At 73.4% G+C, this 49,716-nt stretch carries 52 protein-coding genes; 18 read left to right on the plus strand and 34 right to left on the minus strand.

Annotated elements, in window-relative coordinates; all coding sequences use genetic code 11:
- Positions 1–141: 141 nt before the first annotated feature.
- From JT721_RS17020 to JT721_RS17040, 5 genes are all read right to left on the minus strand, one after another.
- A complete protein-coding gene (locus JT721_RS17020) occupies positions 142–1,536 on the minus strand; it encodes an AAA family ATPase (protein WP_205474459.1) in 1,395 nt (464 codons plus the stop codon).
- Entirely contained in the window at positions 1,523–1,690 is a 168-nt protein-coding gene (locus JT721_RS17025; RefSeq protein WP_205474460.1) for a hypothetical protein, read from the minus strand. Before JT721_RS17025 ends, JT721_RS17020 begins: the two co-directional genes overlap by 14 nt.
- A gap of 112 nt (positions 1,691–1,802) precedes the next feature.
- Entirely contained in the window at positions 1,803–2,042 is a 240-nt protein-coding gene (locus tag JT721_RS17030) for a hypothetical protein (protein WP_205474461.1), read from the minus strand.
- Positions 2,043–2,387: 345 nt separating this feature from the next.
- Positions 2,388–3,848 carry a recombinase family protein gene (locus JT721_RS17035; RefSeq protein WP_205474462.1) on the minus strand — a complete coding sequence of 487 codons (1,461 nt, stop codon included), beginning with the start codon at positions 3,846–3,848 and terminating at the stop codon, positions 2,388–2,390.
- The gene (locus tag JT721_RS17040) at positions 3,845–4,609 is read right to left on the minus strand and encodes a hypothetical protein (protein ID WP_205474463.1); all 765 of its coding nucleotides are present in this window, start codon (positions 4,607–4,609) and stop codon (positions 3,845–3,847) included. The genes JT721_RS17035 and JT721_RS17040 overlap by 4 nt, the downstream gene beginning before the upstream one ends.
- Positions 4,610–4,716: 107 nt before the next feature.
- Here JT721_RS17040 and JT721_RS17045 point away from each other — a divergent pair, with 107 nt between their 5' ends.
- The 8 genes from JT721_RS17045 to JT721_RS17080 are packed head-to-tail and all read left to right on the plus strand — an operon-like array spanning position 4,717 to position 9,141.
- The gene (locus JT721_RS17045) at positions 4,717–5,640 is read left to right on the plus strand and encodes a CpaF family protein (protein WP_374220893.1); all 924 of its coding nucleotides are present in this window, start codon (positions 4,717–4,719) and stop codon (positions 5,638–5,640) included.
- Positions 5,640–6,491, plus strand: coding sequence for a type II secretion system F family protein (locus JT721_RS17050; RefSeq protein WP_205474464.1), 852 nt, complete (start codon positions 5,640–5,642; stop codon positions 6,489–6,491). The genes JT721_RS17045 and JT721_RS17050 overlap by 1 nt, the downstream gene beginning before the upstream one ends.
- Positions 6,488–7,426, plus strand: a complete 939-nt coding sequence (locus JT721_RS17055) for a type II secretion system F family protein (RefSeq protein WP_205474465.1) — start codon at positions 6,488–6,490, stop codon at positions 7,424–7,426. The genes JT721_RS17050 and JT721_RS17055 overlap by 4 nt, the downstream gene beginning before the upstream one ends.
- Before the next feature lie 38 nt (positions 7,427–7,464).
- Entirely contained in the window at positions 7,465–7,659 is a 195-nt protein-coding gene (locus JT721_RS17060; RefSeq protein WP_205474466.1) for a hypothetical protein, read from the plus strand.
- On the plus strand, positions 7,656–8,057 hold the full coding sequence (locus JT721_RS17065) for a TadE/TadG family type IV pilus assembly protein (protein WP_205474467.1): 402 nt from the start codon (positions 7,656–7,658) through the stop codon (positions 8,055–8,057). The genes JT721_RS17060 and JT721_RS17065 overlap by 4 nt, the downstream gene beginning before the upstream one ends.
- Positions 8,054–8,521, plus strand: a complete 468-nt coding sequence (locus tag JT721_RS17070; protein ID WP_205474468.1) for a hypothetical protein — start codon at positions 8,054–8,056, stop codon at positions 8,519–8,521. Before JT721_RS17065 ends, JT721_RS17070 begins: the two co-directional genes overlap by 4 nt.
- The gene (locus JT721_RS17075; protein WP_205474469.1) at positions 8,508–8,963 is read left to right on the plus strand and encodes a pilus assembly protein TadG-related protein; all 456 of its coding nucleotides are present in this window, start codon (positions 8,508–8,510) and stop codon (positions 8,961–8,963) included. Before JT721_RS17070 ends, JT721_RS17075 begins: the two co-directional genes overlap by 14 nt.
- A gap of 40 nt (positions 8,964–9,003) precedes the next feature.
- Positions 9,004–9,141: a hypothetical protein gene (locus tag JT721_RS17080; RefSeq protein WP_205474470.1), complete on the plus strand. Its 138-nt coding sequence runs from the start codon at positions 9,004–9,006 to the stop codon at positions 9,139–9,141.
- Between the two features lie 13 nt (positions 9,142–9,154).
- On the opposite strand, the gene JT721_RS17085 is transcribed toward JT721_RS17080, so the two are convergent.
- The 4 genes from JT721_RS17085 to JT721_RS17100 all read right to left on the minus strand — a co-directional run bounded on the left by JT721_RS17085 (position 9,155) and on the right by JT721_RS17100 (position 13,333).
- Complete coding sequence (locus tag JT721_RS17085) at positions 9,155–9,802, minus strand: hypothetical protein (protein WP_205474471.1); 648 nt, start codon at positions 9,800–9,802, stop codon at positions 9,155–9,157.
- A gap of 421 nt (positions 9,803–10,223) precedes the next feature.
- A complete protein-coding gene (locus JT721_RS17090) occupies positions 10,224–12,014 on the minus strand; it encodes an FAD-binding dehydrogenase (RefSeq protein WP_205474472.1) in 1,791 nt (596 codons plus the stop codon).
- Positions 12,015–12,154: 140 nt separating this feature from the next.
- On the minus strand, positions 12,155–12,544 hold the full coding sequence (locus JT721_RS17095; RefSeq protein ID WP_205474473.1) for an SgcJ/EcaC family oxidoreductase: 390 nt from the start codon (positions 12,542–12,544) through the stop codon (positions 12,155–12,157).
- A gap of 27 nt (positions 12,545–12,571) precedes the next feature.
- Complete coding sequence (locus tag JT721_RS17100; protein WP_240340969.1) at positions 12,572–13,333, minus strand: HAD-IIA family hydrolase; 762 nt, start codon at positions 13,331–13,333, stop codon at positions 12,572–12,574.
- A gap of 122 nt (positions 13,334–13,455) precedes the next feature.
- Here JT721_RS17100 and JT721_RS17105 point away from each other — a divergent pair, with 122 nt between their 5' ends.
- Positions 13,456–14,226 carry an SDR family oxidoreductase gene (locus JT721_RS17105; protein ID WP_307828108.1) on the plus strand — a complete coding sequence of 257 codons (771 nt, stop codon included), beginning with the start codon at positions 13,456–13,458 and terminating at the stop codon, positions 14,224–14,226.
- A gap of 31 nt (positions 14,227–14,257) precedes the next feature.
- Here the strand turns inward: JT721_RS17105 and JT721_RS17110 are convergent, their stop codons facing one another.
- From JT721_RS17110 to ligD (JT721_RS17130), 5 genes are all read right to left on the minus strand, one after another.
- The gene (locus tag JT721_RS17110; RefSeq protein WP_205474476.1) at positions 14,258–15,466 is read right to left on the minus strand and encodes a HAMP domain-containing sensor histidine kinase; all 1,209 of its coding nucleotides are present in this window, start codon (positions 15,464–15,466) and stop codon (positions 14,258–14,260) included.
- On the minus strand, positions 15,459–16,151 hold the full coding sequence (locus JT721_RS17115; protein WP_205474477.1) for a response regulator transcription factor: 693 nt from the start codon (positions 16,149–16,151) through the stop codon (positions 15,459–15,461). Before JT721_RS17115 ends, JT721_RS17110 begins: the two co-directional genes overlap by 8 nt.
- A gap of 70 nt (positions 16,152–16,221) precedes the next feature.
- Positions 16,222–16,704, minus strand: a complete 483-nt coding sequence (locus JT721_RS17120) for a hypothetical protein (RefSeq protein WP_205474478.1) — start codon at positions 16,702–16,704, stop codon at positions 16,222–16,224.
- A 314-nt stretch (positions 16,705–17,018) separates the two neighbouring features.
- On the minus strand, positions 17,019–17,936 hold the full coding sequence (gene ligD, locus JT721_RS17125; RefSeq protein WP_205474479.1) for a non-homologous end-joining DNA ligase: 918 nt from the start codon (positions 17,934–17,936) through the stop codon (positions 17,019–17,021).
- The gene (gene ligD / locus JT721_RS17130; protein WP_205474480.1) at positions 17,933–18,850 is read right to left on the minus strand and encodes a non-homologous end-joining DNA ligase; all 918 of its coding nucleotides are present in this window, start codon (positions 18,848–18,850) and stop codon (positions 17,933–17,935) included. The genes ligD (JT721_RS17125) and ligD (JT721_RS17130) overlap by 4 nt, the downstream gene beginning before the upstream one ends.
- 128 nt (positions 18,851–18,978) lie before the next feature.
- Between ligD (JT721_RS17130) and JT721_RS17135 the strand changes: the two genes are divergently transcribed.
- Positions 18,979–19,992 (plus strand): Ku protein, encoded by a 1,014-nt coding sequence (locus tag JT721_RS17135; RefSeq protein ID WP_205474481.1) that lies wholly within the window; start codon positions 18,979–18,981, stop codon positions 19,990–19,992.
- Positions 19,993–20,012: 20 nt separating this feature from the next.
- Here JT721_RS17135 and JT721_RS17140 read toward each other — a convergent pair whose 3' ends face one another.
- From JT721_RS17140 to JT721_RS17155, 4 genes are read right to left on the minus strand one after another with little or no spacing between them, the layout of a single operon-like run.
- Entirely contained in the window at positions 20,013–20,897 is an 885-nt protein-coding gene (locus tag JT721_RS17140) for an SDR family NAD(P)-dependent oxidoreductase (RefSeq protein ID WP_205474482.1), read from the minus strand.
- A gap of 4 nt (positions 20,898–20,901) precedes the next feature.
- Positions 20,902–22,359 (minus strand): carboxyl transferase domain-containing protein, encoded by a 1,458-nt coding sequence (locus JT721_RS17145; RefSeq protein ID WP_205474483.1) that lies wholly within the window; start codon positions 22,357–22,359, stop codon positions 20,902–20,904.
- The gene (locus JT721_RS17150; RefSeq protein ID WP_205474484.1) at positions 22,356–23,522 is read right to left on the minus strand and encodes a CaiB/BaiF CoA-transferase family protein; all 1,167 of its coding nucleotides are present in this window, start codon (positions 23,520–23,522) and stop codon (positions 22,356–22,358) included. The genes JT721_RS17145 and JT721_RS17150 overlap by 4 nt, the downstream gene beginning before the upstream one ends.
- A gap of 7 nt (positions 23,523–23,529) precedes the next feature.
- Complete coding sequence (locus JT721_RS17155; RefSeq protein ID WP_205474485.1) at positions 23,530–24,858, minus strand: SLC13 family permease; 1,329 nt, start codon at positions 24,856–24,858, stop codon at positions 23,530–23,532.
- A gap of 111 nt (positions 24,859–24,969) precedes the next feature.
- Between JT721_RS17155 and JT721_RS17160 the strand changes: the two genes are divergently transcribed.
- A complete protein-coding gene (locus tag JT721_RS17160) occupies positions 24,970–25,686 on the plus strand; it encodes a FadR/GntR family transcriptional regulator (RefSeq protein WP_205474486.1) in 717 nt (238 codons plus the stop codon).
- Positions 25,683–26,444: a sulfite exporter TauE/SafE family protein gene (locus tag JT721_RS17165; RefSeq protein ID WP_205474487.1), complete on the plus strand. Its 762-nt coding sequence runs from the start codon at positions 25,683–25,685 to the stop codon at positions 26,442–26,444. The genes JT721_RS17160 and JT721_RS17165 overlap by 4 nt, the downstream gene beginning before the upstream one ends.
- Positions 26,445–26,651: 207 nt before the next feature.
- Here JT721_RS17165 and JT721_RS17170 read toward each other — a convergent pair whose 3' ends face one another.
- The 5 genes from JT721_RS17170 to JT721_RS17190 all read right to left on the minus strand — a co-directional run bounded on the left by JT721_RS17170 (position 26,652) and on the right by JT721_RS17190 (position 36,021).
- Entirely contained in the window at positions 26,652–27,728 is a 1,077-nt protein-coding gene (locus JT721_RS17170) for an ABC transporter permease (protein WP_205474488.1), read from the minus strand.
- Positions 27,725–28,624 (minus strand): ABC transporter ATP-binding protein, encoded by a 900-nt coding sequence (locus JT721_RS17175; protein WP_205474489.1) that lies wholly within the window; start codon positions 28,622–28,624, stop codon positions 27,725–27,727. Before JT721_RS17175 ends, JT721_RS17170 begins: the two co-directional genes overlap by 4 nt.
- 20 nt (positions 28,625–28,644) lie before the next feature.
- A complete protein-coding gene (locus tag JT721_RS17180) occupies positions 28,645–30,045 on the minus strand; it encodes an amidase (protein ID WP_205474490.1) in 1,401 nt (466 codons plus the stop codon).
- Between the two features lie 62 nt (positions 30,046–30,107).
- Positions 30,108–34,988 (minus strand): NAD-glutamate dehydrogenase, encoded by a 4,881-nt coding sequence (locus JT721_RS17185; RefSeq protein WP_307828109.1) that lies wholly within the window; start codon positions 34,986–34,988, stop codon positions 30,108–30,110.
- Between the two features lie 223 nt (positions 34,989–35,211).
- Positions 35,212–36,021, minus strand: a complete 810-nt coding sequence (locus JT721_RS17190; protein ID WP_205474491.1) for a tryptophan 2,3-dioxygenase family protein — start codon at positions 36,019–36,021, stop codon at positions 35,212–35,214.
- A gap of 136 nt (positions 36,022–36,157) precedes the next feature.
- Between JT721_RS17190 and JT721_RS17195 the strand changes: the two genes are divergently transcribed.
- Positions 36,158–36,640, plus strand: a complete 483-nt coding sequence (locus JT721_RS17195) for a DUF2505 domain-containing protein (protein WP_205474492.1) — start codon at positions 36,158–36,160, stop codon at positions 36,638–36,640.
- Positions 36,641–36,656: 16 nt separating this feature from the next.
- Here the strand turns inward: JT721_RS17195 and JT721_RS17200 are convergent, their stop codons facing one another.
- From JT721_RS17200 to JT721_RS17210, 3 genes are read right to left on the minus strand one after another with little or no spacing between them, the layout of a single operon-like run.
- Positions 36,657–36,860 (minus strand): hypothetical protein, encoded by a 204-nt coding sequence (locus JT721_RS17200; protein WP_205474493.1) that lies wholly within the window; start codon positions 36,858–36,860, stop codon positions 36,657–36,659.
- 27 nt (positions 36,861–36,887) lie between these two features.
- Positions 36,888–37,229 carry a hypothetical protein gene (locus tag JT721_RS17205; RefSeq protein ID WP_205474494.1) on the minus strand — a complete coding sequence of 114 codons (342 nt, stop codon included), beginning with the start codon at positions 37,227–37,229 and terminating at the stop codon, positions 36,888–36,890.
- The gene (locus tag JT721_RS17210; protein ID WP_205474495.1) at positions 37,226–38,689 is read right to left on the minus strand and encodes a wax ester/triacylglycerol synthase family O-acyltransferase; all 1,464 of its coding nucleotides are present in this window, start codon (positions 38,687–38,689) and stop codon (positions 37,226–37,228) included. The genes JT721_RS17205 and JT721_RS17210 overlap by 4 nt, the downstream gene beginning before the upstream one ends.
- 163 nt (positions 38,690–38,852) lie before the next feature.
- On the opposite strand from JT721_RS17210, the gene JT721_RS17215 reads away from it, so the two are divergent.
- Together JT721_RS17215 and JT721_RS17220 are read left to right on the plus strand one after the other, a co-directional pair.
- Positions 38,853–39,227: a hypothetical protein gene (locus JT721_RS17215; RefSeq protein WP_205474496.1), complete on the plus strand. Its 375-nt coding sequence runs from the start codon at positions 38,853–38,855 to the stop codon at positions 39,225–39,227.
- Between the two features lie 3 nt (positions 39,228–39,230).
- Positions 39,231–40,613, plus strand: coding sequence for a hypothetical protein (locus JT721_RS17220; protein WP_205474497.1), 1,383 nt, complete (start codon positions 39,231–39,233; stop codon positions 40,611–40,613).
- On the opposite strand, the gene JT721_RS17225 is transcribed toward JT721_RS17220, so the two are convergent.
- Both JT721_RS17225 and JT721_RS17230 read right to left on the minus strand, forming a co-directional pair.
- Complete coding sequence (locus tag JT721_RS17225; RefSeq protein ID WP_205474498.1) at positions 40,576–41,841, minus strand: hypothetical protein; 1,266 nt, start codon at positions 41,839–41,841, stop codon at positions 40,576–40,578. The two genes, JT721_RS17220 and JT721_RS17225, sit on opposite strands and share 38 nt — an antisense overlap.
- 1 nt (position 41,842) lies before the next feature.
- On the minus strand, positions 41,843–42,538 hold the full coding sequence (locus JT721_RS17230) for a hypothetical protein (RefSeq protein WP_205474499.1): 696 nt from the start codon (positions 42,536–42,538) through the stop codon (positions 41,843–41,845).
- A 101-nt stretch (positions 42,539–42,639) separates the two neighbouring features.
- On the opposite strand from JT721_RS17230, the gene JT721_RS17235 reads away from it, so the two are divergent.
- A complete protein-coding gene (locus tag JT721_RS17235; protein WP_205474500.1) occupies positions 42,640–42,888 on the plus strand; it encodes a helix-turn-helix domain-containing protein in 249 nt (82 codons plus the stop codon).
- A gap of 18 nt (positions 42,889–42,906) precedes the next feature.
- On the opposite strand, the gene JT721_RS17240 is transcribed toward JT721_RS17235, so the two are convergent.
- From JT721_RS17240 to sigE, 3 genes are all read right to left on the minus strand, one after another.
- Positions 42,907–44,259 carry a S1C family serine protease gene (locus JT721_RS17240; RefSeq protein WP_205474501.1) on the minus strand — a complete coding sequence of 451 codons (1,353 nt, stop codon included), beginning with the start codon at positions 44,257–44,259 and terminating at the stop codon, positions 42,907–42,909.
- Positions 44,260–44,323: 64 nt separating this feature from the next.
- Positions 44,324–44,758 carry a hypothetical protein gene (locus tag JT721_RS17245; RefSeq protein ID WP_205474502.1) on the minus strand — a complete coding sequence of 145 codons (435 nt, stop codon included), beginning with the start codon at positions 44,756–44,758 and terminating at the stop codon, positions 44,324–44,326.
- Entirely contained in the window at positions 44,755–45,354 is a 600-nt protein-coding gene (gene sigE / locus JT721_RS17250) for an RNA polymerase sigma factor SigE (RefSeq protein WP_205474503.1), read from the minus strand. The genes JT721_RS17245 and sigE overlap by 4 nt, the downstream gene beginning before the upstream one ends.
- A gap of 160 nt (positions 45,355–45,514) precedes the next feature.
- Between sigE and JT721_RS17255 the strand changes: the two genes are divergently transcribed.
- Positions 45,515–46,174, plus strand: a complete 660-nt coding sequence (locus tag JT721_RS17255) for an O-methyltransferase (RefSeq protein ID WP_205474504.1) — start codon at positions 45,515–45,517, stop codon at positions 46,172–46,174.
- Between the two features lie 7 nt (positions 46,175–46,181).
- On the opposite strand, the gene JT721_RS17260 is transcribed toward JT721_RS17255, so the two are convergent.
- On the minus strand, positions 46,182–47,741 hold the full coding sequence (locus JT721_RS17260) for a leucyl aminopeptidase family protein (RefSeq protein WP_307828110.1): 1,560 nt from the start codon (positions 47,739–47,741) through the stop codon (positions 46,182–46,184).
- A gap of 28 nt (positions 47,742–47,769) precedes the next feature.
- Positions 47,770–47,937, minus strand: a complete 168-nt coding sequence (locus JT721_RS17265; RefSeq protein ID WP_082574674.1) for a DUF3117 domain-containing protein — start codon at positions 47,935–47,937, stop codon at positions 47,770–47,772.
- Positions 47,938–48,110: 173 nt separating this feature from the next.
- Here JT721_RS17265 and JT721_RS17270 point away from each other — a divergent pair, with 173 nt between their 5' ends.
- Entirely contained in the window at positions 48,111–48,917 is an 807-nt protein-coding gene (locus tag JT721_RS17270) for an enoyl-CoA hydratase/isomerase family protein (RefSeq protein WP_205474505.1), read from the plus strand.
- A gap of 21 nt (positions 48,918–48,938) precedes the next feature.
- Here the strand turns inward: JT721_RS17270 and JT721_RS17275 are convergent.
- Positions 48,939–49,716, minus strand: a 778-nt coding sequence (locus JT721_RS17275) for a M14 family zinc carboxypeptidase (RefSeq protein ID WP_205474506.1), incomplete at its 5' end; no start/stop codon positions are given.

Here is a 49,716-nt window from a genome sequence, read left to right on the forward strand (position 1 = left end):
CCCCCCCGCCCGCCGGCGCCCCCCCGCCCGGCGCGGGGGGGGCGGGGGACTCACCACCCCCGCCACCCCGGTTAGACAGGGGCCGGGGTGACCGGGTTGTCACCCCGGTTCACCCCGGTCACCCCGGTAGCCGTCGACCGGCTAGTTCTCGACGTTCTGAGGCTCCTCGCCGGACAGATAGTGAGTGTGCTTCTGTCCGACCTTCACCTGCGCGACGTCTCCCCGAGAAACGAGAGCCCGGATCGCCTGGCGCTTCGCCGCGTCGTCGCCGGTGACGCTGTCGCGAATCTCGTTCGTCCCGCAGCCCGGGTTGGCCGTGATGTACATCGTCACGTCGGCCTCAATCCGAGAGACGGTGGCCTGTTTGCGGCTGCCACCGTCCACGGTCAGGTGCCGGTTCTCCTCGTTGAAGTGAAGCCGGACCTCGCTCTGGTCGACGTCGCGGCCGAACGCCTGGAAGTAGCGCGGGCTGTTCGGGTCGTCGGCGTTCTCCTTCACGATCTTCCACTTCGCGTCGGGCCAGTCCTCTAGGCGGGAGTCGCCGCGCGACCGTTCGTTGCTGTGGCCCATGTGGTGGACCACGAGCAGTTCCGGAATGGCGCACGCCGTCACGAACTCGTCCAGCGCCTCCAGGAACCGGCCGGCATCCTTGTCTTCCGACAACCCGAGCGCATCGAGCGCCGGACGAAGGCAGTCGAAGATCGCCACGTCGGCCGGGCCGATGCGTTCAGCCCACTGCTTGCGGACCTCAGGGTCAAGGATGTTGAAGGACGACAGCCGACCCCGCAGCGTCACCACCTCCACCGCGTCGGTGTTGCGGATGCCCTGGTCGCGGAGCCAGCGGCGGATCTGGCTGGGGCTCATCTCGTTGTCGAGCAGGACGACGCGGGCCACAGGCTCCACGGCAAACCGGCCGACGAAGTCGTCGCCGTCGGCCAGGCTGCGGATCAGGTTGCCGGTGAGGGTCGTCTTGCCGGACTTGTTCTGCGCCGCGAGGACGATTCGGCCGTCCACCGGCCACAGCCCATCGACCCGGTAGCGGACGTCTTCGTCGGGCTCCTCCAGGAAGGCGGTGAGGCTCACGACGTCGGGCGGCTCCACCTTCGTCCCGTTCATCTGGTCGTAGAGACGGTCTGCGGCCTCCCGCTCCAGTCGCTCGTTGAGCCGGTTGAACGCACCGAGCCGCCTGCCGGACGCGATGCCGGGGAACAGTGACTCCAGTTGGCTCTCGGCCGACATCTCCGACCGGAGCCTGCGCAGGAGGCGGACCTGGTCGCCCTCCGGACGTGCGAGGGTCCATCTGGCAAGGTCGTCAGTGGACACGCCGCCGCGCTCGTCGATCAGGTCGTCGATGAACTCACAGTGGGCCTCTTCCGCGGCGCGCTTGTCCTCGTCCTCCTCGGCGCGCTCCTGGCTCCGCAGGTAGCGCTCGCCGTTCTCTTTGGCGCGAGCCAAGCGCGCCTCAACCGAATCGTCAGACTGGTCCATCGGTACGGCGGAGAACACCCGGCGAGCATCGTCGTCAGCGGCGCTCATTCGTCCGCTCCTCACTGGCGAAGTGCTCGGCCAGGGCCGCGAGCCGATCCCGCGCGTGCTTGTCGGCGTACTTGTCGTCGTGGGCGCGGCGGCGCTCGGCCTGCTTCGCCCGCTTGCGCTCGAAGCCGTTCATATTTTGTCGCTTGCCGCTCATCCCTGACCACCAGGCCGCAGGAGGTGCGCAACCTTCTCCTTCGCGTCTTCTGACAGCGGAGGAAACAGCGCCACAGCCTGAGCGACGGCCTGGTCAAGAGCCGTCGCGGCGGTCACTTGTGCTCCCCGGCCCGCTTGATCAGTCCGACCAGGTACTCGACCTGGGCGGGGTGAAGCGGTACGGGGTAGGCGTCGAAGGCCTGGCGGATCGCCTTGTCGATGCGGGCCGTGACCATCTTGCGGCGAGCGGCCTGCTCGGCCTCGGGCTCCGGGGGAGTGGAGCCACGGTAGAGAGCGGCGTACTGATTTCGAGCGGTGATGGGGTCGACCGGCTCGAACTGCGAGTCAGACATCGGAGTGCCTTATGAATCCACGGCCTACACCGCCCCTTCCGGGGGCAGTTGGTCCTCTAGGACCATCCGTCGCCCCTCCGCTGTGGACGACACACCCTCCGACGGACCCGGATCTTCCGGACGCCGGGCCTCACGCGTTCCGGGCGGGGCTTTATCCCACTCACCGGGTTACAACCGTTACGGCGCTGACCTTGGTGGAGCCAATCCTAACCGACAGGTGCAGGGTCACTCCCTTCCATTCTCCATCCTCGTAGCGAGGGTCGAAGCCAGGCCTCGGAGGGCCGAGCAGCCCACGGCCCGGTGGCCCGGCTCTAGGTTGCGAGTTCGGGTGGGAGAGGGGCTGTCTCAGGCTTTCTCGGGCGCGATCGTGACTGAGGCGGGGTCGTAGGCGCGCCCGTTGCCAGGGCCGACAGGGTGGATGGTGATGCGCATGCGGAGTAGCCGGATGATGCGCTTCCTGGTCTCAACGTCGGCAGCGGCCCACGCGTCGGCCACGCCCGCTCCCGCGAACTGCTGCAGGGAGTCGTCGGCGGGCTGGGCGGCGCGGAGCCGGTCGCGCTCGGTCTGCAACTGCGGGCGCACCTGCGCGGTGATTCGGGAGACCATGTCGTCTGTCCACTCGCCGGACGCGAACCGGTCGGCAGCGACAGCCAGCTTGGCCTCCAACTCAGCGATGCGAGTGCGAGCGGATTCCGCTGCGACGGGGTCGCCGCCGAGTAGCCGCACGCCGTCTCTCGCGAGGAGGCCGACCACCACGCGTGACACGTGGTCGTCCACGTCGGCCATGCGCCGCTGCACCTTCATGCACCCGGCACGGGGGCACTTGTACGCGTGCGGGTAGACGCGGGTCTTGCCGGACTGCAGTCGGTAAGTGAACTCGTTCGTCCCGACGACGTGCCCGCCGCACTCTCCGCAGTACGCCACCGACGTCAGCAGGTACTTGGGCGCGGTGCCACGGTTGTTTGACTTCCGCGCCGGATCGGTCAGGAGAGCCACCACGCGGTCGTGCGTCTCTGCGTCGACGATCGGCTCCCACTGGCCGCGGTAGAGCATGGGGGAGCCCTTGGGCTTGCCGTCCTTGCCGAGCGGCTGGTGTTTGCGCATGCCGTAGTTCCGGTCGCGCAACAGCACGCGGCGGAGCACCTGCGTTGCCCAGGGCTTGCCCGTGCTGGTCGGGATGCCGCGAGTGTTGAGGTCGTTCGCGATCTTCCACAGGCCCTCGCCGGCAAGCACTCGCTGCACGCACTCCCGCAATACAGCCGCCTCGGCCTCGTTGACAGTAAGGCGCTGGTCGACACCCTTGCCCTCGATGTTCCAGCCGAACGGACGCGGTCCGTTGTGACGGCCGGACTCCGCGAGTTCCTGCTGCTTCCGGCGAGCGAGTTCAGCCGTGCGCTCGGCCTCGCCCGCGTCGACGCTTCCCAGGACGCGGGCGTTGAGCCGGCCAGCTGCTGTCGCGAGGTCGAGCCAGCCCGCCGCAACAGTGAGAAAGCGGGTCCCGGCCTGCTCGTGCAGTTCGATGAGGTCTTCCTGCTCCCGCACCTTCCGAGTCAGCCGGGAGGTGGAGTAGGCGATCACGACGTCGAGACGACCGGCCTCCGCGTCGTCCAGCATGCGCAGGTAGCCGGGCCTCGGGGTGCGGCTGTTAGTGGAGGCAGAGATGTCGTTGTCGGAGTAGACCTCAACCACCTGCATGCCCTCCCGCTCGGCGAGCGCCCGGCAGTCCTTCTCCTGCCGGGCGACGCCGAGTTCCCGCCCCTCCGAGTCGTTGGAGATGCGGGTGTAGATAGCGGCACGCAGACTCACGCCGAGGCCTTCCGGGCAGCCGCGCCAGCCTTCAGCGCCTCGGGACGGATCGCCCGGTCCATGTCCTTCGCGAACGGGACGACCGGAGCCTTCTTGGCGCCGGTGACCTCGCGGACGACCGCACCCAGGTAGCCCGCCAGGAACGACCGGTTCTGGTTGAACTTCTCCATGTCCGTCGCCTCCTTGCGGTCGAGCGTCTTCTGCCACGCCTTCAGTGCGGCGAGGGCCTGCGTCTCAGTCTCGCTCAGGGAAGCGCTGAGACCAGCCGCGCCCGGCCCGGCGATATGGGTCTGCCGGAGCATGGTCGACACATTCACGGTCCAGGCATCGACCCCGTCCGTGCCCGTCGCGATCATCTTGGCGGCGGGGGCGAACACGGTGTTGTAGTTGCCGCGCCAGTCCCGCACCGCGTCCGCCACCTTCTCCGGCTGCTCCACCGGCTCGGCGGGCGAGTCAGCGGCGGCGGGCTCCTCGGCCCTCGAAGCGGCCTCGACGGGCTGCCCGGGGGCGCGCTCGCTGATGGGGGTGGTCGTGCCGCAGGCCGGGCAGTAGTCGGCGTCGTACGCCGGGTGCTCCGGGCAGGGCTCCGGCTCGGTGCAGCATTCGCACGCGCCGCAGTGATCGCCGTTGTCGCAGCCGCCGCAGGTCAGGTCGGCCAGCAGCGCCTCCAGGTCCCCGATCGTCTTGCGCCTAAGAGCAGGCTCCGCGAGGTCGGTGCCGGTTGCAAGGATGCAGGTGATCAGGTCGGACTTCTTACTCATGTCGGTTCCTTCGGTACGTGGGCCGAAGGTGGCGCTACCTCTAGCGTACCTGTGACCCGTCCCGCGTCTTCGTCGCCCGCAACGGCCGCCACGAGCTCACCAACCTCGTGCTCACCACGGCCCAGGTCGCCGAGCTTGTCGAGCGGATGCTGAAGTCCAGCGGACGCCGGCTCGACCTCAGCACGCCGTTCGTCGACGCGATGCTCCCCGAGGGCCACCGGCTGCACGTGGTGCTCGAGGGCATCAGCCGCGGCTTCAGCGCGGTCAACATCCGCAAGTTCGTGCTCCGTGCTGCGCGGCTGCCCGATCTCGTCGAGCTGGGCTCGATCAGCCAGCGGGCGGCGGCGTTCCTCGATGCCTCCGTGCGAGCGGGCCTGAACATCCTGGTCGCCGGCGGCACCCAAGCGGGCAAGACGACCATGTTGAACTGCCTGGCCGCGGCGATCCCCGGCGGGGAGCGGGTGGTGAGCGCGGAGGAGGTCTTCGAGCTGCGCTTCCCCCACCCCGACTGGGTGCCGCTGCAGACCCGGCAGGCCGGGCTCGAGGGCACCGGCGGCATCCGGCTGCGCGACCTGGTGAAGGAGAGCCTGCGAATGCGGCCGAGCCGGCTGATAGTCGGCGAGGTGCGCTCGGAGGAGTGCCTCGACCTGCTGCTCGCCCTCAACGCGGGCCTGCCGGGCATGTGCACCATCCACGCCAACAGCGCCCGCGAGGCCCTGGTGAAGGTATGCACGCTGCCGCTGCTCGCCGGCGAGAACATCTCCGCCCGCTTCGTGGTGCCGACGGTCGCGGCGTCGGTCGACCTGGTGCTCCACCTGGGGCTCGACGAGCACGGCGTACGCCGGGTCAACGAGATCGTGGCGGTGCCGGGCCGGGTGGAGAACGACGTGATCGAGACCGAGCCGATCTTCGTCCGCCACGGCGGCGAGCTGCGGCGCACCGGCGGCCTGCCGCCCCGGCTGGAGCAGTACGAGCGGCTCGGCATCGACGTCCACGGCATCCTGTCGGGCGCACCGCTCCGGAGCGCGTGATGGGCGCGCTCGTCGGCCTCGGCGTCGGGATCGGGCTGCTGCTCGTCTGGTCGGCGTTCACCCTGCCGGTCGAGCGCCCCGCGGCTCCCCGCGACGGCTGGGTCCGACGGCTGCTCGCCCACGCCGGCCTGGCCGAGGTCTCGGCGACCGGTTTCGTCCTGCTGTGCGCGGGATGCGGGGTCGGTGCGGCGTTCGTGATCCAGGCGGTCTCTGGCACGCCGCCGGTGGCGCTCGCGTTCGGCGCGATGGGCGCCTGGACGCCGGTAGCCGTGGTCTCCGCACGGGCACGCCGCCGCCAGCGCGAGCTCGCCGAGGTCTGGCCCGACGCCGTCGATAACCTCGCGAGCGCCGTGCGCGCCGGCATGTCGCTGCCCGACGCCCTGGCCGCGCTCGGCGTGCGCGGGCCCGAGGCGCTGCGGCCGGCGTTCGCGGCGTTCGCCCTCGACTACCAGGTCACCGGCCGATTCACCGACTGCCTCGACCGGCTCAAGGCCACCCTGGCCGACCCCGTGGGCGACCGCGTGGTCGAGGGACTGCGGGTCGCGCGGGAGGTCGGTGGCGGCGAGCTCGGACGGCTGCTGCGCAACCTGTCGGGCTACCTGCGCGACGACGCCCGCACCCGCAGCGAGCTGGAGTCCCGCCAGGCGTGGACCGTCAACGGCGCCCGCTTGGCGGTGGCGTCGCCGTGGCTGGTGCTGCTGTTCATGTCCTTCCAGTCCGAGGTGATCCGCCGCTACGCCTCGCCCGGCGGCGTGCTCGTCCTCGCCGTCGGCGCGGGTCTGTGCCTGGTCGCCTACCGGATGATGATGCGGATCGGGAGGCTCCCCACCGAACGCCGGATCCTGTCGTGACGCCGGCGCTGTGGGGCGCGTTCCTCGGGCTCACCGCGGGCGCCGGCGTGCTGCTGGTGGCGAGCCGGGTGCAGGCGATGCGCAAGCCGCGCCTCGCCGACCGGGTGCTTCCCTACCTGCGCGACGTCACGCCGCTCGGTGCCTCGCCGGTCGCCGCGTCGCCGCGCGCTCCGACGAACGCCGCGGCCGGGGTGTTCGGGCCGTTGCTCTCGTCGGCCGCCGAGACGGTCGAGCGGGTTCTCGGCGGGGCGGCCTCGGTGCGCCGCCGGCTCCTGCGCGCCAACCTCGACCGCACCGTCCACGAGTTTCGCATCGAGCAGGTGGTCTGGGGGCTGTGCGGCTTCGGCGTCACCGCGGCCTACTCGCTGGTGAAGGCGCTCACCGACCCCGGTGGGGTGCTGCCCGCGGTGTTGCTGTGTGCCGTCGGGTTCGTCCTCGGGGTGCTGGCCCGCGACTCCCACCTGACCAGCCAGGTCAAGCTGCGCGAACGCCGCATCCTCGCCGAGTTTCCCACCGTCGCCGAGCTGCTCGCCCTCGCGGTCGCCGCCGGCGAGAGCCCGGTGGCGGCGCTCGACCGCGTCGTACGACGCAGCGGCGGCGAGCTCTCCGCCGACCTCGCCCGAGTGCTCGCCGAGGTCCGCACCGGCGAGCCGGTCGCCTCGGCGTTCGACCGGATGGCCGCCGCCTCCGGACTGCCGCTGGTCGCCCGGTTCGCCCAGGGCATCGCGGTGGCCGTCGAGCGCGGCACCCCGCTCGCCGACGTGCTGCACGCCCAGGCCGCCGACGTCCGCGAGGCCGGGCGCCGCGAGCTCATCGAGTCCGCGGCACGTCGCGAGGTCTTCATGATGGTGCCGGTGGTGTTCCTCGTGCTGCCGGTGACCGTCCTGTTCGCGTTCTGGCCCGGCGTCGTCGGGCTCTCCCTGACCACGCCCTAGCCACGAACTGCTCCACCACCTCTCGGAAAGGCACCACCATGGAACACCGCCTCACCCTCCTGGTCCGGCTGCACACCGACCTCGCCGGGCCACGCGAGCGCGACGACCGCGGCGACGTGCCGGGGTGGGTGCTCGTGACCGTGATGACCGCCGGACTGGTGATGGTGATCTGGGGCGTCGCCGAGGACCAGCTCCGCTCGATGCTGACCTCGGCGCTCAACCGGGTGCGGTGACCCCACCGCGCGGCCGGCGCCGCGACCGGGCCGGGCGCGGCGCGGCGGTCGTTGACTTCGTGCTGGTCCTGGTCGTCCTGGTGCCGGTCTTCCTCGGCATCCTCCAGGTCGGGCTCGTGCTCTTCGTGCGCAACACCCTCGCCTCCGCCGCCTCCGAGGGCGCCCGGGTCGCCGCCACCGCCGACCGCGGTCCGGCCGACGGCGAGGCCGTCGTACGCCGGCAGCTGGCCGGCGTGGTCTCGGGCCGGTTCGCGCGCGACGTGACCGTCCGCGAGGCCAGCGTCGGCGGGGCACCGGGCATCGTGGTCACGATCCGGGCCACGGTGCCGGCCCTCGGGCTCGGCGGTCCCGGGGTCTCGGTCGAGGTCTCCGGCCACGCGGTCGAGGAGGACCCGTGACCCGCGTCCGCCGCCGTCAGGCTCGCGACGACCGGGGCAGCGCGCTGGTCGAACTGGTCTGGCTCGGCGTGCTGCTGCTGGTGCCGATGCTGTGGATCGTGATCAGCGTCTTCGAGGTGCAGAGCGGTGCGTTCGGGGTCTCCGGGGCCGCCCGGGCCGCGGGCCGCGCGTTCGCCCTCGCCCCCGACGACGCCACAGGCCGAGCCCGCGCCGAGGCGGCGGCCCGCCAGGTGCTCGACGACCACGGGCTGAAGGACGCGCCCCTCGACGTCACCGTCACCTGCCGCCCGTTCCCCCGCGACTGCCACGCCGGCACCTCGGTCGTCACCGTGCGGATCGCCTCGCGGGTCGACCTGCCGCTGCTCCCCGACGTCCTCGGCGGCGGCGCCCCCAGCTTCTCGCTCGACGCCTCGCACACCCTGCCCATCGGCCAGTACCAGGAGGTGCCGCGTGCCGCGCCGTGACAGCCGTGAACGCACGGATCGGGGTCAGGCCACCGTGCTCATCGTCGGGCTCGCCGGCTTCCTCGCCATGACCGTCGCCCTGGTCGTCGACGCCTCCGCCGCCTACCTCCAGCGCCAGGCCCTCGACACCCTCGCCGACGCTGCGGCCCTCCACGGCGCCGACGCCGGCGCCACCGGCCGCGACGTCTACGAGGGCGGCGTGCCCGACGAGCGCCTCGAGCTCACCGCTGCCCGCGCCCGCGCCGCCGTCGCCGACTACCTGCGCACCACCGGCGCCCACGCGACGTACCCCGGCCTCAGCCACACCGTCACCCTCGGCGACGACGACCGGATCCGGGTGCGCATCACCGCACCCCTCGACCTGCCGCTGACCATCCCCGGCTCCCCCGAGCGCGCCACCATCGGCGCCACCGGCTCGGCCGTGGTCGGCGTCGACCCCTGAGCCGCTCGCCGAGGCCCGGCGGCGCGGCTAGGGTCGAGCGATGGAGCGTCCGACCTGGCTGGTGGTGCTCGTCCTCGTGATCGTCGTGCTCGCGCTGGCAGCCGTCTTCCTCCTGGGAAACTCCGTGGAGACCGTGCCGGCCGAGGGCTCGTGGCGCGCCACCGATGTCGCCGCCTGACGGCACGAAACCCTCAGGGGCGCCGGAACAGACGAGAGTGACTGGACGGCAACGAGACCCGTGACAGGGTCGACCCAACCCAGCGACAGGAACCCCGCGGCACGGGGCAGGCCTTCAAGACCCGACGCCGACCGGCCCTCGTCTCGACGAGCACCAGCCGCTTCGACCCCCACCCGAGGAACCGGTGCTCCTGACGCGGCTTCGGCACGGGGACCCTGCCCACGACACGACCGTCCGCCATCCGCCGGATGGTTCCGCCGGCGCCAAGCACCAGACGCCCGTCCGGCGACATGACGACAGGGCTGAAACGTGCCCGCCACCGCGGTTGGCCGGGACTGCGCAGGGCCGTGGGACCGACCCGGCCGGGCTCCCGCCCGGTGCCCACGAAGATGGTGTCGTGCTGCTTGGCCACCATCGCAGTGGGCCGGGTGACGACACGGGTGACGTGGGTCGTCCCCTCCCACAGTCGCCGGGTGCCGGCCGGTCCCCCGACGTAGACGATGCCTGCACCTGCCTCCAGCAGTTCGCCCGGGAGGTCGTCGAAGCGTCCGTCGAGCAGCACCTGCCCCTGCAGGTCGACCACCCGCACCAAGGCGGTACCGTCGCTGGCCCTCGAGAACGAGGTGATGCGCCGCCCGTCGTCCGACAGCGCCTCGGTCACGCTCGGACTGGTCAGGTCGCGGACACCGACGGTCCTGACCTCGCCCGTCGGCCGAATCGCGAGGAAGCTCCCACCAGCTGCCACCACCCAGTTGCGTGAAGCGGTTCCGAGAAGCACCGGTGACCGACCGACAGTGCTGGGCAGCCTGAACACCCGGCCACCTACGACGTGAATGTCGCGCCCAATCAGACTGACCGCTCTCGGGACTTGCCCCCCACGCTCCGTCAGCGAGGGCGACGGAACCGGGGCAGCGGTTGCAGCCGGAGTGGCCATCAGGACCCCGGCGATGGTTGTGGACACCGTCAGGAGGATCGAGGTGTGGCTGAGGCGGTCTGTCGGCATACCTCGTGTGATGCTCGAACTCGCCCACCGGTTCTCGCGCGGCGGCCCTGCACCAAGCAGTGCGTCGACCCCTGACGGATCAGGCTCTCCCGATCGCCCGCCCGGCCTCGCGACCGGAGAAGATGCAGCCGCCGAGGAACGTGCCCTCGAGCGAGCCCTGGCCGTGCACGCCGCCACCGCCGAAGCCGGCGACCTCGCCGGCGGCCCAGAGGCCCGGCACCGGCTCGCCGTTCGCGCCCATCACCTGACCGGCGAGGTTGGTCTGCAGGCCGCCGAGGGACTTGCGGGTCAGGATGTTGAGGCGGATGGCGATGAGCGGTCCGTGCTGCTCGTCGAGCAGGCGGTGCGGGTTGGCGGTGCGGACGATGGAGTCGCCGAGGTTCTGGGAGAAGTTCCGGATCCCCTGGATCTGCACGTCCTTGGTGAACGAGTTGGCGATCTCGCGGTCGCGCGCCTCGATCTGCTCGCGCAGCCGCTGGGCGTCGATGCGCTGCGAGCCGACGAGGTCGTTCATGCCCCGTGCGAGGTCCTCGACGGTGTCGGCCACGACGAAGTCCTCGCCGTTGTCGAGGAACGCCTTGACCTCGGCCTGGATGCCGTTGATCTGGCGCTCGGCGAGGAAGGCGACCATGTTCTTGTTGGTGAGGTGGCGGTTCTGCTCCGACCCGGAGAGCACGAACTCCTTCTCGATGATCTTCTGGTTGAGCACGAACCACGAGTAGTCGAAGCCCGACTGGCGGATCATCCGCAGCTGGGCCAGCGAGTCGTAGCCCGGGATGCCGGGCGTCGGGAACCGGTTGCCGTTGCCGTCGAACCAGAACGACGACGGGCCCGGGATGATCCGGATGCCGTGCTCGGGCCAGATCGGGCTCCAGTTGCGCATGCCCTCGACGTAGTGCCACATCCGGTCGGCGTTGACCACCCGGCCGCCGGCCTGCTCGGTGATCGCGATCATCCGGCCGTCGACGTGCGCGGGCACGCCGGTGACCATGTGCTCCGGCGCGGTGCCGAGGCGGTCGGGCCAGTTCTGGCGCACCAGGTCCTGGTTGCCGCCGATGCCTCCGGAGGTCACGAGCACGTGCTCTGCGCGGAGCTCGAAGTCGCCGACGACCTCGCGCGAGGTCTTCACGCCGCGCGGCGCCGTGGTGGGCACCAGCCGCTTGCCCTGCACGCCGACCACCCGGCCGCCCTCGACGACCAGCCCGTCGACGCGGTGGCGGAACCGGAAGCCGATCCGTCCCGCGGCGTGGTGCTGGCGCACCCGCTTCTCGAACGGCTCGACCACGCCGGGGCCGGTGCCGAGGGTGAGGTGGAAACGCGGCACCGAGTTGCCCGGGCCGTGGGCGAGCTGGCCGCCGCGCTCGGCCCAGCCCACCAGCGGCACCCAACGCATGCCGAGCGACTGCAGCCAGTGGCGCTTCTCGTGGTGGGCGAACTCGAGGTACGCCTCGGCCCACTTCGCCGCCCAGTAGTCCTCGCCGAGCGGGCTGGTGACCCCGCGGCTGAACTGCGCGGTGCCGTACCAGTCCTGCCGGGCCAGCTCGATGCTGTCCTTGATCAGGTTGAGCCGCTGCTCGACGCTGTCGACGAAGAACAGCCCGCCCAGCGACCAGAACGCCTGCCCGCCCAGCGACTGCTCCCCCTCCTGGTCGAGGAGCAGCACCTTCTTGCCCATGGCCGCGATCTCGTTGGCGGCGACCAGGCCGGCGAGGCCGTGGCCGACCACGATCACGTCGGCCGTCGTACCGCTGTCGCGCCAGTCGGCCGACGTCACCGCCGCTGCCGCGGTGGAGAGGAACCCGGGAACGGCGACTCCCGCCGCGCCGAGCGCTGCCGCCTGGTTGGCCGTACGACGAGTGAGCTGGGGCATGCCCGGTCAACGAGCGACTGTGACGGCGGTTACTCCGGGGTAGCCGGGGCGCGGTAGTCCGTGACGTTTCGGCCCTCGGCGGACCACGGAGGACCCAAACGTCACGGACTACCGCAGCAGGAGGACCCGAACGTCACGGACTACCGGGGCGGGATCGGCGTGAAGGTCCGCCCCGCCACCCACCAGCCGTCGTCCTCGCGCACCAGGGTCCAGGTGACGACCATGGAGGGTGCGGTGGAGGCGGCGGAGACGGCCTCGGTGGTGACCACGGCGACGTCGGGGCGCAGCATCTGCAGGTCGACGACGGGGAAGCGAGCACCGGGCGGGGTGCCGCCGGAGGCGAAGACGTCGACGTGGGCCTGCCGGACGGCGGCGCGGCCGACGACCCGCACCCCGGCTCCGGTGACGAACCGGGCGTCGGGGGCGACCCGGGCGATCACCCGGTCTGGGTCGCGGGCGTCGAGGGCGGCGGCGAGGTCGTCGATGACCGCGGTGACGGCGGCGAGCTCGGAAGAGGCGGTGAGGGTCATGCCTGCCAGTGGACTACCTCGAGCGCACTAGAGGTCAAGGGTCGCGGCGTCGACCATCGGCACCACGTCGGCGATCGAGTCGACCACCAGCGACGGCCGGTAGGGGAACGTCTCCACCGCGTCCGGCGGCGTCGACCCGGTGGTCACCAGGATCGTGCGCAGCCCGGCCTCGAGGCCGCTGATGATGTCGGTGTCCATCCGGTCGCCGATCATCACCGTGGTCTCGGAGTGGGCGTCGATCCGGTTCAGCGCGCTGCGCATCATCAGCGGGTTCGGCTTGCCGATGAAGTACGGCGCGCGCCCGGTCGCGGTCTGGATCAGCGCCGCCACCGACCCGGTGGCGGGCAGCTTGCCGGCCTGGCTCGGGCCGCTCGGGTCAGGGTTGGTCGCGATGAACCGGGCGCCGGAGTCGATCAGCCGGATCGCGCGGGTGATCGCCTCGAACGAGTAGGTGCGGGTCTCGCCGAGCACCACGTAGTCGGGGTCGCGGTCGGTCATCACGTAGCCCACGTCGTGCAGCGCTGTGGTCAGCCCGGCCTCCCCCACGACGTACGCGGAGCCGCCGGGCCGCTGGTCGGTGAGGAACTGCGCGGTCGCCAGGGCGGAGGTCCAGATCGACTCCTCCGGCACGTCGATACCGCTGCCGAGCAGCCGCACCCGCAGGTCGCGCGGGGTGAAGATCGAGTTGTTGGTGAGCACGAGGAACGGCCGCCCGGAGTCCTTGAGCCGGCGGACGAACTCCTGCCCGCCGGGGATCGGGATCTCCTCGTGGACGAGCACGCCGTCCATGTCGGTCAGCCAGGACTCGATCGCGCGCGGTTCGGTGGCACGGGGTTCGGTCACGCCTCCATCCTCGCGCATCCGGGCGTCCGGGGTTGACCAAGCAGATGCTTGGTCGCTCTACTCGAGGGGTGGACGATCTCCAGCACGACTTCGCCGACCGGCCCGGCGCCGCGCTCGTGGTCGGCGGCAGCGGCGGGATCGGGGCCCGGGTGGCGACGCTGCTCGGCGCCCGCGGCAGCACGGTCGCGCTGACCTACCGCGGCCGCCGCGACGCCGCCGAGGCGGTCGCCGCCGCGGTGCCGGGCGCCACCACCTGGCGGCTCGACGTCACCGACGACGCCGCGTGCGCCCGGGTGGTCGCCGAGGTCACCGAGCGCCACGGCGGCCTGCACACGCTGGTGCACGCGGCCGGCCCCCACGTGCCGCTGCGCCACCTCAGCCGCACCAGCCCGGCCCGGATGCGCGACCAGCTCACCGACGACGCCGCGGGGTTCTTCAGCGTCGTGCACGCCGCGCTCCCCCACCTGCGGGCGAGCCGCGGCTCGGTCGTCGCCGTCACCACGGCGGCCACCGCGCGGTTCCCGGTGCGCGACGGCCTGTCGAGCGGGCCCAAGGGCGCCGTCGAGGCGCTGGCCCGCGGCCTCGCGGTCGAGGAGGGCCGCTACGGCGTCCGCGTCAACTGCGTCGGGCCCGGCATGCTCACCGACGGCATGGCCGAGCGGCTGATGAGCGACGGCGACCTCGACGAACGGGCGCTGGCGACCGCCCGCGCGAGCATCCCGCTGCGCACGTTCGGCACCGCCGACGACGTGGCCGAAGCGGTCTGCTTCCTGGCCAGCCCGCGCGCCGGCTTCGTCACCGGCCAGAAGCTCGACGTCGACGGCGGCTTCGCCACCTGAGTCGCCGGCCCGCTCGACGGAGCGGGCCCGGTCAGCGCTGCGGCAGCAGGACGACGAGCCCGTCCATCGGGTTGTCGCCCTCGAGCCGGCCGCCGAGCGCGCTCACGACCGCCCGGGCCTGCACCAGCGGCACCTCGCGGCTACCGCTGCGGGTGGGCTTGAGGTCGCCGGCGCAGACGACCCGGATCTTGAGGTGGCCGTCGGGCGAGCCGTCGAAGACCAGCCGCACCGCACCCTGCCCGCGGCGCAGCACGTCGACCAGCAGCAGGTCGAGCACGTGCTCCACCGGCCCGGGCGTGTACGTCGTCTCCAGGCTCCCCTCGACCGCGGCGGTGAGCGGCCGGTCGTGCTCGGCGAGGGCGTCGGCCCAGCGCTGCGCCACCTGGGTGGCGAGGTCGCGCAGCGGGATCTCGGCGCCGGCGACCAGCGCGCCGCGGCGCGAGATCTGCACCAGCTCGCCCGCGACGACGTCCATGCTCTCGACCCGGTTGAGCGAGCGGGCCGCGGCCTGCCGGGCGTCGTCGGGCAGGTCGTCGCGCATGGTGAGCTCCTCGAGCTCCAGGCGCAGGCCGGTGAGCGGGGTGCGCAGCACGTGGGAGGCGTGCTCGGCGAACTCCGCCTCCTGGGTGAGCCGCTCCTGGAGCCGGCCCGCCGAGCCGCGCAGCGCCTGGCTGATCGCCTGGGCCTCGGGGATCCGGCTGCGCGGCAGGTCGAGGTCGAAGCGACCGCGACCCAGGGCGTCGGCGGCCACGGCGAGCTGGCGGAACGGGTCGGCCAGCAGCCGCGCGATGAGGAAGCCGACGACGCCGGCGAGCAGCCCGATCAGCACCACGAGCAGCGCGATCGAACGACGGTCGTCGGCCACCAATCCGGACATCGACTCCGAGGACTGGCTCAGCGTCATGGTGCCGCCGGCGGCGGGCAGCGTGACCCAGGGGGCGTCCTTGGTGTCGCCCTGGGCGAACTCGCGGCCCTCGGCCGCGACCGTGGTCTGGCCCTCCCGGGTGTACTCCACCTTGTGGTCGCTCCCGACCAGCTCGGCGAGGAACTGGCGGTCGACCTTGCGACGCAGCTCCACCCGCTGCTCGATGGCGACCCGCACCACCACGGCGTCGGTGCGCAGCTCCTCGGCCTCGTGGTCGCGCAGCAGACCCTGGAGCGTCCAGGCCCGCACCAGCAGCGCGCCCAGCAGGAGCACGACGGTGAGGACGACGAAGCTGACCGTCAGCCGTTCACGCATCGGTGGGGCTGCCCTCGAGGCGGAACCCCACCCCGCGGACGGCAACGACCTTCTCGGTCACTCCCACGCTCTCGAGCTTCTGGCGCAGGCGTCCGATGGTGACGTCGAGGGTCTTGGTCGAGCCGTACCAGTTCTCGTCCCACACGTCGGCCATCAGCCGGGTGCGCGAGACCACCTTGTTGCGGTTGGCGGCCAGCACGGTCAGGACCTCGAACTCCTTGCCCGTCAGCGACACCTCGTCGTCGCCGGCGAACACGCGCCGGGCCGCCACGTCGATCCGCAGCGCCCCGTCGTCGGCGCCCTCGTCGCTGCTCGCGGACGACGTACGTCGCAGCAGCGCCCGCACCCGGGCCTGGAGCTCGGCGAGGCCGAACGGCTTGGACATGTAGTCGTCGGCGCCGTAGTCGAGCCCGACCACCCGGTCGAGCTCGCCGGCGCGCGCGGTGACGATCATGATCGCGCCCTCGAAGCCGGCGTCGCGCACCTTGCGGCAGACCTCGAGACCGTCCATGTCCGGCAGCCCGAGGTCGAGGATGACGACGTCGGCCGGCCGGGAGGAGAGCTCGTCGAGGGCCTTCTGGCCGGTGTCGACCCACTCGACGTCGTAGCCGTCGCGCTCGAGGGTGCGGACGAGGGGGAACGCGATGTCCTCCTCGTCCTCGACCACCAGGACTCTCTGCGCCATGGGCCCGAGGATAGTCGCGCTCCCCGGGTCCGCGTGGCGAATGGGGCACGACGCGCGCCCCGACCGGGCCTCATCCGAGGGGAACCCGCGACCCCGGCCGCGGGCCGGGCTGCGGACGGGCCTGCCAGGCCATCGCCAGCGCGCCGATCGCGGTGAGGATGAGCGCGACCCACATGCTCCGGTCGACGGCGCCGAGGAACGGGTAGCCGACCCACGGCACGTGCACCAGCACCCGGGAGTACGTCGCGCCGTCGACCGGCAGCGTCTCGGTGAGCGACGCGGGCTCGGTGTCGCCCCGGGTGACCAGCCGCCGGTCGTTGACCGCGACGACCCGCTGGGTGACCAGCACCGTGGTGCCGACCTCGCGGGTGCTGGGGAAGGTGATCACGTCGCCGACGACCAGGTCCTCGGCCGGCGTGGGCCGCTCGATCGCCAGGGAGCCGCGGTCGATGTCGCCCTGCATCGAGTCGGTGGAGATGACGTAGCGCTCGAGGCCGAGGACGCTGGGCAGGAACGCCAGCAGCGTCACCGGCAGCAGCACGAGGGCAGCCACGACCGCCAGGCCACGGTTGCGTGCCCTGGTGGGGTGGGGAACAGGTTGGAGCTCCACGAGTCCTTCCCGAGTCTGGCCGGGGTCGACCCGCCCGGCGTCCGGAGATCGCCGGGCGGGACGCCCCAGGGTGCTCCCGAACGACACATCCCCCCGGTTGCGCCGGTCGTTACTCCCGCGGCGGCCGCCGACCCCCCGTCGACCTCCTGCCGCGTCTCCACCCGACGCTAGCGGGACCACGCGCACGGCTCGCCCACACCGGATCCACCACGACGGAACAGTTCGGTAACACCGGCGGACCGGGGGCGCCGGGTTCGTCAGGAGGCGTCGGCGGCGAACAGGTCGCCGTGGTCGGCGATCCGCTCCAGGACCTGCTCGAACCGCATCTGCTCCAGGCCCAGCGGGTCGTCGGCGCCCACCTCGACCTCGGCCCAGGTCACCGGGGTGGCCACCCACGGTCGGTCGCGGCCGCGCAGCGAGTACGGCGAGATCGTGGTCTTCGAGCCGGCGTTCTGCGACCAGTCGAGGAAGACCTTGCCCGAGCGGCGGGCCTTGGTCATCGTCGCGGTCACGAGCGTGGGGTGCTCGGCCTGCAGGTGCTCGGCGACCTCCTTGGCCAGCGCGGTGGAGTCGTCGGAGGGCAGCCGCTTGGGCAGGTCGGCGTAGAGGTGCAGCCCCTTGCTGCCGCTGGTCACCGGCTTGGCCGCCAGCCCGCGCTCGGCGAGGACGTCGCGGACCATCAGCGCGACCTGGCAGCACTCGTGGAGGGTGGCCGGCTCGCCCGGGTCGAGGTCGATGACCAGGCGGTCGGCGTTGCGGGGGCGGCCGTTGCGCCCCACCGACCACTGGTGCACGTGCAGCTCGAGGGCAGCCAGGTTGACCAGGTAGGTGAGCGTCGCGAGGTCGTCGACGACGGGGAAGGTGATCGCGTCGGCGCCCTTGCCCGAGCGGCGGCCGCTGGTCGGCACGGTCACGGTGCGCACCCACGACGGCGTGCCCGAGGGGGCGTTCTTCTCGAAGAAGCTGGAGCCCTCGACGCCGTGCGGCCACCGGATCCGGGTCACGGCCCGGTCGGCGAGGTGGGGCAGCATCGTCGGCGCCACCTGCGCGTAGTAGCTCAGCACCTCGCCCTTGGTGGTGCCGGTGCGGGGGTAGAGCACCTTGTGGAGGTTGCTGATCCTCAAGGTGCGGCCCTCGACGTCGACGAAGACCTCCTCGGCCTCGGGCGGCGTCACAGGTCGGCCGCCGTGAGGTCGCTGCGCACGCCCTGGTACGACGGCTGGCGCAACCGGTCGTAGCCGGCGCCGTGGCTGTCGACGTCGACGACGACCACCGGCTCGACCCACCGGGTGCCGCGGGCGTCGACGCGCGGCACCTCGTCGACGAACGGGCTGCTCGACGTGGTCAGCGGCTCGAGCAGGCGCTGGAGCACCGGGCTCTGCTTGGGCCCGATGCCGCTGCCGACCCGCCCCCGGTAGAGCAACCCGTCGGGGGTGGGTTCGCCCACCAGCAGGGTGGCGAGCCGATCGCCGGTGCCCTCCTGGGGCCGCCACCCGCCCACGACGTAGGAGAGCCGGTGCCGGTGGGCGAACTTGCGCCAGTGGGGGCTGCGCTCGCCGAACCGGTAGGTGGAGGAGAGCCGCTTGCTGACGATTCCCTCCAGACCCTGCTGCCGGGTGGCGTCGAGCAGCATCGCGCCGTCGTCGTAGGCGTCGGGCACCTGCCAGACCCCGTCGAGGCCCAGGGCGCGGAGCCGCTCCCGGCGCTCCTCGAGGGGCAGCCCGGTGAGGTCGGCGCCGTCGAGACGCAGCAGGTCGAAGACCATGTAGGTGGCCGGCACCCGCTCGCTCAGCGCCCGGGCGGTGGTCGCGCGGCGCACGTGCATCCGGTCCTGGAGGGTGCGGAAGTCGGGCAGCCCCCGCTCGTTGAGCGCGATGATCTCGCCGTCGACGAGCAGGTCGCGACCGGGCAGCGGGTGCTCGGTGACCTCGGGCCAGGCGACCGAGACGAGGTTGGCGTTGCGGCTGGTCAGCCGCACCTCGTCGCCGTCGGAGTCGGCCAGGATGCGCACGCCGTCCCACTTCACCTCGTGGGTCCACCCCGCGTCGGTGGGCACGTGCGTGCCCTTCGTGGCCAGCATCGGCTGCATGGGCCCATCCTGCCCGAACCGGCCACGCCCCCACCGGCGCCGGAGCCCGCGACCGATGACGTGACCGATGACTCCGCGCATTCCCATGGGTCACACTGGGCACCGACAGCACCACGAGGAGGAACAACATGCGAGCGATCTGGAAGGGCGCGGTGTCCTTCGGGCTGGTCAGCGTGCCCGTGAAGCTCTACGCCGCCACGGAGTCGCACGACGTCTCCTTCCGCCAGGTGCACGCCAAGGACGGCGGCCGGATCAAGTACCAGCGGGTCTGCTCCCTCGACGGCGAGGAGGTGCCCTACGCCGACATCGCGAAGGGCTACGAGACCGAGGACGGCGAGATGGTCATCCTCACCGACGACGACCTGGCCGAGCTCCCGTCGACGTCGTCGCGCGAGATCGCGGTCGAGAAGTTCGTGCCCCGCGACCAGATCGACCCGATGCTGTTCGAGAAGAGCTACTACCTCGAGCCCGAGAAGTCCGGCGCCAAGCCCTACGCGCTGCTGCGCCAGGCGCTCCAGGACGCCGACCGGATGGCCGTGGTGACCGTCGCGCTCCGGCAGCGGACCACGATCGCGGTGCTCCGGGTGCGCGACGACGTGATCGTGCTGCAGACGATGATGTGGCCCGACGAGGTGCGGGTGCCCGACTTCTCCGTCGAGACCGGCGAGGTCAAGGACGCCGAGGTCAAGATGGCGAACATGCTCGTCGAGACCCTGGCCGGCGACTTCGACGCCGAGGAGTTCGAGGACGACTACGCCGAGGCCGTGCAGGCGGTGGTGAAGGCGAAGATCGAGGGCGGCGAGGTCAAGCGCACGCCGACGTCGACGAAGTCCTCCGGCGAGGTGGTCGACCTGCTGGCCGCCCTGCAGCGCTCGGTCGACGCCGCCAAGACCGCCCGGGGCGAGGACACCGACGACGACTCCGACGACTCCGACGACTCCGACGCCGAGTCGTCGGGGTCGCGGGCGAGGTCGACCGCGAAGAAGTCGACCGCGAAGAAGGCCGCCACCAAGAAGGCAGCGGCGAAGAAGACCGCCACCAAGAAGTCCCCGGCCAAGAAGACCGCGTCGAAGTCGACGGCCAAGAAGTCCACGACCAAGAAGACGGCCGCCAAGAAGGCACCGGCCCGCAAGGCCAGCTGACCCGCCGGCCGACCCGCCGGCTAGCCGCGATCGCCCGGCGCCGGCGCGTCCACGCCGCGGGCGGCCGCGGAGTCGGGCACCCGACGGTCGAGCACGCTGAACGCCAGGTCGCTGAGCCGCGGCAGGGCCAGGTTGACCACCTCGCCCACCCGGCCGGCCAGCCCGTCGACGGTGACCGGCCGCTCCTCCATCGCGCGGACCACCCGCTCGCCGGCGTGCTCGGCGCTCTCGCCGGGCAGCCCGCGGTAGGCCTCGGTGGGGGCGATCATCGGGGTCCGCACGATCGAGAACCGCATCGCGGTGAAGGTGACGTTGTCGGCGTAGGTCTCGCGCCCGGCGATCCGGCCCCACACGTCGAGGGCGGTCTTGGAGGCGATGTAGGCCGAGAACTTCGGCGCCTTCATCTGCACGCCCCAGGTGACGACGTTGACCACGTGGCCGAACCGCTGGGCGCGCATCGCCGGCAGCAGCCCCAGGGTCAGCCGCACCGGGCCGAGGAAGTTGACCGCCATCGACCGCTCCACGTCGTGGAACCGGTCGGTGCTCAGCGCCAGGGAGCGGCGGATCGAGCGGCCCGCGTTGTTGACCAGGTGGTCGACGACGCCGTGCTCGGCGAGCACCTGTGCGACGAGGGCGTCGACGGCGTCGCCGTCGGTCAGGTCGCAGGCGTACGCCGTCGCGCGGCCGCCGTCGGCCTCGATCTCCGCGCGCACGCGGGCCAGCTCGTCGGCCCGGCGGGCGACGAGCAGCACGGTGGCGCCGCGCCGCGCGGCCGCACGCGCGGTCGCCTCGCCGATGCCCGACGAGGCTCCGGTGACCAGCACCACCCGCCCGGCGAGCGGGCTCGGCGCTCCGGGCCGCAGCAGCCGGCGCAGCCGGGCCAGCGGGGTGTGGAGCAGCAGCACCCGGTCAGTCTGGCAGGCCCTGGGCGGCGCCCGTCGCGGCGCCCGTCGCGGCGTGCAGCCGGTGCGCCACCTCGGCAGCGACCGCCAGGGCCAGGGTCTCCGCGGTGTCGTCGGGCCGCTCGGGCACGACGACGTCGACGGTGCCGTCGGCGAGCAGGTCGACCGCCCGCACCCGCTGGGCGGCGGCCATCTCGGCCGCGTGGCCGGTGTCGCCGTGCACGATCACGCTGGCCCCCTCGGGCGGCAGCGGCGAGAGCCAGGCCTGCTCGGCGGCCACCACGTTGCGGGCCGGCAGCAGCGCCAGCGCCCCGCCACCGCAGCCCTGGCCGAGCACCACCGAGATGGTCGGGACGGTCATCGTCGCCAGGGTGGCCAGGCAGCGCGCGATCTCGCCCGCCATCGCGCCCTCCTCGGCCGCCCGCGACAGCTCGGCGCCGGGGGTGTCGATCACGGTGACCAGGGGTAGGCCGAGCTCCTCGGCCAGCGCCATCGCCCGCCGGGCCTCGCGCAGCGCCGCCGGGCCCATCGGGTTGGTGGGGCCCTGCCGGGCGCGGTCCTGGCCCACCACCACGCAGGGCTGGCCATCGAGGCGGGTGAGGGCGAGGATCACCGACTCGTCGCGCTCCCCCTCGTCGGTGCCGGCGAGGCGCACCGTGCTCGACCCGGCGTGCCGCAGCAGGTCGCGCACGCCGGCCCGGTCGGACGCCCGGGTCGCGGTGATCGCGTCCCAGGCGTCACGGCCGGGGTCGGGGTCGCCCTCGCGGGGCGTCAGCGAGGGTGGCGCCGGTGGGTCGACCAGCACGCCGAGCGCGCGGTCGACGAGCACCGGCAGCTGCTCGACGGGGACGACGGCGTCGATCACCCCGCGGGCCGCGAGGTTCTCGGCCAGCTGGACCCCCTCGGGGAACGGCTCGCCGTTGAGCGCCTCGTAGACCTTCGGGCCGAGGAAGCCGATCAGCGCGCCCGGCTCGCCCACCGTGACGTGGCCCAGCGAGCCCCACGAGGCGAACACCCCGCCGGTCGTGGGGTGGCGCAGCTGCACCAGGTAGGGCAGCCCGGCCGCCCGGTGGTCCACCAGGGCGCGGGAGATCTCGACCATCCGGACGAACGCCGGGGTGCCCTCCTGCATCCGGGTGCCGCCGGAGGAGGTGGAGGCCAGCACCGGCAGCCCCTCGGCGGTGGCACGGCGTACGGCCCGGGTGATCCGGTCGGCCGCGGCGACGCCGATCGAGCCCGCGAGGAACCGGAACTCGTTGACGACCACGACCACCGGCCGGCCGTGCACGAGCCCGCGCCCGGTCAGCACCGACTCGTCGGTGCCGGCCCGCTCGGCGGCGGCGACCAGCTCGGCGCGGTAGGCCTCGGGATGCCCGGCGGTGTCGACCGGCTCGTCCCACGACTCGAACGAGCCGTCGTCGAGCACCAGGTCGAGGAGGTCCGAGGCACCCCAGCGACGGGTCACGCGTCGCCCTCGAGCCAGGCCCGGATGTCGGCGGCGTGCTGGTCGAGCACCGGCGGGGCGGCGTGGTCGCGGCGGGTGACCTCCTCGCCGTCGGGCCCGAAGAACCGCAGCGGCGGCCCGGGCAGGGTGACCGGGCCGAGGGTGGCGTGCTCGACCTCGAGCGCCAGCCCCTGGCTGAGCGCCTGCTCCCAGCCGTAGACCTCGTCGAGGGTGCGCACCTTGCCGGCCGGCACCCCGGCCTCGGCCAGCCGGGCCAGCAGCGGCTCGGCGTCGTGCTCGGCGAACGCCGCCTCGACGACCTCGATCACCCGCTCGCGCTGAGCGACCCGCACCGCGTTGCTCTCCAGGCCGGTGGGGTCGAGGTCGAACGCCGTGACCAGTCGCTGCCACAGGCCCTCGCTGCCGACCGCGATCTGCACGGCGCCGTCGCGGCACCGGAACAGCCCGTAGGGCGCGATCGAGGGGTGGTGGTTGCCCTGCGCCCGGCCGACCTCGCCGGCCACGGTCCAGCGGGTGCCCTGGAAGGCGTGCACCCCGACCACCGCGGCGAGCAGCGAGGTGCGCACTACGGTGCCGACGCCGGTGCGGGCCCGCTCGTGGAGCGCGGCGAGCACGCCGTAGGCGCCGTACATGCCGGAGAGCAGGTCGGCGATCGGCACCCCGACCCGCTGGGGGTCGTCGGGGCCGGAGCCGGTGAGCGACATCAGGCCGGCCTCGCCCTGGGCGATCTGGTCGTAGCCCGCGCGGCCGCCCTCGGGGCCGTCGTGGCCGAAGCCGGTGATCGAGAGCACCACCAGCCGGGGGTTGCGGGCCTGGAGCGACTCGATGCCGAGGCCGAGCCGCTCGAGCACGCCGGTGCGGAAGTTCTCGACCAGCACGTCGGCGCGGTCGACCAGCCGCAGCAGCAGGTCGCGGTCGGCGTCGTCCTTGAGGTCGAGGGCGATCGACTCCTTGTTGCGGTTGGTGGAGAGGAAGTACGTCGACTCGCGGCCGTCGTCCTCGCCGACGAACGGGGGGCCCCAGCCGCGGGTGTCGTCGCCCGAGCCGGGCGCCTCGACCTTGACGACCCGGGCGCCCAGGTCGCCCAGCATCATCGTCGCGTGCGGCCCGGCCAGGGCGCGGGAGAGGTCGACGACGAGCACGCCGTCCAGGGGTCCGGTCACGGGGCACTCACCATCCCGGCAGCACGAGGGCCGCCCACACGAGGAGCGGACCGGCGAGGACGACGATCACGCTGTAGGTCAGGATCTGCTTGTAGTAGACCGGCTCGCTGATCGAGTCGGGCTTGTTGGCCAGCATCAGCGCGCCGTTGGTCGAGAACGGGCTGACGTCGACGATGGTGGAGCTCACCGCCAGGGCGGCCACGAAGAACGCCGCGCTGATGCCGCCCTCGGCGATCAGCGGCACGCCGATCGGGATGATCACCGGCAGCAGGGCGGTGGACGAGGCGAACGCCGAGACCACGCCGCCGACGTAGCAGAGCACCAGCGCGCCGATCGCGGCGGCGCCGAGCCCGGCGGCCCAGTTGCCGACGAACTCCGGCGACCCGGCGGCCTGCAGGATCGCGGCGTAGGTGCTGACGCCGGCGACCAGCAGCACGGTCGGCCAGGCGATCTGCTTGACGGCGTCCTTGTGCTCGTTGGGGGCCATCATCGCCAGCAGCACCGCGGCGGTGATCGCGACGAAGCCGATGTTCTTGTCGAAGGCCAGCGCGATGGCGGCCACGCCGACGAACGCGAGCAGGGTGAGCGTCTGGTCGAGGCGCACGCCGCGGCCGGCGCTGGTGGTGGTGGGCGCGCTGGCGCCGAAGCCGCGGGCCGGCACCGACGCGCCGCCGCGGTGGAGGTCGTCGTCGGTGTGCTGGAGCCCCGGGTCGTCGGGATCGATCCGCAGGCCGATCAGCTTGCGACCGCCCAGCACGACGAAGAGCACGGCCGCGAGCACCAGGTTGACCACGAGACTGGCGATGAACACCGTCATCTCGCTGCTCGGCAGGCCGGCGTCGCGCATCACGCCGTTGGTCAGCGAGCCGTAGATGCTGATCGGCGAGAAGCCGCCGCCCTGGGCGCCGTGCACGACGAACATGCCCATCATCAGCGGGCTGATGCCGTAGCGGCCGGCGAAGCCGAGGGCCACCGGGCCGATGATCGCGCAGGCCGCGGGGCTCACGGCGCCGACGCCGGTGAGCACGCCGGTGACCGCGAACATCACCCAGGGGATGAGCGCGACCCGGCCGCCCACGGCGCGCACCCCCCACCTGACGATCAGGTCGACCGTGCCGTTGTTGCGGGCGATCGCGAACAGGTAGGTGACGCCGATGATCGTGAGGATCAGGTCGCCGCTGACGCCGGCGAGGATCTCCTTCTCGTCGAGGTCGAGGGCGTACATGCCCACCAGCCACGCGGCGACGTACGCCAGCGCGCCCATGTTGATCGGCAGCACCGTGCCGACGACGAACAGCGCGACCAACGCGAGGATCGCGACCCATTCCGCTCCCATGCCAGCTTCCTTCCGTCGCCCCCGCGTCCACGCCCGAGTGACCGCGATCACGTGGTGGCTCAGTGGCCTAGCCAATAGGTCAACGGGTCACCCTGTCAATAGTCTGGGGGCATGACGGACCGCGCCGACTTCCCGCCCCGGCTGCTGCGCACCCGCCTGTACGAGCAGGTCGCGGAGCAGATCACCGCCTGGATCGAGGCCAACGGGCTGCGCCCCGGCGACAAGCTGCTCCCCGAGCGCGAGCTCGCCGCGCGGCTCGGTGTCAGCCGGGCGACGCTCAGCCAGGCGCTGGTCGCGCTCGAGGTGATCGGCGTGGTGACCGTGCGCCACGGCGACGGCACGATCGTCACCGAGGCCGGGCGCGGGCAGGGGCGGATCGTCGACGCCATCCGCGCCCACGCCCACCGGCTCCCCGAGATCATCGAGACCCGCGACGCGCTCGAGACCAAGATCGCCATGCTGGCCGCCACCCGCCGCACCGACGACGACCTGGCCCGGATCGACGACGCGCTCGCGGCGATGGAGGCCGACATCGACGGCGGCGGTCGCGGCGTCGAGGGCGACGAGCGGTTCCACGGCGCGGTGACAGCGGCGGCCCACTCGCTGCTGCTGGCCCGGCTGATGGGCGAGATCGGCGACCTGATCCGTGAGTCGCGCATCGAGTCGCTCTCGCAACCCGGCCGCCCGCGCGACTCGCTGGCCGGCCACCGGGCCATCGCCGAGGCGATCCGCGCGGGCGACCCCGCCGCCGCGGCGGCCGCCATGCACGCGCACGTCGAGATGGTCAGCGACGTCGCCCTGCTGCGTGACACCGCACCGGACGCGTGAGCGGGCCCGAGCAGCTCCTCGTACTCGTCGCCGGCCTCGGCGCCGGGATCATGACGTCGACGGTCGGCGTGGCCTCGCTGCTGAGCTTCCCGGTCCTGGTGGCCGTGGGGCTGCCCCCGGTCGTGGCCAACGCCTCCAACACCGTGGGGATGACCCCCGCCGGGCTGAGCGGCTCGTTCGGCTACCGCGCCGAGCTGAGGGAGCATCCGCGCGCCACGGCCGCGGTGCTCGCGACGTGTGCGGCCGGCTCGGTCGGCGGCGCCGTGCTGCTGCTCGCCCTGCCGCCCGGGGTCTTCGAGGCGGTGGTGCCGTGGCTGATCCTGCTCACCTGCCTGCTGGTCGGCGTCTCTCCCCGGCTCAACGCCTGGCTGCGCCGCCACACCGGCCCGGACCAGCCCGACCGCCTCGACCTGTCCCCCACGACGACGTTCTTCGCCACCCTCACCGGTGTCTACGGCGGCTACTTCGGCGCCGGCTCGGGGGTGATGATGATGGCCGTCCTGGGCCTCGGCACCGACCTGCCGTTCCGCATCGTCAACGCGCTCAAGACGCTGGCGGTGATGGCGGCCAACGTCGTGGCCACCGTGATCTTCCTGGCCGTGGCCGACCTCGACTGGCGCGCGGTGCTGCTGCTCGCCGGCGGCTCGGTCGTCGGCGGCTACGTCGGCTCGAGGATCGGTCGGCGGCTCTCGCCCACCCTGCTGCGCGGGCTGGTCGTGGTCTGCGGCGTCACCGCCGCCGTGACGATGCTGGTCTGAGGGCTGGTCGGGCGCACGAACCGTGCAAAGGCGTGGCTGGTGCACCGCGGCGGGGGTGCGAATCGACCGGAACCACGCAATTGCGTGGTTCCGGTCGATTCACCCGCCGCCAATTCGCCACAACTACGCGATCGAGCGATTCCGGTCGATTCACCCGCCGCCCAATCCCCCACAACCACGCGATCGAGCGATTCCGGTCGATTCGCCCTAGCTCGTCTCCCACCGGAAGAGCCGAGCGGCGACGAGCGTGACGACGACCGCGAACGCCGCCAGGATCCCCATCGGCAGCAGCGCGGCTGCGGGGCCCTGGCCGCGGACCATCACGTCGAGCATGCCGTCGTTGAGGTGACGCAGGGGCAGGGCCTGCGAGACGACCTGGAGCCAGCGGGGCGAGCCCTCGAGGGGGAAGAACGAGCCGCTGAGGAACGCCATCGGCAGCACCATGAAGTTGGCCGCGTTGACCGCCCCCTCGGTGGTGGTCGTGATCGCTCCGGCGAGCAGCCCGATCGACATGAAGCAGAGCGTGCCGATGACGACAAGCGGGATCGCCATCCACCACGAGCCGGTCAGCGTGAGACCGAACGCCGCGGCGCCCAGGCCCACGAAGATCGCCATCTGCACCAGCGCGATCCCCACCGTCACGGCCACCCGCGCGCCGACCACGGTGCGGGTCGAGACCGGGGCCAGCTGGAGGCGGCGCATCAGCTTCGACTGCCGCCAGCCCTGCAGCGTCGCGGCCGCGCCGAACGCCGCGCTCATCGCCACCGCCCAGCCGAGCAGCCCCGGGGTGACGTACTGGATGGTCTCCAGGGAGTCGTCCTCGACCTGCTCGGTGCTGAGCGAGAACCGCGGCGGCTGGCCCGACTGCGCGACGTTGGTGCCGTCGACGAACGCGCGCAGCGCGCCCTGGGTGATCGCGGCCTTGGTCGGGTCGGTCTGCGTGTAGTGGGCGACGAGCACGTCACCGCGCATCTCGATCGCCACGTCGGCGTCGCCCTTGCGGACCTCCTCGACGGCCTCGTCGAGGTCGTCGAGGCGGGACACCTCGAAGGTGTCGTCGAACGCCGCGCGCGCCGCTGGCGACAGCTCGTCGACCAGCGCGACGTCGCCGACCTGGATCAGGTCGACCTTCGACTGGCCCTGGCTGCCGAAGATGCCGCCGAACAGCACGAGGAACATCAGCGGGAAGATGATCGCGAAGAAGACCGAGGCCTTGTCGCGAAGGAAGCCCAGGACGATCGCCCGGCTCAGCGCGACGAACGGGCTGGTGCGGCCGGCGCTCATGCGCGGTACTCCCGCCCGGTCAGCGAGAGGAACACATCCTCGAGGGTGCCGGTCTGCACCCGCACGCCGTCGAGCAGGTCGCGCTCGGCGAGCGTGGCGACGACCCGGGCGGGTTCGCGGGTCGTGAGCACCACCCCGTCGGGCGCCTCGTCGGCGTCGGACACCCCGGCCAGCCCGCGCGCGTCGGCGACGTCGAGCTGACCCGGCGCGACGGTGATCCGGGTCGGGCTGTCGAGCCCGCGCACCAGCGCCGCGGGGGTGTCGAACTGCAGGATCCGGCCGGCGTCCATGATCGCGACCCGGTCGCAGAGCACCTCCGCCTCGTCCATGTAGTGGGTGGTGAGCACCACGGTGCGCCCGGAGTCGTTGAGCCCGGCGAGCAGGTCCCAGAGGTTGCGCCGGGCCTGCGGATCGAGCGCGGCGGTCGGCTCGTCCAGGAAGACCACGTCGGGGTCGTGCACCAGCGCACAGGCGATCGAGAGCCGCTGCGCCTGCCCGCCCGACAGGTCCTCGACCCGGGTGTCGACCTTGTCGACCAGCCCGACCCGCTCGAGCCAGTCGTCGGCCGCGGCGGTCGGCACCGAGTACAGCGAGGCGAAGGTGTGGATCTGCTCGCGGGCGGTCAGCCGCTCGAAGAACGACGACGCCTGCAGCTGGACGCCGATCCGCGGCAGCAGCCCGGCGTTGCGCGGCCAGACCTTCTCACCGAGCAGCTCGACGCTGCCGGAGTCGGGGCGGCGCAGGCCCTCGATGATCTCGAGGGTCGTGGTCTTGCCGGCCCCGTTGGGCCCGAGGATGCCGACGAACTCGCCCTCCCCCACCTCGAGGCTGACTCCGTCGACGGCACGCAGGGACCCGTAGGTCTTCACCACGTCGTGCACCGAGATGGCGGCCATGCGCGGCAACCTACCGAACCTCAGCGGGAGGCCGCGGCCACCTGGGGCCACGGGCGGGCGGCCTCGATCTGGGCCGAGAGCGAGAGCAGCGTGGTCTCCTCGTCGGTGCGCCCGACCAGCTGCACCGCCAGCGGCAGGCCGTCGGGGCCGAGGCCGGCGGGCACCGACGCGGCCGGGTTGCCGGCGACGTTCCACAGCGCGGCGTAGGCGATCGCCGGCATCGAGGCGAGCGCCGAGCGCACGGTGCCGCGCCCGTCGAGGATGCCGGTGCGCGGCGGCCGGTGCGCGATCGCCGGCGTGAGCAGCACGTCGACGTCCTGGAAGACCCGGTTGGCGCGGGCCGAGACCTGCTCGGTGTGCCGCAGCGCCCACTCGACGACCCGGGGCCCCACCCAGGAGCCCAGCCGGTAGGTCTCCCGGGTGCGCCGCTCGAGGCGCTCGGGGTGCTCGACCGCGTCGGCCTCGGCCCGGATGCCGGCGAAGAACTGGGGCACGAACGCCGCGGTGGGGTCGGGGTAGCGGGGGTCGACCTCGCGGACGTCGTGACCGAGGTCGGTGAGCAGGCGCGCGGTCTCCTCGACCGCCCGCACGTGCAGGGGGTCGGGCCGGACGCCGGGACTGACCGGCCGCACCGACCAGCCCACCCGCAGCCGGCCCGGCACGCGGCCGGCTGCCGTGACGAACGAGCCCCTCTCTCCGGCGGTGTAGAGGTCGCCCGGCAGGTTGCCGCGCACGGCGTCGTAGACGATCGCCGCGTCGAGGACGCTGCGGCTCAGCGGCCCGACCGTGCCGAGCGCCCACCACAGGTGCGGCTCCGGTGCGGTGGTGACCCGCCCGCGCTGTGGCTTGAGGCCGAACAACCCGCAGCAGGCGCTCGGGATCCGGATCGAGCCCCCGCCGTCGCCGCCGAGGCCCACCGGCACCATGCCCGAGGCGACCGCCGCCGCCGTGCCGCCGCTGGAGCCGCCCGGGCTGCGGGTGGGGTCCCACGGGTTGCGGGTCAGCCCCCGGCTGGTCGACTCGGTGTAGGGGAACGCCCCGAACTCCGGCATCGTCGTCTTCGCGACCACCACCGCCCCCGCGGCGCGCAGCCGGCGCACCACCTCGGAGTCGCGCGCCGCCGGCGTGCTGTTGGCCTCGCCGCCGAACGTCGTCACGGTGCCGGCGACCGCCAGCTCCTCCTTCACCACGACCGGCACGCCGTGCAGCGGCCCGAGCCGGGCGCCCGCGGCCTGCTCGGCGTCGCGGGCCTCGGCCTCGGCCCGGGCCTCCTGGGCGAGCAGCCGCGAGACCGCGTTGAGTGCCGGGTCCTGCTCGGCGATCCGGGCCAACGCCGCCTCGGTGGCGGCCCGGGCGGTCAGCTTGCCCCCGGCGACGAGGCGGGCGGTCTCGGCGACGCCGACGGTGCGCAGGTCTGACATGGGTCGTCAGGGTAGGGCGTCGGGGCCAGGATGGCTCCCCCGGCCCTCGTCCGCCTCCCTGCTCACAGCAGCCCGCGCACCACCCGCAGCCCGACCGAGAGCCGGGCCAGGTCGGTCTGGTCGTCGGCACAGATCTGCTGGAGCGTCTCGGCCGCCCGCCCCACCACGACCAGGTCGGAGTCCTCCCAGGCCGCGATCCGGGCCGCCGCCGACTCCTCCGGGCTGGTGCCGCGCAGCACCTGCGCGGTCAGCTGGGCGTGCACGGCGTGCAGGTCGTCGCGCAGGGCGGCGCGCGCCATCGTCTGCCACTTGTCCTCGCGTGGGAGCTGGACGATCTTCTGCAGCAGCATGGGCAGCCCGAGCCGCTCGCCGAGCGCGAAGTGCACCCGGGCCACGGCCGCGGGCTCGAGCCCGTCGGCGTGCGCCACGTCGACGATCCCCAGCAGCATGTACGACGGCGGCAGCACCGCCACCCGGGTGGCGAGGTCCTCCGCGACCCCCCGCTCGACGAGCCGGTCGCGGCGCTGCTCGAACGCCGCGAGCTCGCGGCCGCTCATCAGCTCGGGCAGCCGCAGCATGGTGCTGCGCACCGGCTCCGAGAACGCCTCCACCGTCGCCCGGCTGTCGAGCGGTGGACGCCGGGTCGTGACCAGCCAGCGCGAGGCCCGCTCGACCAGGGTGCGCATCTCGATGCGCATGCCGGTCTGCACCGAGGCGTCGAGCACGTTGTCGAGCCGGGCCAGCTCCTCGCGCAGCTCGAGGGAGCCGAAGATCTCGCGGGCCACGAAGTTGGCGCGGGTGAGCTCGGCCGCCGAGGCGCCGGTCTCGTCGGCCAGCCGCGGCCAGAACGTCATGCCGGCGCCGTTCACCAGGTCGTTGACCACCTGGGTCACGATGATCTGGCGTCGCAGCGGGTGCTCCTCGATCTGGTCGCGGAACCGCTCGCGCATCGGCGTCGGGAAGTAGCCCACCAGGTCGTCGGCGAGGTAGGGGTCGTCGGGAAGGTCGCCGGCCAGCAGCTCCTCGGCGAGGACGATCTTGGTCCAGGCCAGGAGCACCGACAGCTCGGGGGCCGTGAGCCCCTCGCCCCGGTCGAGCCGCTGCCGCACGGTCCGCGACGACGGCAGCCCCTCGACCTCGCGGTTGAGCACGCCACCGCGCTCGAGCCGCCGCATGAACTCCTCGTGCACGTGGAGCAGCGACGGGGCGTGGGCGGCGGCGTTGGCCAGGGCGAGGTTCTGCTCGTAGTTGTCGCGCAGCACCAGCTGGGCCACCTCGTCGGTCATCTCGGCCAGCAGGGCGTTGCGCTGCTTCTCGGTGAGGTCACCGGCGCGGACCACCTTGTCGAGCAGGATCTTGATGTTGACCTCGTGGTCGGAGGTGTCGACCCCGGCGGAGTTGTCGATGAAGTCGGTGTTGATCGCCCCGCCGCCGCCCTCCGGGCCGCCGCGCAGCGCGTACTCGATCCGCCCCGCCTGGGTGAGCCCGAGGTTGCCGCCCTCGCCCACGCAGTGGGCCCGCACCTGGTGGCCGTCGACCCGGATGGCGTCGTTGGCCTTGTCGCCCGCCGCCCCGTGGCTCTCCTCCTCGCTCTTGACGTAGGTGCCGATGCCGCCGTTCCACAGCAGGTCGACCGGCGCCTGGAGGATCGCGCGCATCAGCTCCGCCGGCGTCATGGTCGTGGTCGCGGGGTCGATGCCGAGGACCTCGCGCACCTGGTGGGTGAGCGTGATCTTCTTCAGCGACCGGCTGAACACACCGCCGCCCTCGGAGATCAGCGAGGTGTCGTAGTCGCGCCAGCTCGATTGCGGCAGCTCGAACAGCCGGCGCCGCTCGGCGTAGGAGGCCGCCGGGTCGGGCGCGGGGTCGAGGAAGATGTCGCGGTGGTCGAAGGCCGCCACCAGCCGGGTGTGCTCGGAGCGCAGCATCCCGTTGCCGAACACGTCGCCGGACATGTCTCCGATGCCGACCGCGGTGAAGTCCTCGGCCTGGCAGTCGATCCCGCGCTCGCGGAAGTGGCGCTCCACCGAGACCCACGCCCCGCGGGCGGTGATCCCCATCGCCTTGTGGTCGTAGCCCACCGAGCCGCCGCTCGCGAACGCGTCGCCGAGCCAGAAGCCGTAGTCGTGGGCCACGCCGTTGGCGATGTCGGAGAACGTCGCCGTCCCCTTGTCGGCGGCCACCACGAGGTAGGAGTCGTCACCGTCGTGACGCACCACCCGCGTCGGCGGCACGGTCTCGCCGTCGACGAGGTTGTCGGTGAGGTCGAGCAGCCCGGAGATGAAGGTCCGGTACGACGCCACCCCCTCGGCCAGCCAGGCCTCGCGATCCCCCGGGTCGGGCAGCTGCTTGCAGTAGAAGGCCCCCTTGGCCCCGACCGGCACGATCACGGTGTTCTTGACCATCTGCGCCTTGACCAGGCCCAGCACCTCGGTGCGGAAGTCGTCGCGCCGGTCCGACCAGCGCAGGCCGCCGCGCGCCACCGCGCCGAACCGCAGGTGCGAGCCCTCGACCCGCGGCGAGCAGACGAAGATCTCGTACCTCGGCCGCGGCTGGGGCAGGTCGGGGATCGCCGAGGGGTCGAGCTTGAACGACAGGTACGGCCGCACGGCGCCGTCGCGGCCGGGCTGGAAGTAGTTGGTGCGCAGGGTGGCGCGGACGTGGGTGAGGTAGGAGCGCAGGATCCGGTCGTGGTCGAGGCTGGCGACGTCGTCGAGGGCGCGCTCCACCTTCTCCTCGATCGCGCGCTCGCGCTCCTCGCTGTGCCGGTCGGGGTCGAACCTGGCCTCGAACAGCTCGACCAGCAGCCGGGTGATGTCGGCGTTGCTGCGCAGGGCCTCCTCGATGGAGTCCTGGGCGAACGGGCTGTTGCCCTGGCGCATGTACTTCGCGTAGGCCCGCAGCACCGAGACCTGCCGCCAGGTCAGGCCGACGCCGAGCACCAGCGCGTTGAAGCCGTCGGTCTCGCTCAGCCCGTCCCACGCGGCGCGCAGCGCGTCCTGGAAGAGGTCGCGGACCCCCTCGGGCATCGACCGGCCGGAGCGCAGGCCGAACTCGTAGACGTGCGAGCGCCGCTCGAGCCCCTCGAGCTCGTAGGGGCGCTCGTCGACCACCTCCACGCCCATCGAGGAGAGCATCGGCAGCACCTGTGACAGCGAGAGCGGGTCGCCGATGCGGAACACCTTGAGCCTGGCCTCACCGCGACCGGCGTCGAGCCGCTCGTACAGCGAGAGGTCGATGCCCTCGTCACCCGGGACCGCCTCCAGCCGGCCGAGGTCGGAGGCCGCGGTCCGGGGCGAGAAGTCCTCCTTGTAGGCCTCGGGGAACGAGTCGACGTAGCGACGACCCAACGTCGAGCCGACCTCCTCGCCGTACTCGGCGATGACCGCGTCGGTGAAGTCGTCGCTCCACGACCGCGACGCCTCGGCGAGCCGGCGCTCGAGGTCGGCGGTGTCGACGGTGCGCAGCACCCCGGTGTCGACCTGGCTGTCCTTGGCGAGGTGGACGACGAAGTGGACGCGCGCGGTGGTGGACTCGCTGATCCGCACCGTGAACTCGACCGACTCGCCGCCGAGCCGGTCCTGCAGGATGCGGGCGAACCGCTCGCGCACCGCGGTGTTGTAGCGGTCGCGCGGGAGGTAGACGAGCACGGAGACGTAGCGGCCGTAGGTGTCGCGGCGCAGGAACATCCGCACCGAGCGTCGCTCGCTGGCCTGCATCGCCCCGACCGCGATCCGGGCCAGGTCGTCGACGGGCGTGTGGAACAGCTCGTCGCGCGGGTAGGTCTCGAGCGTGTCGACCAGCGCCTTGCCCGCGTGGCTCTGCGGGTCGAAGCCGCTGCTGGTCAGCACCGCCTGCATCTTCTCGCGCAGCAACGGGATCCGGGCCAGCGACTCGGTGTAGGCCGCGCTGGAGAAGAGACCGAGGAACCGGCGCTCGCCGGACACCTCGCCGCTGGCGTCGAAGGTCTTAACGCCGACGTAGTCGAGGTACGCCGGGCGGTGCACCGTGGCGCGGGAGTTGGCCTTCGCCAGCACCAGCAGGGTCTTCTCGCGGGCCTTGGCCTTCACCGGCTCGGGCAGCCGCCCGAACGACTCCGAGCGCTCCTGGTCGAAGCGGAGGATGCCGAGGCCGGTGCCGGGCACGGCCCGCAGCACGTCGTCCTCCACGCCATCGATCAGGGCTCGCTCGAGCCGGTACTCGCGGTAACCCAGGAAGGTGAAGTGGCCGTCGGCCAGCCACTGGAGCAGCTCGGAGGACTGGCGCACCTCCTCCTCGGCCAGCGGCGGCGGGTCGGCGCGCAGCCCGGCGACCACCGCCTCGATCTGGGCCTGCATCTTCGACCAGTCCTCGACCGCCTCGCGGACGTCCTGGAGCACCCGCTGGATGTCGGCGACGATCGCCGCCGGGTCGTCGCCCTCACGCACCCGGCTGATCTCGACGTGCATCCACGACTCGCGCACGGCTCCGTCGGCCGGCGTCCGCGTCGCGTCGTTGACCGGCGCCAACGACTGCAGCTCGCCGGTGATGTCGCGCACCGCGTCGAAGAGCGGGTGGACGACGAGGTGGACCTCGCGCAGCTGCCGCGAGAGCTCCATGGTCAGCGAGTCGACGAGGAACGGCATGTCGTCGACGACGACCTCCACCACGGAGTGCCCGCTCGCGGACCAGCCGTGCTCGGCGGGGGTTGGCGTGAGCACCCGCACCTGGGCGGTCCCCTGCGGCCGGACGGAGGCCAGCCGGTGGTGGGAGGCGAGGGCACCGTAGACGTCGGCGTGGGAGCGCTCCGCGAGGTCCTCGGGGTCGACGTAGCGGTAGTAGCCCGTCAGTAGGTCGGCCACCTGGTCGTGGGGCGGTCCGCCGGTGCCCTTCCCGGCTCTCGCCAGCTCGGTTGCCCTGGCCAGGAGGTCGGCCTTGTCCGGAACGTGCGTCGTCGTTGACACGCTCCCGACCCTAGGCCCCGGGCTGGGCGGCTCCAAGCCGCGGGAGGGGTTACCGGCCAGTGTTCACCGGGCCGTGCTCCGGGGGCTCCTCGGCGACCCCGTCGTCGTCTCGCCGCGGTGGCCGGGGCGGCCCGGACCTCTCGGCCAGAACCTCGACTTCTCGGCCGGAGTTCTGGCCGACAAGTGGGGGTTTCCCCGGTGCACCGGGGAAACCGCGCCCCGGTCAGAGTCCGCTGCGCAACCGCCAGAGCAGCGGGTAGTACTGCAGCGGCAGCCGGGAGCGGAGGTAGCCGGCGCCGCTGGAGCCGCCGGTTCCGGACTTGCTGCCGATCATCCGCTCGACCATCACCACGTGCCGCGCCCGCCAGCCGGCGGCCAGCTCGTCGTGCTGGAGCAGCGCCTCCGACAGCGCCCAGAGCTCGGCGTGCCGCGACCGGTCGTGGGCGGCGCGTCGCAGCGACCCGAGCAGCTCCTCGTCGGTGTCGGCCGGCAGGCCCCGCGCACGGACCACGCCGACGAACGCGTCCCACAGGCTCGGCTCGGCCAGCCGGCGCGCGAGCCGCTCCCGCTCGTCGTCGGTCAGGCCGCGGAAGCGCTCGACGTAGCCGGGGTCCTTGGCGCCGGAGAGGAACTCCAGCTCGCGGAACTGCACCGACTGGAAGCCGCTGGCCGGCGCGAGTCGCTGGCGGAACTGCAGGAAGTCCTGCGGCGTCATCGTCTCCAGCACGTCGACCTGCTGCACCAGCAGCCGCTCGACCACGTGCACCCGCTGGAGGAGGTGCTGGGCCCACCACAGCCGCCCGTCCGTCATCGCCTCGCGGACGGCGGTCAGCTCGTGGAGCAGCTGCTTGAACCAGAGCTCGTAGACCTGGTGGATGGTGATGAACAGCAGCTCGTCGTGGGCAGGCGGGTCGGACTCGAGGTGCTGGCTGTCGAGCAGCTGCGGCAGCCGCAGGTAGCTGCCGTAGGTCAGCTGCGCCCCCTGCTCGCCGAAGCCGACGAAGCCCTCCTCGCTCGCCCCGGGGTCACCCATGCCCGCCAACCTAGCCCGGCCGGTGAGCCGGCGGGCCGTCGACCGCGAGGCTCCCGTCGGGGCAGGCACCTCCTCTGGCACGATCACCCTGCAGCCGGCCCGGGGTCGGCATCGCCCACCTGAGAGGGAGAGACCGATGGCGAAGACGATCACCCACGACCTCGTCTACGACGCGCCGCTGGAGCGGGTCGCGGCGATGCTCGCCGACCCGGCGTTCCGCGAGGAGGTCTGCGACTTCCAGGGCGTGCTGCGGCGCACGGTCACGATCACCGACGAGGCCGACGGCCGCCACGTCACCATCGACCAGGTGCAGCCGGCGGCCGGGATCCCGTCGTTCGCGGCCAGGTTCGTCGGCGACGAGATCAACATCGTGCAGAAGGAGATCTGGCACTCCGACGCCGACGCCGACATCTTCGTGGAGATCCCCGGCAAGCCCGGCGACATGAAGGGCGGCGCCCGGCTGGTCGAGAACGGCGGCACCACCACCGAGACCGTGACCCTGACGGTCAAGGTCGGGATCCCGCTGGTGGGCGGGAAGATCGAGGGGCTGATCGCCGAGATGCTGGTCAAGGCCCTGCGCGCCGAGAACAAGGTCGGCGTCTCCTGGCTGCTGCGCTGAGGTCGGCCGCCCCGCGTCAGCCGCGCGGCTCGCGCTCCTCGGCCACCACCCGGTCGCGCCGCTCCTCGGCGCGGTCCTGCCGGCGGCGCCAGGCGACCACCAGCCCCAGCACCACGAACGGACCGAACGCCAGCAGCAGCGTGAGCGCGCGCTCGTAGGCGTGCATCGGACCCAGGTGCCACGCGACCGCGTGGACCAGGAGCAGGGACGAGGGCTCCACGACGTCCACGGTAGTCGCGGGCCCGGGTCACAGGAGGTGGGGGACCTCCTGGGTGGCGTACCACGCGAGGTCGTCGTCGGGGTCCGCGCCGGCGGGCCGGTCCTCGGGGTCCGCGTGCACGGCGACCACGTCGGCCAGGTCGACGGCGGCGTCCTCGTCGTCGACCTCGGCGACCACCACCGCCCGGCGGCCCGCGCCGCCGTCGAGCAGCGTGGCGGAGGCGGCGGCGGCGGCCATCAGCGCGGCGTACTCGCCGTCCTCGCTGTCGTCGGGGGCGACGAAGCGCTCGGCGCTCGCGGGCAGGCCGCGCGCCTCGAGCAGCTCGGCGAGCCCGGCGACCGTGGTCGGCAGGTAGATCCGCGCGGTCACGAGCGGCTGGGCTTCCGGGCGGGGCCGGCCGGCTTCTTCCGCCCGCGCGGCACCTTGGGGCGGGCGCCCGTGGCCGTGTCGAGCAGCTCCACCAGCGCCTCGTCGATGCACTGGCCCAGCACGTCGGCGTCGGGCACCAGGTCGCGGTCGGCGGTGATGCCGTACATCACCCAGCCGTCGTACGACGTCACCCCGATCGCCAGGGCCTGCCCGGGGAGCAGCGGCGGGACGGGGTAGGTGCCGACCATCCGCGCGCCCGCGGCGAAGAGAGGGGTCTGCGGCCCGGGCACGTTGGTGATCGGGATGGAGAAGCCGCGGCGCAGCTCGGCCGCCGCCACCCGCGACCCGATCGCGTGGAAGGTCGCCGGCGCGAAGCCGGCGAGTGAGGCGAGCCGGCTGGCGGCGACGCCGCGGCCGCCCTCCTTGTGGGCGAGGAACGAGTACGACACCTGGTGCAGGCGCACGACCGGGCTGGCCTCGCCGATCGGCAGGTCCACGAAGTGAGGGGCGATCTGGGTGCCGAGCGAGGTCGCCTCGAGCTCGGGGTCGATCACCGAGACCGGCACCACGGCACGCACGGTGCGCAGCCCGGCCAGCGACTCCGAGCGGGTCATCAGCCAGGCGCGCAGCCCGCCGGCGACCGTGGCGAGGATGGCGTCGTTGATGCTGCCGCCGTGGGCCTGCTGGATCGTCTTGTAGGACTCGAACGGCGTGCGCACCGCGACCACCCGGCGGTGCTGGGAGAGCTCGCCCGAGATCGGGGTGCCGCGCTCGGGGCGGCGCCCGGCCAGGCCGCTGACGACCCGGCGGCTGCCGCGGGCCATCCCCTCGGCGGTGCGCAGCAGGCTGCTGGTGGCGCTGGTGAGGGTGCCGAACGCCGTCTCGGGGTCGGTCAGGTTGTCGCGCACCGCCCCGCCGACCAGCCCGAGCGCCGAGGGCCGCCCGCGCGGCCGCCAGGTGTCGTCGTCGGGGTCGAGTCGCGGCTCGGGCGAGGAGTCCAGGAGCACCTGGCCGAGGTCGACGGTCTCGACGCCGTCGACCAGCGCCTGGTGGGTCTTGTGCAGCAGCGCCACCCGGCCCTCGGCGAGCCCCTCGACGACGTACATCTCCCACAGCGGGCGGTGCCGGTCGAGCGGGCGGTTCACGATCCGGGAGACGAGCTCGCGCAGCTGGTCGAGCGTGCCCGGGCGCGGCAGCGCGGAGCGACGCACGTGGTAGGCGAGGTCGAAGTGGGGGTCGTCGACCCAGACCGGGTTGGCCAGTCCGCCGGGCACCCACTGCACCCGCTGGCGGTAGCGCGGGACGAAGGACAGCCGGTCCTCGACCAGCGCCAGCAGCCGGTCGAAGGCGAAGCCGGACTCGCCCGGCTCGAAGATCTCGACCGTCGCGTTGTGCCGGGGCGTCGATGGGGTCTCCTCGGCCAGGAAGGCCAGGTCCCGCGGCCGCAGCCGCTCGCTCATCGGCATAGCCCTTCGTCCCCGGGGACGGCCCACTGCCACCCCGCTTTGTCGTCCGTGCGATTCTGGCAGAGGCGTGGACGCCTTCCGGGACCCACGTTCCACCGCGCCTGAGAGCACGTATCAACGTGCCGACATCGTTGCACGACTGACGAGGAGCAGCCTGATGCGCCGAGTGCTGGTGACCCTGACGGTCGCGGTGCTGACCCTGGCCGCGGCCACCGCCTGCGGCGACGACGAGCCCGCCCCGCCGGCCGGCGGTGACGGCGGCACGGCGGAGACCAAGACCATCGAGATCACCTTCGACCAGGGCACGGTGACCCCGAGCGGCGAGCGGGTCGAGGTGGCGGTCGGCCAGCCCATCGAGCTGGTCGTGACCGCCGACGTCGCCGGCGAGCTGCACGTCCACTCCACACCCGAGCAGGAGCTGGCCTACGGCGCCGGCACCTCCACGCTGCCGCTGACCATCGACCAGCCCGGCGTCGTGGAGGTCGAGTCGCACGACCTGGACCAGGTCGTCGTCCAGCTCGAAGTGTCCTGACCCGTGCTCGGCCAGTGGGTCTCGGCTCACGGACTCGGTGGTGCCAAGGACCTCCCGATCCCGACCGAGCTCGCTATCGCGGGCGCGGTCGCGGCGCTGACGGTCTCGTTCACGGTCCTGGCGGTCGCCTGGCGGACCCCGCGCTACGACGCAGCCACGAGTGGCCGGCCCGCGCCGGCGTTCCTCGCCCGGCTGGTCGACGCCCCGGCGTTCCGCCTGGCGCTACGGGCGATCGGCCTGCTCGGCTTCGCCTACGTCGCGATGGTCGCGGTCCTCGGCGAGGACCTGCTCACCAACCCCGTCTTCGGGATGTTCTACGTGTGGTGGTGGGTCGGGCTGGTCCCGCTGTCGTTGCTCTTCGGCCCGGTGTGGCGCTCGATCAGCCCGGTGCGCAGCATCAACGAGCTCTTCGCCCGGGTCGCCGGCACCGACCCCGAGCGCGGGATGTTCGACTACCCCGCGCGGCTCGGCTACTGGCCGGCGGCCGTGGGGCTGTTCGCCTTCGTGTGGATGGAGCTGGTCTACCCCTACTCCACCGAGCTCGGGCCGGTGCGGCTGTGGCTCGCGGCGTACGTCGCGATCATGCTCATCGGCGGCGCGGTGTTCGGCAACACCTTCTACGAGAGGGCCGACCCGTTCGAGGTCTACTCCAGCCTGGTCGCCCGGCTGTCGCTGTGGGGCCGCCGCGACGGCGTGCTGCTCGTGCGCAGCCCGCTGGCCAACCTCGACTCCCTCCAGCCGGCCCCCGGCCTGGTCGCCGTGGTCGCGGTGCTGTTCGGCTCCACCGGCTTCGACTCCTTCAAGGAGTCGCCGCCCTGGGTGCGGTTCGTGCAGACCAACGGCTGGGTGACCTCCCACGACAACGGCCCCAACCTCGCCAACAACGTGGCCCTGCTGGTGTTCTGCGTCGGCGTCGGGCTGGTGCTGGCCATCGGCACCATGCTCACCGGGGTCGAGGACGACGGGGACGGCGCCGGCCGCTCCGGGCCGTTGCGCTGGGTGCGCCGCCGGCTGCACCTGCCCGCCCAGTTCGCCCACTCGATCGTGCCGATCATCGTCGGCTACATCGTGGCCCACTACCTCACCTACCTGATCGAGGTCGGGCAGGCGACGCTGATCCAGGTCAGCGACCCGTTCAGCCGCGGCGACGACTGGTTCGGCACCGGCGACTGGTCGGTGAACTACTGGTTCAGCTACCACCCCACGCTGCTGGCCAACATCAAGGTCGGCGCGGTCGTGCTGGGGCACGTGGTCGCGGTGGTCGCGGCGCACGACCGGGCGATCCGGCTGCTGCCGCGGCGCCACCAGCTCACCGGCCAGCTCTCGCTGCTGGTCGCGATGGTCGGCTTCACGATCGGCGGGCTCTACCTGCTGTTCGCCGCCTGACCCGGGCGACCGGCTCGTCGGGAGCCGGCGGCACCAGCCCGGCGGCCAGCGCCCCCAGGGCGGTCGCCAGAGGTCGCTCGGGCGCGGCCTCGACCAGCGTGCGGCCGGTGACCAGAGCCCGGTCGCAGGAGGCGACGTCGTCGGGCAGGAACCACACCTCCTGTGGCCGGGCGTAGCGCGCCACCAGCGCCGCGACCTCGCGCTCGCCCCAGGCGACACCCGGCCGCATCCGGTTCACGACCACGTGCACCGGACGGCCCCCGGTGAGATCGGCCAGGTCGGCCAGCCCGCGGGCCAGCCGGGCCAGGCCCACCGGGTCGGGCGTGCCGACGACGACCAGGTCGTCGGCGGCGTCGATCGCGGCCAGGGTGAGCTGGTTGCGGCCGGGGCGGCCGGCCAGGTCGGCACCCGGGTCGTCCTCCAGGGAGAAGCCGGTGTCGACCACCACCGTGCCACGGCGGCGGGCGGTGCCGAGGATCGCCTCGGCCGCCCCCGGACGCAGCTCCGCCCACCGGTCGGCGCGCGGCAGCCCGGTCACCACGCCGAGGTGGCCGCCCAGCGATCGCTCCACGCTCGCGAACCGCTCGGCCAGCAGGCCGGAGCCGGCCAGCCGGGCCGCGGAGAGCAGCCCGGACACCTCGTCGAGGATGCCGAGCGCCTGTCCGACGGTGCCGCCCCACGGGTCGGCGTCGAGCAGCAGGGTGCGCCGGCGGCGCCGGGCCAGCTCGGCGGCCAGCCCGAGGGCGACGGTGGTGCGCCCCGGAGCGCCGGCCGGTCCCCAGACGGTGACGACCCGCCCCGGCCCGTCCGCGTCGGGGTCGCGGGTGGGTTCGGCCGGGACCGTGGCCGCGGTCGGGCCTGGAGCCGGCTGGTCGGCGGCGAGCAGGGCGTCGGGCAGCGCGTCGAGGCCGCCCTCGGTGACGACCGCCGCCACGCCGATGCGGGCGGCCCGGAGCCGGCCCGCCTCCTCGGCGTCGTCGGCGACCACGCCCACGGCCCGGACACCGTGGTGCCGCAGCAGGTCGGTGGCGGCGGCGTCGAGACCGGTGGCGGCGAGGTCGACCGCGGCGGCCCCGGCCTGCCCGGAGGCGGCCGTGGCGAGCAGGTCGGCGACGTCGACGCAGCGCTTGAGGACCACCAGCCGCGGGTGGGCGCCGAGCCGGGCCAGCGCGGCGCTCTCCCAACGGGCGCCCGCGGCGAGCACCAGGACGACGACCTTGTCGGCCATGTCAGTCGCGGCGGACGACGGTCAGGCTCGGCGTGTCGACGTCACCGAGCAGCGTGAAGAACGCGGCCGCGTCGTCCTCGGGCACCGCGACCACGAGCTGGCGGCGACCGCCGGCGCCGAACCCCGCGTCGGCCGGCGGCGCCTCGAGCACCGCCACCCCGGCCAGCGCGGGGCCGGCGTCGCCCCCGGGTCGGCGCTGCGCGCTCGGCGCCGCCACGACGTAGACGTCGACGACGGCGCCGGGACGCACCGAGCCGGGCACCAGCTCGGGCTCGACCGACAGCGGCACGTGGACCAGACCGCTGCCGCCCGCCGAGCCCACCGCACCGCGGGGCAGCAGCTCGCCGGCGTCGAGGGGCCGGTCGACCTCGAGGTCGGCGGGCAGCTCGTCGTCGACGGTGAAGTAGGAGTCGACGGCCCCGGCGTCGGCGAAATGGACCCGCTCGGCGACCAGGTCGGACTCGGTCAGCTCGTGCCCGGCGGCGACGTCGCCGGCCAGCGACCAGACCTGCACGGTGTCGTCGGCAGCGGCCAGCAGCCGGGCCCCGCCGACCACCGAGGCGGCGACGATAGCGACGCCCAGCCAGAGCCTCGGGTCGCGCCACCCTGGTCTCGCCGTGCGCAGCGCGGGCGGTGCGGACGCCGGCCCGTTGGTGGGTGGGGACGGCGGCAGGGAGGTCCCGAGAGAAGTGACCACCCCGACATGATGCAGGTCCGCGGGCGCAGCGTCACGCGCTCGTCCACAGGGTCCCGGCCCGGGGTCGGCCGGAGGTCGGCCCGGGGTGCGACGATGGACCCATGGCCGACCAGCCGCGGTTCCTCACCCTCGCCGACGTGGCCGAGGTGCTCAACACCTCCAGCGCCCAGGTCTACGCCCTGGTGCGCCGGGGCGAGCTGCCGGCGATCAAGATCGGCGGGCGCGGCCAGTGGCGGGTGGAGGCCAGCCGGCTGGAGGACTACATCCAGCAGGCCTACGCCGAGACCGCCGAGTTCGTCGCCTCGCACCCGTTCGTCGAGCCGGAACAGCCGGTCCAGCAGGAGGGCTGAGCGCAGGGGCTGGGCTGCTCAGCCCACCTCGGAGTCGAGCTCGATGTCCAGCACCCGCTCCTCGCCGTCACGCAGCACGGTGAACTCGAGCGTCTCGCCGCCCTGGTGGGTGCGGATCGCCACGATCAGCTGGATGCCGTCGGAGATCCGCTCGTCCTCGAGCCGCACCACGACGTCGCCCTTCTCGAGGCCGGCGGCCTCGGCCGGGGAGTCCTCGACGACCTCCTGGATCTGGGCGCCGTCGCCGTCGCGCTGGCCGGTGACGACCTGCGCGCCGATGACGGGGTAGGTCGCCTCGCCGGTGCGCAGGATCTGGTCGGCGGTGATCCGCACCTGCTCGACCGGGATCGCGAACCCGACGCCGATGTTGCCCGACTCGCCGCCGCCCAGGCCGCCGCCGGTGGTGGCGATCGCCGAGTTGACCCCCACGACCTCGCCGAGGAGGTTCACGAGCGGGCCGCCGGAGTTGCCGGGGTTGATGGCGGCGTCGGTCTGCACCGCACTGATGTACGACGCGTCGTTCTCCGCGTCGCCGGTGGTGACCGGGCGCTGCAGCGCGCTGACGATGCCGGCGGTCACGGTGGAGCTCAGGCCCAGCGGCGACCCGATGGCCACCACCGACTCGCCCACGCGGAGCCGGCGCGAGGCGCCGAGCGCCGCGGGCTGGAGCTCCTTGGCGTCCTCGGAGTAGAGGACCGCGAGGTCGTAGACCGGGCTGCGGCCGACGATCGTGGCGTCGTAGCGGTTGCCCTCCTCGTCGACGACCTGGATCGCCCCGTCGTCCTCGGCCGCGGAGGCGACCACGTGGTTGTTGGTGACGACGTGGCCCTGCCGGTCGAGCACGAAGCCCGAGCCGGTCGCTCCCCCGGCCTCGCCGTTGAGCTCGGCGCGGATCTGGACGGTGCTCGGGAGCAGCTCCTGGGCGACCGCGGCCACCGAGGCGGTGTCGGCGTCGAGGGGCGGCAGCTCGGCGGTGTCGACGTCGCCGAGGCCGCCGGCGACGGTGCCGGCGCGCGGCCCCTCGTCGTCGACCCGGTCGTAGAGCGCGCTGCCGGCGAACCCGCCACCGAGGCCGAGCACCAGGGCCAGCGCGGCCACCGCGGGGACCCGCCACCCACGGCGGCGGCGGACGTGCGGGCGCGGCGCGGCGGGCAGCAGCCGGGTCTGGTCGGTCTGGCCGGGCGGCCCGGGCGGGATCCAGGCGGGCGGCAACGACGAGGTAGCCGACGAGGGAGCCGACGAGGGAGCCGACGAGGGAGCCGGGGGCAGGGTGGGCGGCGCGCTCGGGCGGGGACCCAGCACGGGCTGGGTCGGCTCGGGCTCGGCGATCGGTCCGGGTCCGGGCGACGCCGGCTGCTGCTCGTCGTTCACGCGCCCATCCTCCCCGAGGCACCCAACCCCGGCCACATCCGGCCGGCTCCGAGGCGGTGCCGGCTCAGGGCTCCTGGCGGCGCTGCGGACCGACCAGCCCGGCCGGCGCCGGCGTCGGCACCGAGACCGTGGGCGCGCGGCGGTCGAGGGTGGGTGCGTCGGCGGGCGCGGCACCGAGGGCCAGCACGCCCATCACCGCGGCACCGACCGCGCCACCGCCGAGGGCGACCATGGCCGCCCGCCGGGGCCGGTGCTCCTGGTGGAGCGCGAGGTACACGTCGCCGGGTGGGAGCCCGAGCAGCGAGCCCTTGAGGTGGGCGGGGGCGCCGCCGCAGTCGAGGGACAGCCCGGTCAGCCGGGTCTTGACCCAGCCCTCGCGCTCGACGAGGTCGCGGCACTGGTGGCAGGTGTGGACGTGCGCCCAGGCGCGCTCCTCCTCCTCGCAGCCCATCTGTCCGTCGAGGAGGGCGCTCACCCGGGTGCCGAGGTGCCCGATCATCCGCGTCCCTGCACGGCGATCGGCCCGGTGGCCGGGCCGGAGTAGCGCACCCGGCCGGCGGTGGGCGCCCGGTGGGCGAGCGCGGTGCGCAGCATCGCCCGGCCGCGGTGGATCCGGGAGCGCACGGTGCCGATCTTGGCGCCGAGGATCTGCGCGATCTCCTCGTAGGAGAGGCCCTCGACGTCGCAGAGCACCACCGCGGCGCGGAAGTCCGGCGGCAGGGTCGCGAGCGCGCGCTCGACGTCGTCGTCGAACTGCTGGTCGGCGAAGGCCAGGTCGGGGGCCGGGGTCGCGGCGGTCAGCCGGTCGGCCCGCTCGTCGGAGAGCGCATCGAAGCGGATCCGCTGCTTGCGGCGGGCCTGGTCGAGGAAGAGGTTCGTGGTGATCCGGTGCAGCCAGCCCTCGAAGGTGCCGGGCGTGTAGGTCGACAGCGAGCGGAAGACCCGGACGAAGACCTCCTGGGTGAGGTCCTCGGCGTCGTGGCGGTTGCCGGTGAGTCGGTAGGCCAGCCGGTACACGCGGTCGGAGTGGCGCTCGACGACCTCGTCCCACGTGGGCACGCCCTCGGTGGGCGGCTGCTCCTGCGGTCGGCTCATCTCACGTCTCCCTGCCCCGAACACTCTGCTGACCTCCCTGAACCTAGGTCTCGTGCCTGAGGAAACCCTGTGAGCGGTGAACGAACGGCGCCCCGGTGGTGTTCCCGCCGTGCCAGCCGAGGTCCGCGGCGCCGCGACCGCACCGCGATACCTTGACCCCATGCCGAACCCGACCCCGGTCAGCGCCGACAGCTGGAGGTACGCCGAGGACTTCGTCGTCGAGGACGAGGTGCTCACCTCGGCCCGCGCCCGCGCCGAGGAGGTGGGGGTCGTGGCCATCGGCTCCGGCACCGGCGCCGTGCTGCGCTTCCTCGCCTCGGTGCTCGACGCGCGGGCGGTCGTCGAGGTCGGCACCGGCACCGGCGTCTCGGGTCTCTGGCTGCTGCGCGGCATGCGCGAGGACGGCGTGCTCACCACCGTCGACATCGAGACCGAGCACCAGCGCCTGGCTCGCGAGACCTTCGTCGAGGCCGGCATCCCCAACCAGCGCGCCCGGACCATCGCCGGGGCCGCCCTCGACGTGCTGCCCCGGCTCACCGACGCCCACTACGACCTGGTGTTCGTCGACGGCGACAAGGCCGAGTACAGCGCCTGCCTGCGCGAGGCCGTCCGGCTGCTGCGCCCCGGCGGCGTCGTGGCCTTCGACAACGCCCTGTGGCACGACCGGGTGGCCGACCCCGCGCAGCGCGACCACGAGACCGTCGCGATCCGCGACCTGGGCCGCGAGGTTCAGGCCCACGACGACCTGGTGCCGGTGCTGCTGCCCGTCGGCGACGGCCTGCTGGTCGCCAAGAAGGAGTGGGCGCCCGACCCGGAGTGAGGCCGGCTCAGCCGCCGACGCCCGCCAGCGGCTCGGGTCCGCCGAGCCACTCCAGCAGCAGCCGGGCACCGAAGCCGGTGGGTCCGGTGGTCCACTCGTGGCTGTCGGCCGGCGCGTCGCCCACCGAGGCGACGTCGAGGTGGGCCCAGGGCACGTCGCCCACGAACGCGCGCAGGAACAGCGCCGAGGTGATCGCCCCCGGCCCGCCGGCCGCGTTGTCGGCGTCGGCGACCTTCGAGGACAGCTTGTCGGCGTAGCTGTCGCTGAGCGGGAAGCGCCACAGCGCCTCGCCCGAGGCGTGGCCGGCGCCGTCGAGGGCGGCGGCCAGCACGTCGTCGGTGGCGAACAGGCCGCCGACCTGCTGGCCCAGCGCGACCTTGATCGCGCCGGTGAGCGTGGCGACGTCGACGATCGCGGCGGGCTTGAGCCGGTCGACGGCGTAGGCGAGCGCGTCGGCGAGCACCAGCCGCCCCTCGGCGTCGGTGTTGGTGACCTCGCTGGTGCGGCCGCCGTAGTGGCGGATCACGTCGCCGGGCCGCAGCGCGTCGCCGTCGACGGCGTTCTCGGCCGCGGCCACCAGCCCCACGACCCGCACCGGGCAGCCGACGCGGCGCAGCGCGCCCAGGGTCGCGATCACGACCGCGCCCCCGGTCATGTCGCGCTTCATCGTCGCCATCGCCTCGCCGGGCTTGATCGAGAGGCCGCCGCTGTCGAAGGTGATGCCCTTGCCCACCAGCACCACGGTCGGCGTCCGGCGGGTGGCCTTCTCGGGCGTGTAGTCGAGCCGCACCAGCCGGGGCTCGCTGGCCGAGGCTCGGCCGACGGCGAGCAGCCCGCCGAAACCGCCCTTCTCGAGCGCGGCCTGGTCCCACTCACGGAAGTCGAGCCCCGCCTGCTCGGCCACCAGCCGGGCCTGCCCGGCGAGCCAGGGCGGGTCCTTGAGGTTGGAGGGGACGGTCGCGAGGGTGCGCGAGAGCCAGGCCGCACCGCCGATCGCGACGGCGGAGTCGAGGACGTCGCGGTCGGCGTCGGGGTCGAGGCCGGTGAGCACCAGGCTGGCCGGCGGGCAGCCCTCGGGCGGCCCGGAGCGCCACTGGAACGAGAACGCGCCAAGCATCGCCCCGGCCACGAAGGGTCGCAGCGCGGTCGCGGGGTCGAGCGACGGGATCGCAGTGGCCACCGCCCGCCGGTCGCGGGCGGCCCGGGCCAGCGCCGCACCGGCACGCCGGAAGTCGGTCGCGGTCTGCGCGCCGACGCCGACGAGCAGCACCCAGCGCAGGTCGGCGTTGTCGGGCCCGCCCAGGGGGACGGGCACCGCGGTCACCTGGCCGGTGCGACCGGTCGCGGCGTCGAGCTCGAGCACGGACAGCAGGTCGAGGCCGAGTCGGTCGCCCACCTCCTCGGCGCCGGGGCCGAGGAGCACGCGCGCCTCGTCGCCGTCGGCAGGGTCGGCGGGCAGCACCGGGAGCGCCACCACGTCGACCCCCGGGACGGCGTGCGGCAGCAGCGGGCTGAGCGCGAGCTGGGGTGGGGTGACCCGGGACGGGAGGGCGGCCTGTCGCGCCACGGACGTCAGCGGCTGACCGGGCGGCCGATCACCCGACGACGTCCTTGAGGGCGTCACCGAGCGCGCCGGCTTCCTCGGCGTTGAGCTCCACCACGAGGCGGCCACCGCCTTCGAGAGGGACGCGCATCACGATGCCGCGGCCTTCCTTGGTGACCTCCAGGGGACCGTCACCGGTCCGGGGCTTCATCGCCGCCATGCGGCACCTCGACTTTCTCGCCGTTCCAGGGCCCGCCCGAGGACAGGGCAGTGCGGGCCGATCTGGGTCCAGTATCCCCTATCGCACCCACCTGCGCCGACCGCAGCCACCGAACCGGGGGTCGACGGGCCGGGTGCGGCCCTCCGGCGTCGGGGTCGGGCAGACTGCCCCCCATGACCGAGACCCCCTCGACCGGCCCGGTGACCTACACCCTCGTCGACGGCGTCGGCACCATCACGCTGTCGCGTCCCGAGGCGATGAACAGCCTCGACGTGGCCACCAAGGAGCTGCTGCGCGACACCGTGCAGCAGGTCGCCGACGACCCCGCGGTCCGCTGCGTGGTGCTCACCGGCTCCGGCCGCGCGTTCTGCACCGGCCAGGACCTCAAGGAGCACATCCGGATCCTGGAGAGCTCGTCGTCGGACCAGCTCTTCCGCACCGTCGAGGAGCACTACAACCCGATCGTCAGCGCCCTGGCCTCGATGCCGAAGCCGGTGATCGCGGCGGTCAACGGTGTCGCGGCGGGCGCCGGGGCGAGCCTGGCCTTCGCCTGCGACCTGCGGGTGGTGGCCGACACGGCCGGCTTCAACCTGGCGTTCGCGAACGTCGCGCTCTCGTGCGACACCGGTGCCAGCTGGACCCTGCAGCGGCTGGTCGGGCCGGCCCGCGCGCTGGAGCTGCTCTACTTCCCCCGCACGATCAGCGCCACGGAGGCACTCGAGCTCGGGCTCGCCACCCAGGTGGTCGCGGCCGACCAGCTCGAGGCGACCGTCGGGCGGCTGGCCGCCCGCCTGGCCGAGGGCCCCACGGTCGCGCTGGGCGCGATGCGGCGCTCGGTCTGGTACGCCGGGGCGCACACCTTCGAGGAGTCGCTGGCCTTCGAGGGCGAGCGGATGACCGAGACCGGCGCCACCGCCGACCACCGCGCCGCGGTCGCAGCGTTCGTCGCCAAGGAGAAGCCGGCCTTCGAGGGGCGCTGAGGGAGGCTGGGCCGGTGCCGGTCAGTCCCGGTCGCCCGCCCGCCAGGCGCGGAAGACCCGCAGCACCCGGCCCGGCGCGACCTGCGTCATCAGCCGCCGCGAGGGGCGGGCGCCGTACTCCACGGTGAGGGCGGCGCCGCGGAACCGGGCGTTGTACCAGCTCGTCATGGTGCCGTGGCAGACCCCGCCGCAGGTCAGCGAGCGGCGCGGCAGCCGCAGCACCCGGGCCACCCGACGCGCGAACGTCGGGCTCTTGGTGTCGGTGTCGACGCCGTGCAGCGGCTGGTGGAAGCTGAGCAGCCGGTCGGGTCGGACGTCGCGGAGGAAGCGCATCACGGCCCGGGTCTCGGGCTCCGAGCCGGGGCGCGGACCGGACTCGTAGCGCCCGTCGAGGTCGGCCCAGCGGTGCGGGAAGTTGCGGTTGAGGTCGACGCCGCGGGCGTTCCTGCGGGTGCCGCGGGCCAACCCGTCGGGGTTGACGACCGGCACCACCCACAGGTCGATCCCGTGGATGCGCCGGCCGTCGCGCAGGGCGGCGAGGATCCGTCGGGTGGCCGGTTCGTCGCCGTGCATGGTCGAGAGCAGCACCACCCGGGGCTTGCCGCGGTCGGGTACCCCGAGGTGCCAGGCGCGGATCGGCCGGCCGCGGACGCTGCGGCCGATCGTGCGCACCTCGAGCACGGCCTCGCCCCGTGGCGCCGGTGCGGCCCCGGCGGCGGTGCCGGCGGCGGTGCTGGCGGGCGCCGGCGAGCCGGTCGCCGTGCCCGGCGCGATCGCCGCGAGCAGGCCGGCGACCAGG

Source organism: Nocardioides sp. SYSU D00038 (genome assembly GCF_016924665.1).
Lineage (GTDB): Bacteria > Actinomycetota > Actinomycetes > Propionibacteriales > Nocardioidaceae > Nocardioides.

Coding starts and splice junctions, on each gene's coding strand:
- JT721_RS17170 (WP_205474488.1), bottom strand. CDS start 27,728: ATGAGCGCCGGCCGCACCAGCCCGTTCGTCGCGCTGAGCCGGGCGATC.
- JT721_RS17025 (WP_205474460.1), bottom strand. CDS start 1,690: ATGAGCGGCAAGCGACAAAATATGAACGGCTTCGAGCGCAAGCGGGCG.
- JT721_RS17245 (WP_205474502.1), bottom strand. CDS start 44,758: ATGATCGGGCACCTCGGCACCCGGGTGAGCGCCCTCCTCGACGGACAG.
- JT721_RS17225 (WP_205474498.1), bottom strand. CDS start 41,841: ATGGCCGACAAGGTCGTCGTCCTGGTGCTCGCCGCGGGCGCCCGTTGG.
- JT721_RS17160 (WP_205474486.1), top strand. CDS start 24,970: ATGACGGACCGCGCCGACTTCCCGCCCCGGCTGCTGCGCACCCGCCTG.
- JT721_RS17030 (WP_205474461.1), bottom strand. CDS start 2,042: ATGTCTGACTCGCAGTTCGAGCCGGTCGACCCCATCACCGCTCGAAAT.
- JT721_RS17255 (WP_205474504.1), top strand. CDS start 45,515: ATGCCGAACCCGACCCCGGTCAGCGCCGACAGCTGGAGGTACGCCGAG.
- JT721_RS17090 (WP_205474472.1), bottom strand. CDS start 12,014: ATGCCCCAGCTCACTCGTCGTACGGCCAACCAGGCGGCAGCGCTCGGC.
- JT721_RS17265 (WP_082574674.1), bottom strand. CDS start 47,937: ATGGCGGCGATGAAGCCCCGGACCGGTGACGGTCCCCTGGAGGTCACC.
- JT721_RS17080 (WP_205474470.1), top strand. CDS start 9,004: ATGGAGCGTCCGACCTGGCTGGTGGTGCTCGTCCTCGTGATCGTCGTG.
- JT721_RS17095 (WP_205474473.1), bottom strand. CDS start 12,544: ATGACCCTCACCGCCTCTTCCGAGCTCGCCGCCGTCACCGCGGTCATC.
- JT721_RS17110 (WP_205474476.1), bottom strand. CDS start 15,466: ATGCGTGAACGGCTGACGGTCAGCTTCGTCGTCCTCACCGTCGTGCTC.
- sigE (WP_205474503.1), bottom strand. CDS start 45,354: ATGAGCCGACCGCAGGAGCAGCCGCCCACCGAGGGCGTGCCCACGTGG.
- JT721_RS17135 (WP_205474481.1), top strand. CDS start 18,979: ATGCGAGCGATCTGGAAGGGCGCGGTGTCCTTCGGGCTGGTCAGCGTG.
- JT721_RS17195 (WP_205474492.1), top strand. CDS start 36,158: ATGGCGAAGACGATCACCCACGACCTCGTCTACGACGCGCCGCTGGAG.
- JT721_RS17215 (WP_205474496.1), top strand. CDS start 38,853: ATGCGCCGAGTGCTGGTGACCCTGACGGTCGCGGTGCTGACCCTGGCC.
- JT721_RS17100 (WP_240340969.1), bottom strand. CDS start 13,333: ATGGACGGCGTGCTCGTCCACGAGGAGATCCCGATCCCCGGCGGGCAG.
- JT721_RS17210 (WP_205474495.1), bottom strand. CDS start 38,689: ATGAGCGAGCGGCTGCGGCCGCGGGACCTGGCCTTCCTGGCCGAGGAG.
- JT721_RS17235 (WP_205474500.1), top strand. CDS start 42,640: ATGGCCGACCAGCCGCGGTTCCTCACCCTCGCCGACGTGGCCGAGGTG.
- JT721_RS17175 (WP_205474489.1), bottom strand. CDS start 28,624: ATGGCCGCCATCTCGGTGCACGACGTGGTGAAGACCTACGGGTCCCTG.
- ligD (WP_205474480.1), bottom strand. CDS start 18,850: ATGCAGCCGATGCTGGCCACGAAGGGCACGCACGTGCCCACCGACGCG.
- JT721_RS17180 (WP_205474490.1), bottom strand. CDS start 30,045: ATGTCAGACCTGCGCACCGTCGGCGTCGCCGAGACCGCCCGCCTCGTC.
- JT721_RS17040 (WP_205474463.1), bottom strand. CDS start 4,609: ATGAGTAAGAAGTCCGACCTGATCACCTGCATCCTTGCAACCGGCACC.
- JT721_RS17060 (WP_205474466.1), top strand. CDS start 7,465: ATGGAACACCGCCTCACCCTCCTGGTCCGGCTGCACACCGACCTCGCC.
- JT721_RS17190 (WP_205474491.1), bottom strand. CDS start 36,021: ATGGGTGACCCCGGGGCGAGCGAGGAGGGCTTCGTCGGCTTCGGCGAG.
- JT721_RS17050 (WP_205474464.1), top strand. CDS start 5,640: ATGGGCGCGCTCGTCGGCCTCGGCGTCGGGATCGGGCTGCTGCTCGTC.
- JT721_RS17155 (WP_205474485.1), bottom strand. CDS start 24,858: ATGGGAGCGGAATGGGTCGCGATCCTCGCGTTGGTCGCGCTGTTCGTC.
- JT721_RS17115 (WP_205474477.1), bottom strand. CDS start 16,151: ATGGCGCAGAGAGTCCTGGTGGTCGAGGACGAGGAGGACATCGCGTTC.
- JT721_RS17020 (WP_205474459.1), bottom strand. CDS start 1,536: ATGAGCGCCGCTGACGACGATGCTCGCCGGGTGTTCTCCGCCGTACCG.
- JT721_RS17270 (WP_205474505.1), top strand. CDS start 48,111: ATGACCGAGACCCCCTCGACCGGCCCGGTGACCTACACCCTCGTCGAC.